Source organism: Kribbella deserti, from assembly GCF_042434725.1.
In the GTDB taxonomy this organism is placed as follows: domain Bacteria; phylum Actinomycetota; class Actinomycetes; order Propionibacteriales; family Kribbellaceae; genus Kribbella; species Kribbella deserti.
On the sequence record NZ_JBHLTC010000040.1, the window covers coordinates 333,188 to 380,030 of the forward strand.

The 46,843-nt window shown below is 68.6% G+C and carries 37 protein-coding genes and 1 pseudogene (1 of these 38 only partly in view); 18 read left to right on the forward strand and 20 right to left on the reverse strand.

Going from position 1 to position 46,843, the window contains the following annotated elements; translation table 11 throughout:
• On the reverse strand, window positions 1–1,849 hold the 5' portion of the coding sequence (locus ACFFGN_RS32865; protein WP_380056012.1) for a hypothetical protein. 521 nt of this gene lie to the left of the window's left edge; 1,849 of the gene's 2,370 nt are visible here — the first part of the coding sequence; its start codon is at window positions 1,847–1,849; the stop codon falls past the left edge of the window.
• A 101-nt stretch (window positions 1,850–1,950) separates the two neighbouring features.
• Here ACFFGN_RS32865 and ACFFGN_RS32870 point away from each other — a divergent pair, with 101 nt between their 5' ends.
• Window positions 1,951–2,835, forward strand: coding sequence for a Gfo/Idh/MocA family protein (locus ACFFGN_RS32870; RefSeq protein WP_380056015.1), 885 nt, complete (start codon window positions 1,951–1,953; stop codon window positions 2,833–2,835).
• 31 nt (window positions 2,836–2,866) lie between these two features.
• Here the strand turns inward: ACFFGN_RS32870 and ACFFGN_RS32875 are convergent, their stop codons facing one another.
• The gene (locus tag ACFFGN_RS32875) at window positions 2,867–5,131 is read right to left on the reverse strand and encodes an outer membrane protein assembly factor BamB family protein (RefSeq protein ID WP_380056017.1); all 2,265 of its coding nucleotides are present in this window, start codon (window positions 5,129–5,131) and stop codon (window positions 2,867–2,869) included.
• Window positions 5,132–5,290: 159 nt separating this feature from the next.
• Between ACFFGN_RS32875 and alr the strand changes: the two genes are divergently transcribed.
• The 5 genes from alr to ACFFGN_RS32900 are packed head-to-tail and all read left to right on the forward strand — an operon-like array spanning window position 5,291 to window position 10,715.
• Window positions 5,291–6,466 carry an alanine racemase gene (alr, locus tag ACFFGN_RS32880; protein WP_380056020.1) on the forward strand — a complete coding sequence of 392 codons (1,176 nt, stop codon included), beginning with the start codon at window positions 5,291–5,293 and terminating at the stop codon, window positions 6,464–6,466.
• Window positions 6,463–7,503 carry a D-alanine--D-alanine ligase family protein gene (locus ACFFGN_RS32885; protein ID WP_380056023.1) on the forward strand — a complete coding sequence of 347 codons (1,041 nt, stop codon included), beginning with the start codon at window positions 6,463–6,465 and terminating at the stop codon, window positions 7,501–7,503. The genes alr and ACFFGN_RS32885 overlap by 4 nt, the downstream gene beginning before the upstream one ends.
• On the forward strand, window positions 7,500–8,147 hold the full coding sequence (locus ACFFGN_RS32890; protein WP_380056026.1) for a M15 family metallopeptidase: 648 nt from the start codon (window positions 7,500–7,502) through the stop codon (window positions 8,145–8,147). The genes ACFFGN_RS32885 and ACFFGN_RS32890 overlap by 4 nt, the downstream gene beginning before the upstream one ends.
• A gap of 34 nt (window positions 8,148–8,181) precedes the next feature.
• The gene (locus ACFFGN_RS32895) at window positions 8,182–9,189 is read left to right on the forward strand and encodes a hypothetical protein (RefSeq protein WP_380056028.1); all 1,008 of its coding nucleotides are present in this window, start codon (window positions 8,182–8,184) and stop codon (window positions 9,187–9,189) included.
• Window positions 9,186–10,715 carry a hypothetical protein gene (locus ACFFGN_RS32900; protein ID WP_380056031.1) on the forward strand — a complete coding sequence of 510 codons (1,530 nt, stop codon included), beginning with the start codon at window positions 9,186–9,188 and terminating at the stop codon, window positions 10,713–10,715. Before ACFFGN_RS32895 ends, ACFFGN_RS32900 begins: the two co-directional genes overlap by 4 nt.
• 8 nt (window positions 10,716–10,723) lie before the next feature.
• Here the strand turns inward: ACFFGN_RS32900 and ACFFGN_RS32905 are convergent, their stop codons facing one another.
• On the reverse strand, window positions 10,724–11,047 hold the full coding sequence (locus ACFFGN_RS32905; protein WP_380056034.1) for an ArsR/SmtB family transcription factor: 324 nt from the start codon (window positions 11,045–11,047) through the stop codon (window positions 10,724–10,726).
• 85 nt (window positions 11,048–11,132) lie between these two features.
• Here ACFFGN_RS32905 and ACFFGN_RS32910 point away from each other — a divergent pair, with 85 nt between their 5' ends.
• Window positions 11,133–12,311 carry an MFS transporter gene (locus tag ACFFGN_RS32910; RefSeq protein WP_380056037.1) on the forward strand — a complete coding sequence of 393 codons (1,179 nt, stop codon included), beginning with the start codon at window positions 11,133–11,135 and terminating at the stop codon, window positions 12,309–12,311.
• Window positions 12,312–12,335: 24 nt separating this feature from the next.
• Here ACFFGN_RS32910 and ACFFGN_RS32915 read toward each other — a convergent pair whose 3' ends face one another.
• From ACFFGN_RS32915 to ACFFGN_RS32960, 10 genes are all read right to left on the reverse strand, one after another.
• Window positions 12,336–14,354, reverse strand: coding sequence for a HelD family protein (locus ACFFGN_RS32915; protein ID WP_380056040.1), 2,019 nt, complete (start codon window positions 14,352–14,354; stop codon window positions 12,336–12,338).
• 463 nt (window positions 14,355–14,817) lie between these two features.
• Entirely contained in the window at window positions 14,818–16,458 is a 1,641-nt protein-coding gene (locus tag ACFFGN_RS32920) for a DNA repair helicase XPB (RefSeq protein ID WP_380056043.1), read from the reverse strand.
• A gap of 213 nt (window positions 16,459–16,671) precedes the next feature.
• Window positions 16,672–18,951 (reverse strand): helicase-associated domain-containing protein, encoded by a 2,280-nt coding sequence (locus ACFFGN_RS32925; RefSeq protein WP_380056047.1) that lies wholly within the window; start codon window positions 18,949–18,951, stop codon window positions 16,672–16,674.
• A gap of 102 nt (window positions 18,952–19,053) precedes the next feature.
• Window positions 19,054–19,836: a GNAT family N-acetyltransferase gene (locus ACFFGN_RS32930; protein WP_380056050.1), complete on the reverse strand. Its 783-nt coding sequence runs from the start codon at window positions 19,834–19,836 to the stop codon at window positions 19,054–19,056.
• Window positions 19,837–19,931: 95 nt separating this feature from the next.
• Window positions 19,932–20,303 (reverse strand): DUF427 domain-containing protein, encoded by a 372-nt coding sequence (locus ACFFGN_RS32935; RefSeq protein ID WP_380056053.1) that lies wholly within the window; start codon window positions 20,301–20,303, stop codon window positions 19,932–19,934.
• 19 nt (window positions 20,304–20,322) lie between these two features.
• Window positions 20,323–21,534 (reverse strand): epoxide hydrolase family protein, encoded by a 1,212-nt coding sequence (locus ACFFGN_RS32940; protein WP_380056056.1) that lies wholly within the window; start codon window positions 21,532–21,534, stop codon window positions 20,323–20,325.
• A gap of 10 nt (window positions 21,535–21,544) precedes the next feature.
• Window positions 21,545–22,345, reverse strand: coding sequence for a metallophosphoesterase (locus tag ACFFGN_RS32945; RefSeq protein WP_380056058.1), 801 nt, complete (start codon window positions 22,343–22,345; stop codon window positions 21,545–21,547).
• A 7-nt stretch (window positions 22,346–22,352) separates the two neighbouring features.
• Window positions 22,353–23,588 carry an Nramp family divalent metal transporter gene (locus ACFFGN_RS32950; RefSeq protein ID WP_380056061.1) on the reverse strand — a complete coding sequence of 412 codons (1,236 nt, stop codon included), beginning with the start codon at window positions 23,586–23,588 and terminating at the stop codon, window positions 22,353–22,355.
• Between the two features lie 22 nt (window positions 23,589–23,610).
• Window positions 23,611–24,231, reverse strand: a complete 621-nt coding sequence (locus ACFFGN_RS32955) for an SIMPL domain-containing protein (RefSeq protein ID WP_380056063.1) — start codon at window positions 24,229–24,231, stop codon at window positions 23,611–23,613.
• Between the two features lie 128 nt (window positions 24,232–24,359).
• Window positions 24,360–26,387 (reverse strand): VWA domain-containing protein, encoded by a 2,028-nt coding sequence (locus tag ACFFGN_RS32960; RefSeq protein ID WP_380056066.1) that lies wholly within the window; start codon window positions 26,385–26,387, stop codon window positions 24,360–24,362.
• Window positions 26,388–26,573: 186 nt separating this feature from the next.
• Here ACFFGN_RS32960 and ACFFGN_RS32965 point away from each other — a divergent pair, with 186 nt between their 5' ends.
• Entirely contained in the window at window positions 26,574–28,211 is a 1,638-nt protein-coding gene (locus tag ACFFGN_RS32965; protein WP_380056069.1) for an AMP-binding protein, read from the forward strand.
• A 459-nt stretch (window positions 28,212–28,670) separates the two neighbouring features.
• Here ACFFGN_RS32965 and ACFFGN_RS32970 read toward each other — a convergent pair whose 3' ends face one another.
• Window positions 28,671–29,891 (reverse strand): MFS transporter, encoded by a 1,221-nt coding sequence (locus ACFFGN_RS32970; protein ID WP_380056072.1) that lies wholly within the window; start codon window positions 29,889–29,891, stop codon window positions 28,671–28,673.
• Between the two features lie 61 nt (window positions 29,892–29,952).
• Between ACFFGN_RS32970 and ACFFGN_RS32975 the strand changes: the two genes are divergently transcribed.
• Complete coding sequence (locus ACFFGN_RS32975; protein ID WP_380056075.1) at window positions 29,953–30,396, forward strand: winged helix-turn-helix transcriptional regulator; 444 nt, start codon at window positions 29,953–29,955, stop codon at window positions 30,394–30,396.
• Between the two features lie 14 nt (window positions 30,397–30,410).
• On the opposite strand, the gene ACFFGN_RS32980 is transcribed toward ACFFGN_RS32975, so the two are convergent.
• Both ACFFGN_RS32980 and ACFFGN_RS32985 read right to left on the reverse strand, forming a co-directional pair.
• A complete protein-coding gene (locus tag ACFFGN_RS32980; protein ID WP_380056078.1) occupies window positions 30,411–31,364 on the reverse strand; it encodes a R2-like ligand-binding oxidase in 954 nt (317 codons plus the stop codon).
• Between the two features lie 3 nt (window positions 31,365–31,367).
• Window positions 31,368–31,955 carry a TetR/AcrR family transcriptional regulator gene (locus tag ACFFGN_RS32985; protein ID WP_380056081.1) on the reverse strand — a complete coding sequence of 196 codons (588 nt, stop codon included), beginning with the start codon at window positions 31,953–31,955 and terminating at the stop codon, window positions 31,368–31,370.
• A 119-nt stretch (window positions 31,956–32,074) separates the two neighbouring features.
• Here ACFFGN_RS32985 and larE point away from each other — a divergent pair, with 119 nt between their 5' ends.
• Both larE and ACFFGN_RS32995 read left to right on the forward strand, forming a co-directional pair.
• On the forward strand, window positions 32,075–33,547 hold the full coding sequence (larE, locus tag ACFFGN_RS32990) for an ATP-dependent sacrificial sulfur transferase LarE (protein ID WP_380056084.1): 1,473 nt from the start codon (window positions 32,075–32,077) through the stop codon (window positions 33,545–33,547).
• A 152-nt stretch (window positions 33,548–33,699) separates the two neighbouring features.
• Window positions 33,700–34,083 (forward strand): cold-shock protein, encoded by a 384-nt coding sequence (locus ACFFGN_RS32995; protein WP_380056087.1) that lies wholly within the window; start codon window positions 33,700–33,702, stop codon window positions 34,081–34,083.
• 31 nt (window positions 34,084–34,114) lie between these two features.
• On the opposite strand, the gene ACFFGN_RS33000 is transcribed toward ACFFGN_RS32995, so the two are convergent.
• The gene (locus tag ACFFGN_RS33000; protein ID WP_380056090.1) at window positions 34,115–34,846 is read right to left on the reverse strand and encodes a TetR/AcrR family transcriptional regulator; all 732 of its coding nucleotides are present in this window, start codon (window positions 34,844–34,846) and stop codon (window positions 34,115–34,117) included.
• Window positions 34,847–34,955: 109 nt separating this feature from the next.
• On the opposite strand from ACFFGN_RS33000, the gene ACFFGN_RS33005 reads away from it, so the two are divergent.
• Complete coding sequence (locus tag ACFFGN_RS33005) at window positions 34,956–36,476, forward strand: MFS transporter (protein WP_380056093.1); 1,521 nt, start codon at window positions 34,956–34,958, stop codon at window positions 36,474–36,476.
• Here ACFFGN_RS33005 and ACFFGN_RS33010 read toward each other — a convergent pair.
• Window positions 36,473–38,338, reverse strand: a complete 1,866-nt coding sequence (locus tag ACFFGN_RS33010) for an MFS transporter (RefSeq protein ID WP_380056095.1) — start codon at window positions 38,336–38,338, stop codon at window positions 36,473–36,475. The genes ACFFGN_RS33005 and ACFFGN_RS33010 overlap by 4 nt on opposite strands.
• A 140-nt stretch (window positions 38,339–38,478) precedes the next feature.
• Between ACFFGN_RS33010 and ACFFGN_RS33015 the strand changes: the two genes are divergently transcribed.
• Window positions 38,479–39,393: a DUF3027 domain-containing protein gene (locus ACFFGN_RS33015; RefSeq protein WP_380056098.1), complete on the forward strand. Its 915-nt coding sequence runs from the start codon at window positions 38,479–38,481 to the stop codon at window positions 39,391–39,393.
• Between the two features lie 164 nt (window positions 39,394–39,557).
• Here ACFFGN_RS33015 and ACFFGN_RS33020 read toward each other — a convergent pair.
• Window positions 39,558–39,728, reverse strand: a pseudogene (locus tag ACFFGN_RS33020) (DUF2530 domain-containing protein); the annotation flags it as partial.
• A gap of 224 nt (window positions 39,729–39,952) precedes the next feature.
• Between ACFFGN_RS33020 and ACFFGN_RS33025 the strand changes: the two are divergent.
• Window positions 39,953–41,425, forward strand: a complete 1,473-nt coding sequence (locus tag ACFFGN_RS33025) for an NCS2 family permease (protein ID WP_380056100.1) — start codon at window positions 39,953–39,955, stop codon at window positions 41,423–41,425.
• On the opposite strand, the gene ACFFGN_RS33030 is transcribed toward ACFFGN_RS33025, so the two are convergent.
• Complete coding sequence (locus ACFFGN_RS33030) at window positions 41,386–42,492, reverse strand: hypothetical protein (RefSeq protein ID WP_380056103.1); 1,107 nt, start codon at window positions 42,490–42,492, stop codon at window positions 41,386–41,388. The genes ACFFGN_RS33025 and ACFFGN_RS33030 overlap by 40 nt on opposite strands.
• Window positions 42,493–42,564: 72 nt before the next feature.
• On the opposite strand from ACFFGN_RS33030, the gene ACFFGN_RS33035 reads away from it, so the two are divergent.
• From ACFFGN_RS33035 to ACFFGN_RS33050, 4 genes are all read left to right on the forward strand, one after another.
• Window positions 42,565–43,416, forward strand: coding sequence for a hypothetical protein (locus ACFFGN_RS33035; RefSeq protein ID WP_380056106.1), 852 nt, complete (start codon window positions 42,565–42,567; stop codon window positions 43,414–43,416).
• Between the two features lie 186 nt (window positions 43,417–43,602).
• The gene (locus ACFFGN_RS33040; protein WP_380056134.1) at window positions 43,603–44,508 is read left to right on the forward strand and encodes an aminoglycoside phosphotransferase family protein; all 906 of its coding nucleotides are present in this window, start codon (window positions 43,603–43,605) and stop codon (window positions 44,506–44,508) included.
• A gap of 61 nt (window positions 44,509–44,569) precedes the next feature.
• Complete coding sequence (locus ACFFGN_RS33045; protein ID WP_380056108.1) at window positions 44,570–45,019, forward strand: MarR family winged helix-turn-helix transcriptional regulator; 450 nt, start codon at window positions 44,570–44,572, stop codon at window positions 45,017–45,019.
• Complete coding sequence (locus ACFFGN_RS33050) at window positions 45,016–46,437, forward strand: MFS transporter (RefSeq protein ID WP_380056112.1); 1,422 nt, start codon at window positions 45,016–45,018, stop codon at window positions 46,435–46,437. The genes ACFFGN_RS33045 and ACFFGN_RS33050 overlap by 4 nt, the downstream gene beginning before the upstream one ends.
• Window positions 46,438–46,843: the final 406 nt, after the last annotated feature.

A 46,843-nucleotide genomic window follows, 5' to 3' on the forward strand; every position in this document is an offset into this window, starting at 1 on the left:
GCAAGCCGGAGACCAGGCGGGTGTCTGGGATGGCGATGATCTGGCCGACCCAGTTCTGCGGGTCCAGCTCGGCGCTCAGGTCGAACTGCCCGCCGAGGTCGACCTCCCACTTCGGTTCACCGCGGTCCAGGTTGATACCGCGCACGACGGCGCTGTTACCGGCGCAGGCGTCCACCACGACGGCTAGACCGGCTGTGAGCGTGCCCTGGGTCAGGACGCAGCTGGAGCGACTTCGCCAATGCGTAGGTGCGCTCACCCCGTGCGAGGCGAGGAAGTTCCCTTCGGCCACCAGAAGGCGGTCCGCGTCCACGGCGAGCGCCTTGCCGTCCGTATGGACGTCAGCCAGGACACGACCGCTGACCGCGTCCAGCACGGCGTACGTCGGGAGTTCGATGCCATTCCGGGCTCCGGGACCGCCGTACGGCAGGTAGGCCGCGAGAGTCTTCCCGTCGTTCGACACGATCAGACCCCGTGAACCGGTCTTGGCGGCTCCGTCGACGTCCGCCCGGGAGTAGCGCCAGCGAACCTCGCCAGTGGTCGCGTCCGCCATGACGACGCCGTCGGGCCGTAGCTCGGCGATTCCGCCCGCAGTGCCGGCGATCGTGCCGGTAGCTGGGACCTCCCGGTTCCAGGCCAGTTGGCCGTCGAGGGACACCGCCATCGTTCCAGGGGTGTCAGTGGCCGTCGTGCTGACTGTGTTGGCTTGTTCCAGCCGGGCCTGGACGAACGGCTTCCCGGCGGCCATAGCCACGAAACCAAGGACTAGCCCGCAGACGACGACAGTGGCCACACCAAACGCTCTACGAGGTTCGACCGCGTAGAGAGGCGTTGCCCGTAGCCGTCTGGCTAGAGCGAGTAGACCGCCCGCAAGCATGAAAGTGATCGACCCGAGCAGGAAATACGGCCAGCGCTCGCTCAAGGCGGCACCAAGCCGTGCCTCCGGCCAGGTCAGCAACGTGGCGGCCACACCGGCCGCACCACCTAGACCGAGCATTGCGGCAAGCGTGATGAGCAGACGATGACCCGGCCCGCGGCGGAACCAGGCGCAGGCGATTCCGGCTGCGAGCGCCGTACCGGCGATAGGCGCCCAGACCGGGTACGACGTGAGCTGGTCCGCCGGGACGGGCCAACGCGCTGCAGCGGCTAGGCCCCGGCCGATCAGGACCGACCCGGCCACGGTGGCTCCGAGCGTCGAGCCCAGGTACACCAGCGGGATGAGGCCTGCGGCAGGTCGAGCCGTTTGAGGTAGGAGAGCCGCTAGTTCCCGTTCCAGGTTGGCCCGGGCCGGTTCCTCCCACTGGGCGTGCGCCCGCTCCGTCGTGTAGAGAGGGTTGGCCGCGAGGCGTTCCAGTACGGCGGTCCGGCCGCGGGCGAAATCGCGGTCCGGGACGTGCGCGTATTCCTGGCGGACAGCCGCCGCGTACTCGTCGTACCGCTGCTGGTCTTGGCTGAGAATGCGCAGGTCTGCGTCACAGAGCACGGCTCCGTTGCGGTCGTCGGCGGCCACCTGGTGATCGGCGGTGAGCCGGATCAGCCGGCCGACCTCGGTGACCCGCTCGGGGGCCACGCCGTAGGCACCGAGTTCGAGCTCGGCCAGTTGCGCCGAGACCTCTTCGTTCTCACCGGGATCGGCCTGCGGATCGTAGATCGCGTCGTGGAACCAGCCGGCCAGCCGGACCGCGACCGGGTCATCGCTCAGATCGGCCAGTTCGTCGATGACGTCGAGGACTTCACACAGGTGGCGCTGATCGTGGTAGTGGCGGTGATCTTCGGCGTAGCGGGCGAGCAGATCCTCACCGAGCGGCTGGGCGTCCGGCAGCAGGCGATTCCACCGGTCACGCAGCTCCATGGCCGGAAGTCTCGCATCGCACAGTAGCCAGCAACGAGTGGATTTCGCTTCCGGTTAGGGTCGTGGCCAAAGCGATATCGGCTCGTCATAAGGAGGTCACCATGCGCTTCGGTCTGGTCGGAACCGGTCCTTGGGCCCGCGCGACCCATGGCCCGGGCCTGCAGGCCGCCGAGGGGGCCGAGCTGGTCGGGGTCTGGGGACGCGACGCCGGGAAGGCGAAGGCGCTGGGGGAGGAGCTCGGCGTACCGGGCTTCGACGACTATGCCGCGCTGCTGGAATCCGTCGACGCGCTGGCCTTCGCGGTGCCGCCGGCGGTGCAGGCGACGATGGCGATCGAGGCGGCCGCGGTCGGCAAGCACCTGCTGCTGGACAAGCCGGTGGCCGATACCGCCGAGGACGCGTTGGCGCTCGCGGACGAGGTCGCGAAGGAGGGCCTGGCCTCGGTGGTCTTCTTCACCGACCGGTTCAACCCCGAGGTTCGGGCGTGGTTCGCCGAGGCCGAGAAGACCGGTGGCTGGAAGGGCGGCTGGACCCGGATGCTGGCCTCGCTCGACGCCCCGGGCAATCCGTACTCGAACTCGCCCTGGCGACGCGAACAGCGCGGCGCGCTCTGGGATGTCGGGCCGCATGCGCTGTCCAACCTGACCGCGGTGCTCGGCCCGATCACGGGTCTGACCGCGGTCAGCGGCGAAGGCGATCTGGTCCACCTGGTGCTCAAGCACGACGGCGGAGCGACCAGTACAGCCAGCCTGTCGTTGTCGGCGCCGCCCGAGGGCAGCAACTTCGACACCGGGTTCTGGGGCGAGTCCGGCGTGATCTCACCGCCCGAGCGGGTGACCCCGGTCGTCGAGTGCTTCTCGCTGGCCGTCACCGAGCTGGTCGCGGCGGCGAAATCGGGTGACACCCACCCGACCGACGTGATCTTCGGCGCCCAGGTCGTCGCGCTGCTGGCCGGCGCCGAATCCCAGCTCGTCGCCGGCCGTTGAACCTTCGGTCTCGGCGACTGCACGCCAAGGTTCAGCGGAGGGCGACGATGGTGCCGTCGCGTTGGGCGGTGAAGACCTGGTTACCGAAGGCCCAGGCCTCGCGGCTGCAGGTGACGCCTTCCGGTAGCCGGGTCTGGCGGTAGCCGGCGCGGCTCACCACGCTGACCTGGCAGCCCTGGCCGGTGCGGGCCAGGGTGACGACGCGGCCGTCGGTGGTGACCGCCACCCGGCCGTGCGGATCGATCGGGGCTTCGTGCTGCCAGCTGGTCCGGCCGGTGCGGGAGTCGATCGCGGTGATGATCGCGGTGTCGTTGCGCCGGGTCTCGGGACCAGGGCAGTCGACCACGATGACCATTCGCCCGGCCGGCGTCAGCAAGGTTCGGCAGGCCCATCGCTGCGGGACCTTCCAGCGCCAGCGTTCGGCGCCACTGCGGGCGTCGATCCCTACCAGCGCGGTAGCAGGGTCGGAGTCGCCGCCGGGCTCTACCGCCGCGACTACCAGGTCACCGACAGCCATCGGCCGTCGATAGCGCTCGCTGGTCGAGCGTTGCCAGAGTTGCTTGCCGGTGTTCACGTCCAGTCCGGCAAGTTCGTCGCCGCTGCTGCCGCACTCGTGGCTCAGTAGCCCGACCACGACTCCGGCCGTGGCGGCCGCCTTGATCTCGGCGCATCGCTCGGGCTCGTACGTCCAGCGGATCCGCCCGTTCTCGTCCACGCCGCGCAGCTTGTCCGAGCCGCTGCTGAACGATTCGCCCGTGATCAGCGGATCGGCGTTCTGCACCTTCTGATCCCGGTCGTCGCGAGGCCAGGCCGCCGTACGACGTCCAGTGGCCGCGTCGAGTACAACCTTGCCGAAGCCCGGGAAGTCCGCCAGGACCAGCTCACCGCCTCGCAACGCGTACAGCTCGGGGGAGCGCGAATCGGTGTCGCTGCGGGTGTAGCGCCAGCGGATCTCACCCGTACTCGGATCTAGCATCTCGACCACGCCACTACGCCCGGCGAGGGCTATGCCGTGCTTGGTGGCGACGGCCTCCTCCAGCCAGCCGGTGGCTTCGTCGTTGGCCCAACTGACTTGCCCGTTCAGGACGGACTTTGGAGCGATACCTGCGGCTTGGGTGGCAGGACGGACCCACTCGTTCGTGTTCAGCAGGTAGGCCCTTGAGACGGGCTGAACCACTGAAAGCAGGACTAGTGCGATGACGACCGCCACGGCGAACCAGGAGAGTTGCTGACCGTGGTTCCGGGGTGGGAGGTATCTGGTGGTTCTGGCCCGCAGGAGCGATCCGGCGATCGCCGCGGCACTTGCGACCGCTACGAGGATCAACGCCGTGATCAGCAGCGGTACGCGCAGGCCGACTCCGTTAACCGGGTTCGCGACGGGTATACGGGTCCGAGCAACTAGAAGCGCCGTGACGGACAAGGCCAGGACTGTCCCGGCTATGAGGCCTGCACGCTGCCGTCCGTTCTGTGCGCACTTGAACAGGACACCAGCCGCCGCAATCGACAGCAGCGCCACCGCGACCGGGAAGACCATCGAGTCGGGCTCATCCACCGGCACCTGCCAGGGAGCACCCGAAGCCGCCGCGGCGACCGCGGCAGCCGCAATCGACCCGAACGTGGCAGTGGCGGTCAACGCCGCGCTGGACCAGCCACGCCACGGCGCGGGGATTTCGCTGTCCACGGAGTCCAGCTCGGCGCGCAGGTTCTCCCGCGCTGCCGGGCCCATCCGCTCCTCGGCGTACGGCGTCCGGAAGAGTGGCTCGGTGAGCATGCGCTGCACCTCGGCGTACCGCTGGTGCAGGTAGTTGTCGCGGTTGTCGCTGGCCCGCCGCAACTCGGCCGCGTGCTCGGCGTACCAAGCGGGATCGGCGGCCAGATGGGCGTTCACCGCGTCGAGCAGTACGTCGCCGTTGGCGTCGGGCCGGTCGGGCAAGGCCGCCGGATCGCCCGTACGGCGAATCAGCCGGGCCACTTCCACCGTACGGGTCGGGTCGATGCCGTGGGCGGGCAGGCGCCGTTCGGCCAGTCGGGCCGAGGCCTCCGCGTCTTCGGCCGGACTGCCGCCCGGGAGATGTTCCGCCCGGTGGAACCACGCGGCCAGCCGGACGGCGGTTGGATCGGTACTGAGCTGCACCAGCGAGTCGAGCGCCGACAGCACGATCTCGAGGTAGTCCTCGCCGTAGGCGCGGCGGGTCCGGGCCGAGTAGAGCGCGATCAGCTCCTCGGCGAGTCGATCGGGATCGCTGACGCCTGCCGGCTGCGGCCGCAGCTCGTTCCACTTCTCGCGCAACGTCACGGCAGCAGTCTCCCAGGCACAGGGTGCGATGAAACAACTGCACCGGGTCGTCATCCCACGGGATGAGCGATCGTGCTACCGGGGTCTGACAACGCCCACGGGTAAGATAGGCCCCTGAAACGATGTAGTTGCTCGTTGCCGAGAACAACAATGGCGGATATGAACCTGGTCGAAGTGCTGCCTCAAGCCGGCTGCGATGGGCTGGCGGAGGCGGTGATCGACCTCGCGGCCATTCAGGCGAACGTGCACCGATTCCAGACGCTGCGCCCGGGCCTGCAGGTGATGGCGGTGGTGAAGGCCGACGGCTTCGGCCACGGCATGGTTCCCGTCGCGCGAGCGTGCTTGGCCGCCGGTGCCACCTGGTTGGGCGTCGCCCGCGCCGAGGAGGCGCTACAGCTTCGGGAGGCGGGGATCACCGCGCCGGTCCTGGTCTGGCTCTACGGCCCGGACGATCTGGAGTTGCTCGAAGACGTCGACGTCAGTATCGCCGGCCTGGCCGAACTCGAACGGGCTGCCGCCGCGCCGAACGTGCAGAACGTGCAGCTCAAACTCGACACCGGCTTACACCGTGGCGGCAGCTCTTCCGGCCAGTGGATCGAGCTGACGGAGCAGGCCGCCCGGCTGGAGGCGGAAGGCCGGTTTCACGTGCGCGGGTTGTGGTCGCACCTGTCCCACGGCGACGAGCCGAGCGGCGTGCACAACCGGCGGCAGCTGGAGATGTTCCGCGCCGGCGTGGTGCTCGCGCGTCGCGCCGGGCTGGACCCGGAGCACCTGCACCTGACCAACTCGGCCGGCACGGTCGCGCTCGACGCCCCCGAACTCACCCTGGCCCGGATCGGCGCCGGCCTGTTCGGTATCGACGAGCTCGGCGTGGGACTGCAGCCGGCCATGCGGCTGACCACCCGGTTGCACCAGACCCGCCGGATCCGCGCCGGCGAAGGCGTTTCGTACGGTCATGACTTCGTCGCCGAGCGGGACACCACGGTCGGGCTGGTGCCCCTCGGTTACGCCGACGGCATTCCTCGCGGCGTGCACGCGACCGTGCTGATCGGAGGTGTCCGGGTGCCGATCGCCGGGCGGATCGCGATGGACCAGTTCGTGGTCGATCTCGGGGATGCGACCGCCGCGCCCGGGGACGAGGTGGTGGTCTTCGGCGACGGTTCGCAGGGGGAGCCGACCGGGGCCGACTGGGCCCGCTGGGCTGGCACGATCCCCCACGAGATCTACTGTGGCATTGGGGCCCGCGTGCCCCGGCGCTACCTCGACCCGGCCGGCTCCGGGTCGTCCGGCCCGGTCGCTCCTGGCCGGATCTCCCCGACAGAGAGGCAGAAATGACCACCAGCTCCGTGACGGCGGCCGCCCAGCAGCGCACGCCGCGGATGACCGTGGCCGTGATCATGGGAGGCGTCAGCTCCGAGCACGACGTGTCCCTCGCCAGCGGCGGCGGTATCGCCGAGGCCGCCGAGAGCCTGGGCCATCAGGTGATCCGCCTGGTGATCGGGCGCGACGGTAGCTGGACCACCAACGGCACACCCGGCCTCGACGCCGCGCTGGCCGCGTTGCGCGCCTGCGACGTGGCCGTGCCCGCGATGCACGGCGAAGGTGGTGAGGACGGCACCATCCAGGGCTTCCTCGAACTGCTCGGCGTGAATTACGTCGGCAGTGGTGTCGCGGCGAGCGCGATCAGCCTGGACAAGCACGCCACCAAGGCGGTGCTGGCGACACACGGTATTCCGGTCGCGCCGGGTATCACGCTGCGTGGCGAGGCCCTGGTCAACGCCGGAACGGACCCGGACCTGGCCGGCGTACAGCTCAAGGAGGCCGGGATTCCGTACCCGGTGTTCGTGAAGCCCGCGTCGGGCGGTTCCAGCTTCGGCGTCACCCGCGTCACCGAGACGGCCGGCCTGGCCCCCGCGATCGCGCTGGCGGCGGAGCTGGACGAGCAGGTGCTGATCGAGCAGGAGATGATCGGCCGGGAGATCGACCTGTCCGTGATCGAGCTGCCGGACGGCTCCATCGAGGTCGGACCCGCGCTGGAGATCCACAGCGACCCGAGCCAGCCGTTCTTCAACGCCGAAGCGAAGTACGGCAGCGCCGCCACCGAGTTCGTCGTACCGGCGCCGGTTGATCCGGAGCTGGCCGAGCGGTTGCGTTCGACGGCGGTCAACGTGTTCAAGTCGCTCGGCTGCAAGGGCCTGGCCCGGGTGGACTTCTTCGTGCCGGCCGACGGCGAGCCGGTCGTGAACGAGCTCAACACGTTCCCCGGTTTCACCCCCGCCTCGCAGTACCCGCGCATGTGGGCCGCGACCGGCCTGACCTACGCCGACGTGGTGAACGTGCTGCTCGCGACCGCGGTGGCGGAGCGCGCGTGACCACATCCCTGCCGGTATTGCTGAGTGACGAGCTGATCACCCGCATCCCGGTCGTCGAGAGCGGCGAGACACTGGTCGATCTGCGCGAGCGCGGTATCGCCTGTGCACGCACCGGTCCGACGCCGGGCTCGGCGCATCGCCGGGTCCGCGCGGGCCTGGCCGAGCGCCTGGTCATCGCAGACGGCTTCTTGCCGGCAGGGACGCGGTTGTTCGTTGCGGAGGGCCTGCGCCCGTCGCGGGTCCAGCAGGAGATCTACGACGGGTATCGCGCCGAGCTGGAGCGCCTGCACCCGGGCATCGAGCCGGCCGAGGCGCATGTGCTGGCCAGCCGGTTCGTCTCGCCGATCGAGGTCGCGCCGCATGTCGCCGGTGGCGCGGTGGACCTGACGCTGATGGACGCCGAGGGCAAACCGCTCGACCTCGGTACCGAGATCGACGCGACGCCTGAGCACAGCGATGGCGCCTGCTACTTCGCCGCGACGAACATCTCCGCCGAGGCCAGACGGAACCGGGCCCTGCTCGCCGACGTACTGACGGCCGCCGGGCTGGTGAACTACCCGACCGAGTGGTGGCACTGGTCGTACGGCGATCGCTACTGGGCCTATTCCACGCATCACCCGCACGCGTTGTACGGACCGGCCTGACGCTGCTGCCCTGCGCATCGGGCATGCTGCGGGGATGCGCTTGCTCCTCAGCCTGCTGTTCCTGTTCTCGCCGGTAGCACCTACGTCGACGGTCGAAGAGGTGGCGTCGGGGTGGCAGGTCAGCCCGGTGTACGTTCACCCGTCCCAGCAGGCGTTGGTTCCGGCCGCTGAGGCCGAGCGGTTGGCCTTGCGGGTCCAGTCGCACGAACCGGCCGTGCACATCGCGGTAGTGCCTGCGGCGGCTCTGAACGAGGCGACCGGGTCTAGCCGGGAGCAGAAGGCCCGGGCCTTTGTGGACGCGCTGGTCGACGCGTGGCAGAAGGACGGCGTGTACATCGTCGTGTTCGGTGGAGCGATCGTCTGGAGTAGTGCCGTCGGGGTCGACGTACAGATCGGTGAGGTGCTTACGGATGAGCTGGGCAACTATTCCCGGTCCGACCCGGTTGGCCTGCTCGACGCGGTTCTAACGCGTATAGGCGTTGCAGAATCTTCTAGTGGGAACGGCTGGCTTTGGGGTCTTCTGATCGCCTTGGTCGTTCTAGTGGCGTTAGGCCTGGGGTTGTGGCGTTGGAAAGCTCGGACGAAGACGGAACCGCCGCCGCTCTACAAGCCGTCGTACCAGGTGCTGCCGGATGAGGCGGACACGTTGGAAGAGCGGCGACGACTCGCTCGTGAGGACGTCACCCGGTTCGGAGAGGAGTTGGACGCGGCAGATCTGCCCGTGGATCGCGAACTGGTCGCGGGCCACGTACAGGCGGCAATGGACGCTTACGCCGACGCAGGCCGTCAGGCCGACAGTGAGCTGGACGACGAAGGCCTGCGGGGTTTGCGGGCCACCGTTGAGTACGGGCGCTGGCGGTTGGCCAGCGCGCGAGCGGTACTGGCGGACCAGCCGGTGCCGCCAAGGCGCGCGGGCTGCTTCTTCGACCCGGCCCACGGCATGTCCGTGACCGACTGGATGTACACGCCACCGGGCGGTAAGGCCCGGGAAGTCCCGGTATGCGCTGCCTGCCGGGACCGGCTCTCGGGAGGAGCTCGATGAAGGTCTTACTGGTACTGGCGGCTCTGCTGCTCTGGACGCCCAGTGTCGCCGCAGCCTCGCACATCACGCCTACTCCCACGCCCAGCGCCTCGCTGGACAAGCCGGGCCGGTCGCCGGGTAAGTCGTCGCCGAGCACCACCCGGCCGCGATTCACCTACTCGCCGCCGAACACACGGGCCGAGCGCGCGGCCCGGAAAGCCAAGATCGAGAAGTACATGGACGACGTCGCGCTCAAGCTGGCCGACCCCGGCGTATGGATGGATCCCGGTGTCGACGAACTCACCGAGACCCAGCTGGCCAAGCTCAGCACCGCGGTCAGGAACGCACCCGTGCCGATGCGTATCGCGATCATTCCGGCCGCGAACCTCAGCACCAGCTCCGGCTTCAGTAGGACCGCCACGCTGGCTTGGGAAGGTGAAGAGATTCCCGACCAGCTGTACGACCGGGTCGGTGTCGAGGGTATCTACGTGGTTCTGGTCGACGCCTCGTCCCAGCGCGGCGGACGCGGGCTGCACGCCGTCCAGCGCGCCGACAAGGGGCCGACGTACCACGTGGAGTCGGCTGTGGATCAGGCCGTCGACTGCTGCGCGCCGAACTACAACAAGATGCTGACCAGGTTCATCGAACGGGCTCGGGTGGTGAACAAGCCGTTCTACGTGGACGCCGCGCCGTACGCCGGGGGAGCCGCCGGGCTGGGCGCACTGTGGTGGGGCGGTACGGCGTTCGCCGCGGGCCGCCGACGCCGCCGCGAGCAGAAGGAACACCTTGAGATCGTCCGGCCAGTACTGACCGAGGAGATCATTGAATTCTCCAAGCAGGTCTCAACCCTCCCCGCGACGCTGGACCCGCAGCAGACCAAGCTGATCCGCGATGTGCTCGACACGATCGAGAAGGCCCGGCAGCGGCTGGACAAGGCCAAGGGCGACAGCGATGTCGAGGCCGTCACCACCCTGCTCGGGTCCGCCCGGTACGCCCTGGTCTGCCTGGACGCCATGCGCAGCGGAAGGCCTATCCCCGAGCCGACGCCGCCTTGCTTCTTTGACCCGCGGCACGGACCTAGTACAGGCAAGGTCGCGTGGGCCCCGGAGAACGGCGTCGAGCGAACGGTAGACCGTTGCGACGACTGCGCCCGGCAGTTGGCGGCAAACGAACAACCGGCCGTCCGAACGGTCACCCTGCGCGGAACCGCCCGGCCGTACTGGACGCTGGGCGAGGAACTCGCGTCGTACATCGACGGCTACTGGACGAACGGCGAGGACCGGTGGACGTTCCCCGACCCTGACGCGCGAAGGGCCGCCGCGGCCATGCGATCCCGCTGGGCGAGCGACCGGCCGTCGGCCCGGTTGAGCCGCTGGAGCGACGATGTCGGCACTTCGATGAGCAACTGGGGTTCGAGCTCGTCCTCCTGGTCCGACGACGACGATGACTCGTCCAGCGGCAGCAGCCGTCGCCGCTCGTACTCTTCCCGCACCCGCTCCAGCGGCGGCGGTTCCTCCCGCCGCTCCGGCGGCAGCCGCGGCTTCTGAGCTGAGGCTCAGTCCGGGGGGAGGGCGGTTAGGACGCCGTTGAGGAGGCCGGGGAAGAGGGCGTCGAGGTCTTCGCGGCGGAGGTTGATCATGCGGCGGGTGCCGACGATGCGCGAGGTGATGACGCCTGCCTCGCGCAGGATGCGCAGGTGGTGGGTGCGGGTCGACTTGCCGACCGGCAGCGGGAACTCACCGCACGCGATGCCTTCGGGCGGAGCCGTCGCGACCGCACGCAGGATCTCCAGCCGGACGGGATCGCCCAGGGCCTGCAGGACCTGGTCCACCTTGATCTCGGCTCGGTCCGGATGCGGCAGGACCTCGGGCTCGCTCATGCAGCCATAGTACGACGATTGTCGAAGTTCGATGAATGTCGTAGTACGATCATCATCGAACTTATTTCCGTCGAGGGGTGAGCTGATGTCCGCACGCATCTACCTACTGGCCGCCGGGGCGTTTGCCGTCGGCACCAGCGCGTACGTCGTCTCCGGGGTTCTGCCGGCCGTCAGTTCGGAGCTCGACGTTTCGCTGACGGCGGCGGGTCAGCTGGCGACGGCCTTCGCGCTCTCGTACGCGATCGGCGCGCCGCTGCTCGCCACCCTCACCGGCCGATGGGAACGGCGCACGCTGCTTCTGGCCGCCCTGCTGCTCGCGGCCCTCGGCAACGTCATCGCGGCCATCGCGACGAATTACCCAGTGCTGATCGTCGGCCGGGTTGTTGCCGCGCTTGGCGCCGCGGCGTACACCCCGGCGGCCACGCTCTTCGCGACCGGGTTGATGCCGCCAGAAGGCAGGGGCCGCGCGGTGGCCGTGGTGTTCGGCGGATTGACCTTTGCGCTCGTGCTGGGCGTACCGGCCGGCAGCCTGCTGGGGGAGAGCCTTGGTTATCGCGGGGTGTTCGCGTTGATCGCCGGGGCGACGGTACTGGTCGCGATCGCGATCGGAACGCTGTTGCCGCGGGTGGATGCGCCGCCGGTGGTCGGTTTGCGCGAGCGCTTCGCGGCAGCGGCGGATCGGCGGGTGCAGACCGTGCTCGCGATGACGGTGCTGTCGGTGCTGGCCGCGATGAGCGTCTTCACGTACGTCGTACCGCTGCTGGCTGAGACCGCCGAGCTGACCGGATCCGTTGTGGGCGTGCTGTTGCTCGTGTACGGCTTGGGCGCGGTCGTCGGGAATGTGATCGGCGGCCGGACCACGGATCGCTTCGGCAGCTTCCCGACCTTGCTGGTCACGATGATCGTGTTCGCCGCGCTGACGGCGGCACTGCCGTTGACCGCCACCTCGGTGATCGGCGCGGGTGTCTCGCTGTTCACGTTGAGCCTGTTCACGTGGGCGTTCAACCCGCCGATCCAGAACCTGCTGCTCGAGCTGTCACCCAGCGGCGGGCTACTGCTCTCGCTGAACGCCTCGGCGATCTATTTCGGCGCTGGTCTGTCCGCCGTGGTCGGTGGCGTCGTCATCCAGCTGGCCGGCATCCGCCTGCTGCCGGAAGTTGCTGCCGTTCTGGCCCTCGCCTCCCTCGGCCTCCTGCTCACCCTTCGGCGTCCGGTTCGTACACCTGCTGAGGAATTGGAGCCGGCGTACGCGTCCCAGCCGTAGCGTTCATTCGTCGCAGAACAAGGGCTAGCGGAGGACCTCGGGGAGGGGAGAGGTGTGCACGATGGCCAGTGAGGTGACGGCTCGGGTGAGGCAGACGTAGAGGCGGCGCAGGCCGGTTCGTTCGTCGGCCTCGGCGGCGACGATGGCGGCCGGTTCGAGCAGGACCACGTGGTCGAACTCGAGGCCCTTCGCCAGACTCGCCGGAACGATGTCGAGATGCGCCTCCGCGTCGTCCTCGTCACCCAGCACCGAGTGGTTCAGACCCTTGGCGGACAAGGCGTTCTGGGCTGCCGGAACCAGGGCGTCCGGCAGGATCAGACCGATCGAGCCGGGCCGCTCGGTCAGCACCGAGACCGCGGAGACCGCGGCGATGAGGCTGTCCGGCGTTTCGGTGATCTCCAGCTCGCCGCGGGCTCGTCGTACGGCGGTGGGCGGTGCGAGGTGTGGCGCGATCAACGGCAGCAGCCGGGCGGCGTACTCGATGACCTGACCGGGTACGCGGAATCCGGCTGTCAGCTCTTCGGTGTGTGCGCCGGGCTTGCCGAGATGGCCGAGCGCCTCTTCCCACGAAGGCGTGGCCCAGGGCGTCGTACCTTGGGCGATATCGCCGAGCACGGTCATCGAACCGGTCGAGCATCGCCGCCCGACGGCCCGCAGTTGCATGGCCGAGAGGTCCTGCGCCTCGTCGAGAACCACGTGGCCCAGGCTCGGCGTGCGTTCGATCAGGTCGGCGGCCTCGTCGATCAGGGTCGCGTCCGCGATGGACCACTTGGCCGAACCGGCCGTGCGAGGCGCCTTTTCCCAGCGCAGCAAGGCCTGTTCGTCTTCGGTGAGCAGGCCTTCCGCGTGTTCGGCGAGGAAATCCGCGTCGGTGAATAGCCGGAACACCAGTTTGGCCGGATCGATCGCGGGCCACAACGCGTCGGCGTACACCTTGACCGGGCGGCTCCTCGCCACGGAATCCTGCACCCGGTCGTCCGGGGAATCCCCGCCTGCCTCCATCCGCGTCAGGACGGCATGTGCCAGGCGTTGCGGCAACATGGCCCGCCCCGCGCCGTACCGGATGCCTCGACCGCGTAGTTCGGTGACAAGTTCCTCAGCCACGTACGCCGGGACACGCCACCTGTGCGAGCCTCTCGGCACTACCAGCGGCTCCGTCGGGATCTGCACGTGTGACCAGACCGCACGACGTAGTACCTCGGCTAGCCGCGCATCGCCCTTTAGTACGTCGACCGGGGCCGGACCGGGCCCGGCGATACGTACGCGCGCCACCATTTCTTCGACGGTCGTCTGCTTGGCCTCGATCTCTCCCAGCGCGGGAAGAACGTCACCGATGTACCGGAGGAAGCTGGCGTTTGGACCGACTACAAGTACTCCGGCCCGGCTGAGCTGGTCCCGGTAGGCATAGAGCAGGTACGCCGCGCGGTGCAGGCCTACGGCGGTCTTACCCGTTCCAGGTGCTCCCTGGACGCAGATGGTGTCTCCGACGCCTGCACGAACGATTACGTCCTGCTCGGGCTGGATCGTTGCCACGATGTCGCGCATAGGCCCGGAGCGCGGACGCTCGATTTCGGCGTCGAGGATGTCGCTGTGCTCGTCGACGGCCGCCGCGGCGGTCAGGTCCTCGTCCTCGAAGGCGGTCATTTCGCCGTGCGTGAAGCCGAACCTCCGCCGGATGCCTACACCCATCGGCTCGGTCTTGCTGGCCCGGTAGAACGGGACGGAGATGTCGGCCCTCCAGTCCACTACGAGCGGTTCACCGGCCTCGTCGTTCACATGGCGGCGGCCGATGTGGAAGGTCTCCTGGGTGGGTTCGCGATAGTCGAGCCGGCCGAAGAACAGCGGAACGTCGGGATCGTCCTCAAGCTCCTTCATCCGCCGCCAGATCGCCGCCTTCAGGAACTCGGTGTTGATCCGGTCGGCGCTGGCGATCTCCAGCGACCCGGTCTTGGCCCGCATAGCAGCCAGGGCCTGCCGTGAGGCGGCAAGATGCGCCCGCTCGGCAAGTAGCGTCGAATCGGATATCGGAACCTGGTCGGACATGCAAAGACCTCCGCATCGCGGCTGAACATCAGGGAGCCCTCAACGAGCCCACCCACGCTACCCGCCCAACCACCCCACCTCCACCGATTAAACCCACGCGCCGGTACGGCGAGCTGCTGCCGCCGCGCCCGAGCGTCCCGCCACCGCGTGGGGGTGGTTGATGGCGACCGGTGATCGGGAGGGTCGGCTGCCGACTTTTGGCGCGGCTACCTGGTTGGAACCGGGTAGTGGTCAAACAACTCGGCAGCGGCGGCGCCACAACCGGGTAGCCGCGCAGAGGCGGGGTACGTCCGTCCGGCAGACCGACCTTTGGCTGTGCGGGTCCGGCCGTGGCGGCCGAGGGCGGTGGCGCCCGCCTGCGTTGCTTGGTAGGCGACCCGCCGCGGTTAGGGGCGAGCGAATACAGACGAATCGACGCAGCGTTGGAGACGTCCCGCCGCGGCGTGGGGAGCATCCCGGGAAGTTAGGCGAAGAGGTTTTCGGAGTCGATGATGGTGTAGGCGTAGCCTTGTTCGGCCAGGAAGCGCTGGCGGTGGGCGGCGAATTCGGCGTCCACGGTGTCGCGGGCGACGATGGAGTAGAAGCGGGCGGTTCGGCCGTCGCCCTTGGGGCGGAGCACCCGGCCGAGGCGCTGGGCCTCTTCCTGGCGGGAGCCGAACGTTCCACTCACCTGGACCGCGACCGAGGCCTCGGGTAGGTCGATGGAGAAGTTCGCCACCTTGCTCACCACCAGCCGGTTGATCTCACCGGTGCGGAACGCCTCGAACAACCGCTGCCGCTCCTTCACGGTCGTCTCGCCCTTGATGACGGGACAGCCGAGCCGTTCGCCTAGTTCGTCGAGCTGATCGATGTACTGCCCGATGACCAGCATGGGTTCGCCATCGTGGTGCTCGGCGATCCGCTTCACCAGCCGGGACTTCGCCGGGGTCGAGGCGGCCAGCCGGTACCGGTCCTCCGGCTCGGCCGTCGCGTAGACGAACCGCTCGGTCTGTTCGAGATCCACCCGGACCTCGATGCAGTCGGCGGGCGCGATCCACCCCTGCGCCTCGATGTCCTTCCAGGGCGCGTCGTACCGCTTGGGGCCGATCAGCGAGAACACGTCGCCTTCGCGGCCGTCCTCGCGGACCAGGGTGGCGGTCAGCCCGATGCGCCGGCGCGTCTGCAGGTCGGCCGTCATCCGGAAGATCGGCGCGGGCAGCAGGTGCACCTCGTCGTACACGATCAGGCCCCAGTCGCGGGCGTCGAACACCTCCAGGTGGGTGTAGACGCCCTTACGGCGGGTGGTCATCACCTGGTACGTCGCGATGGTGACGGGCCGGATCTCCTTGCGGGCGCCGGAGTACTCGCCGATCTCGTCCTCGGTCAGCGTGGTTCGCTTGAGCAGCTCTTCCTTCCACTGCCGGGCCGAAACCGTGTTGGTGACCAGGATCAGCGTGGTCGCGGACGCGCGGGCCATCGAGGCGGCGCCGACGATGGTCTTCCCGGCGCCACACGGCAGTACGACGACCCCGGAGCCACCGTGCCAGAAGGCGTCGGTGGCCTGCTCCTGGTACGGGCGAAGCTCCCAGCCGTCGGTGACCAGCTCGATCTTGTGCGCCTCGCCGTCGACGTAACCGGCCAGGTCCTCCGCGGGCCAGCCGAGCTTCAGCAGGGTCTGCTTGAGGTGGCCGCGCTCGGACGGATGCACCAGCACGGTGTCGGAGTCGATGCGCTCACCGAGCAAGGGCTTGACCTTCGCGCTGCGCAGCACCTCTTCGAGCACGGGCCGGTCGGTGCTGATCAGGATCAGGCCGTGGTCGGGGTGCTTCTCCAGTCGCAGGCGGCCGTACCGGTCGAGGGTTTCGGCGATGTCGACCAGCAGCGAGTGCGGTACCGGGTACCGGCTGAAGCGCAGCAGTACGTCGATGACCTGCTCGGCGTCATGCCCGGCGGCGCGCGCGTTCCACAGGCCGAGCGGGGTCAGCCGGTAGGTGTGCACGTGCTCCGGCGCACGCTCCAGCTCCGCGAACGGCGCGATGGCCTTGCGGCAGTCGGTCGCCTCGGGATGGGCGGTCTCCAGTAGCAGTGTCTTGTCGGACTGGACGATCAACGGTCCGTCGGTCACTGCGAATCTCCTGTCGAACGACATCAACGGCAAACTCAAGGGGGAAGTGAAAAGGGCGTGGTGCCCGACCTACCAGTCTGCCTGATGGGTCAAAACGGCCTTGGGTTCCCTGCTTGGTCACGAGTGATCGCGTCTGACCGCCGCTCCGTCGCTTGCCGGGTGGCCGCCGGCGGTCCGGCGTTCAGACGAGACCACTCGTGACCAAGCAGAGGCCTAGTTCTCGACCAGGCGGGCGGCGGCGATTCGGTGCAGGGCGTAGGTACGGGGCTGGTCGGCGTCGACGTCGTAGGCGGTGAGCCAGCCGTCGGCCACCCGGACCGGTTCGACGATGCGCTCGGAGGCCTCGCCGTTGTGATCGACATACGAGATCCAGGTCCGGGCCCCGGCCTCGGCGGCGTTGCCGAGTACGCCGATGGTCTCCGCCGGGGCCGCGAGTACGTCGCCCGCGCCGCCTTCGGGCCGATCGGCCGCGAGCCGGTCGCCGGACCGGACGTTCTCCAGCACGGCCTTGACCTGGTCCTCGGTCAGCTCGATCGTGCTGTCGGCGAAGTCCCGGTTGGTCCGGCGGCGGGGTGGCCGACCGCGCTTCGGTGCCGGCGCGGTCACGTGCACCACCCCGTCGAAGCTCTCGGCCAACGGGGTGAACCCGGCGTCGCGCAACCGGGTCAGCACCTGGTCGGGTGAGGCCGGTGAGACCAGCACGGTCGGCGCCAGCCGGCGGAACCGCACGCCCGGCATCGTCGTACCGAGCAGGCGGGTGATGACGTCCTCGTCGTCACAGCGCAGGTACGTCGAGGCGGCTCCGATCCGCAGTACGCCGTGGCGCCGGGCGATGTCGTCGATCAGGTAGCTGAGCGGTTGCGGTACCGGCGTGCGGGAGTGTTCCGCCAGCCACTCGTGCAGCTGGGCGCTGGTCCGGCCGAGGTCGAACGCGCGCCGCACGGAACTCTCGCTGAACCGGAACACGCCACCGCCGCCATGGGACTCCGCGTCGGCCATCGTGGCGAGTTCTTCCTGCACCGAGCGGACCAGCGGTCCGGGCGCGACGGCGGTGAGGTCGGCCTGCAGCAGTACGTGATCGACCGGTTCGGGCACCATCGGCTGGATCGCCGCGGCCAGATCGCCGTCCTCGTCCAGCAGGGGCCGGGCGTAGTCGGCCAGCGCACCAAGACCGGTCACACCGAGCAGAGCCGCCTCGGCGATCGTCCAGCGGACCAGGTCGTCGCGGAACGGGCCGCCGCGGCGCGGGCGATGCCACGCGACCCAGGTGACCAGCGCGTCCTCGCTGACCGCGGTACCCGGCTCCGCCAGGGCCAGGCCGCGCAGGGTGAGCAGGCGGATCTCCGGCGCGAGCAGGCGTTCGAGATCAGGCGCGAGCGCGTTGACCAGGCGTTCCCGCGCGGCGGCGGTCGCGCCACCGGTATCGCGGCGGCCGACCAAGCCGATCGCGCGCTGGCCGGTGAACCAGGCGTTCACCACAATCGCCCAGCGGTGCGCGGTATCCAGCTCGAGCCACTCGTCGTACGTTGCCGTGGGCAACCAGAGTTCGGTGTTGCCGACCTCGGCCCGAGCCAGCAGATCGGCGGCGTAGGCGATTTCGAGCACCAGCGCGACGGTCTGCTCGTCCAGGCCGAGGCGTCCGCCCAGCGCGCGGGTCTCCCGCACGCCGAGACCGCCGGTCCGCAGTACGGACGGGGGATCGGTGCCGATCTGCTCCAGCGCCTGATCGACCTGCCGGACCAGGTCCAGCGCGGCCCCCGCGGCGGCCCGTCCGGCGATGGCGGCCGAGACCGTACGCCCGGCGAGCGGCGGGGGCACCGGCCGGGTGGAGGCCAGTACGCGACCACCGCGCAGGTGCAGCCCGATCTGGCGGGGCAGTACGACGGTGTTGGCGTCGCGCGGAACCACCAGGCCCCGGGCCAGCAGGCGCTCGACCGGGGTCTTGGCGGAGGCGATCGTGACCGGCCGGTCGGCCTTCTCGACCGAACCGGTCGGCGGACCCCAAGTCAGTTTGGCCAGCACTTCGCGGGCCTCCGGACCGGCGTCCTCGATCAGCTGGTCCAGATCGCCGAAGTGCCGGGCGGTGACCGGCCCCAGGCCGGCCGGGGTGGGCCCGAGTAGTTCGTGCACGGCGCGGATCGGGCGCAGGTCGTCGTCCGGCCCCCAGACCAGGGCAAGCCGGCGCAGTTCGGTGAGACGCGGCTCAACCACCTCCGGCGCCTGGTCGACACCGGCACTCAGGCTGGCCAGATCGACCGGTTCGGGTAGAGCCGACAATGCCTCCAGCAGGTCGACGCTGAACTCGTCCAGCCGGTTGATCGCTCGTGCCGCTGAGGCGTTCGTGGTGACACGGGCAGCGAGCTGACCGGTATCCGAGGGCATGGGGGAGGCGAGGTCGGGCCGGTGCCGAAGCAGGTAGCCGAGTTCGTCATCGCCCCAGCCGCGTAAGGCCTCGGCAAGGGTGCGTGGGCGGGACCGCTCGGTATTGCTCATCCCTGCCACGATACGGCCCCGCACCGACACCGCTTACCGATCACTCGATCCCGGCCCGGGACCGCGGCTTGATCTCTGTCCGCGAGTGGTCGGGTGGGGAACTTATTCCGCCGCGCCCGCGTGGCCGATTCGGTGGAAGCCGAGGCGTTCGTAGACGGCGGCGACCGCGTCGTTGTGGGCGGACAGCAGGACCGTCTCGACGCCGTTGTCGTACGCGTCGCGGACCAGCCCGCTGGTGACCGCGGCCGCGAGGCCCTGGCGGCGCATGGCCGGCAAGGTGGCGACCCCGACGATCTCGCTGGTTCGCCGTACGGGCTGGTGGGCGCCACTCGCGACCACGCCGTCGGGCCCGAACGCCGCCATCGAGACGGTGACGCCGGCCTTGGCCCGCGACAGCAGGGTCTCCGCGACCTCGGGGTTTCCGTCGCGAACCTGGGCGTCCCGCTCGGCGGCACCCTCCGGGCCGATCGCGGTACTGGGATTGGCGAAGGCCAGTTCCGCGACCGCCCGGGCCTGGGCGAACTCGGCCTCCTCGAAGGCCAGCGTGCGAACGGTGATGCCTGCGGGCGGATCCACCGGCTTGAAGTCGGCCTTGTCCAGCACCAGCAACGGGTGCTCGACCACGGTCAGACCCGCGGCGCGTGCGGCCGGTCCGAGCGACGGACAGACCTCAACGACCCACTCGATGGCCAGCGGTACGTCGTACTTGGTGCATTCGGCTCGCAGGGCCTCGACGTCGGCCGGGGTGACTTCCTGCCCGGCGCGAGGCCGCGCGTAGTACGGCCAGGACACGGTCGAGCGGAACAGCGTGAACGGACCGATCTCGATCTCGGTCGATCCGGACAGCGGTGCGGCGTGCAGGTATTCGTCGACGTGCTCGAGCATTCGCCGCCCAGCCTTTCCTCGATCGGGCTTCCGACGGCGAAGCGAACCAGACCGGCCCCGGCGTACGCAACGGGTTATCCGCCAGGGCCGCCGGGTCAGTCCTCGATCAGTTCCACCCGGTCCGGGTAGAACGCCAGGTGGTCCTTGATGTCGGCCACGGCGTCGTACGGCGTCTCGTAGGTCCAGACCGCGTTCTCACCGGCGTCGTTCAGGGCGGGAATGCTGTAGTACGACGCGTCACCCTTGAACGGGCAGTACGTCGAGTGCTCGGTCCGCTCCAGCTGGCCGAGATCGACGTCCTGGCGCGGGATGTACCGCACGGCGGGATAGGTCGACTCCTGCAGCGTCAGCGCCTCGGTCGTCTCGGCCAGCACCTTGCCGTCCACCAAGACCTTGATCCGGCCGGCGTACGGCGTGACCGTGATCGGGTGATTCGGTCCGGGCCGCAACTTGGGCTTGTGCGCCATCCGTCCTCCAGTGCTCGGGTTAGTCCTCAGAGTCCAAGGCGACCCGGCCCGCCCGCATTCCCGGGAGGCGGAAGAACGTGCGGATATCGGCGATGAGCAGGTCCGGTTGTTCCATTGCGGCGAAGTGGCCGCCACGGTCGTACTCGGTCCACTGGACGATGTTGTTGGTCCGGTCCGCGATGTGCCGCAGTGGAATGAAGTTGTCCCGCGGGAAGACCGCCAGCGCGGTCGGAGTGATCGACGGTGCCGGCGGATTTCCCCAGTACGGCGCGTGGGCCCGCTCGTAGTAGATGCGCGCGGACGAACCGGCCGTTCCAGTCAGCCAGTAGAGCATGACGTTGGTGAGCAGGTGGTCCCGGCCGATCGCGTCCTCCGGCCGGTCGCGAGAGTCGGTCCACTCCTTGAACTTCTCGATGATCCAAGCGAGTTGGCCGACAGGGGAGTCCGTTAGCGCGTAGGCCAGCGTCTGCGGCCGGGTCGACTGCAAATCGGCATACCCCTGCTTCTCCTTGAGCCACGCCTGCTGCCGTTGCCACGAGGCCAACGTGCGCTCGCGCTCGGCTGGTTCGAGGGCGGCCAGCTCGTCCGGAGTAGGTTCCGCCGTCGCGGAGGAGGCCGGGAGCAGGTTGAGATGTACGCCGACGACATTGTCCGGGTGGATCCGCCCGAGCTCGCGGGAGATCGCCGCACCCCAGTCACCACCCTGCACGCCGTACCGCTCGTAGCCCAGCCGCGCCATCAACTCGGCGAAGGCGGCAGCCACACGATGGTATTCCCAGCCGGTCTCGCGAGTCGGCCCGGACAAGGTGAAACCGGGAATGCTCGGCAAGACCAGGTGGAACGCGTCCGCCGGGTCACCGCCGTGCGCCCGTGGATCAGTGAGCCGCGCCGCGACCCGGGTGAACTCGGCGAACGAACCAGGCCAGCCGTGCGTCATCAGCAGCGGAATCGCGTCCGGCTCGGGCGAACGCAGGTGCGCGAAGTGCACGGTGGCGCCGTCGATCGTGGTGGTGAACTGCGGCCACTGGTTCAGTTCCGCCTCGGCGGCTCGCCAGTCGTACTCGTGCCGCCAGTACGCCACCAGCTCGCGCAGATAGCCCAGCGGGACGCCGTACGCCCAGCCGACATCGGGCAGTTCGTCCGGCCACCGGGTCCGATCCAGCCGTGCGTGCAGGTCGTTCAAATCAGCCTGCGGAAAATCGATCCGGTACGGCCTCAACTCGTCGCCCACGCGGGAGGCCTTAGAGCGGGGGGAGGCGGACCACCAGGCAGGGGCCGCCGTCGAAGGTGCCGCCGTCGATGGCGAGGGCGCGGCCGTCGGCGTACAGCAGGGGACCGGTGAGCTCGGCCGGTTCGATGCCGAGCTGGTCCGCGACGATGCTGTGGCCGTGAACCAGCCGCTTACCGCCGAGGCGGCGCATCAGGTCATCGGCGACCTCTGCGCCATCGGAACCGCGGAAAGCGTAGCGGGCGGTCATCCGCCGCCACATCTCCCACCAAGCCACCAGGTCGTCACCGGCCAGATCCGCCCGGGCGGTCGCGTTGATCTCCTCGACCGAGTCGCCCCAGTCGAGGTACTCGTCGTTGTCCGAGTGCATCAGCAGGTAGTCGCCGTCGAGCGCCAGCAGCGGCAGGTTGCACAACCACGCCGCGTGGTCGTCGGTGAGCAGCTGCTGGTCCCGGTCCTGGCCGCCGTTGAGGGTCCAGCTGACCTCGAAGCTGCGGCGGCGGATCCCGTCGTGCGGGACCTCCGCACTGCCGAAGCGCTTCATGCCGAGCGCGAGGATCTCGTGGTTGCCGAGCAGCGCGCGGACCTCGCCCGCGGTCGCTTCGGCCTGCACCTGCAGCCGGCGGACCAGTTCCAGTACGCCGATACCGTCCGGGCCCCGGTCGAAGAAGTCGCCGAGGAACCACAGCCGGGCGTCGCGGCCGAGCCAGTTGGCGGCCGCGTCGGTCAGGCCGGCCTGGAACAGCGCGGCGGCCAGCTTCTCCGGATGGCCGTGCACGTCGCTGACCACGAAGACGGCGGAAACGGGTCTCACCGGGCGCTCATCCCCGCAGCGTGAGCACGATCAGAACGACGTTGAGCACCGAGACGGCGGTCGCGACCAGGCATGCCGCGAGGGTAGTCGGCCACCGGTTGGTGAGGTCGCCCATGACACGCCTGTCCGCGGTCAGCCGAACCAGCGGCCACAGCGCGCACGGGATACCGAACGACAGCACCACCTGCGACACCACCAGAGCCCGGCTCGGGTCGATGCCCAGTGCAAGAATCAGCAGAGCCGGCAGCAGCGTGATCAACCGGCGGGCCCACAACGGAACATGCCGTCGCCAGAATCCCTCCAGAATCACCGATCCGGCGTACGTACCGACTGACGAAGAGGCGAAACCCGAGGCGAGCAGGGCCAGCGCGAACAGCAGTGCCGCCGTACCACCGAGGCGATCGCCCATCGCCGTGTGCGCGGCGTCGAGGGAATCCGCGCCAGTTCCGGTAAGAGCCGCCGCGGCGACCACCACCATGGCCAGGTTGACCGCGCCGGCGAGGGCCATCGCGATCGCGACGTCGAGCCGGGTGGCCTTCAGTACGCGGGCCCGGCCGGCCGCGGAGCGCAAGGCCTTGCCGTGCCGATCGGTGACGAGCGCGCCGTGCAGCCAGATCGCGTGCGGCATCACGGTGGCGCCGAGCATGCCGGCGGCGAGCACCAGCGACTCCACCCCGTCCAGCCGGGGCACCAGGCCGTTGACCAGGCCGGACGGCGACGGGTCGGACTGGATCGTGGACACCACGAACCCGACCAGTACCACCGCGAGCAGGCCCACGATCATCGCCTCGAACGGGCGCTGCCCGCGCTTGGACTGATACACCAGCAGCGCGAACGAGATGGCCCCGGTGATCGCGCCACCCAGCAGCAGCGGAATCCCGAACAGCAGGTTCAGTGCGATCGCGCCACCGACCACCTCGGCCAGGTCGGTCGCGATGGCGACCAGCTCGGCCTGGGCCCACAGCCCGAGCGACGTCCCGCGGCGGAAGTGCTCGCGGCACAGCTGAGGCAGGCTGCGGCCCGTCGCGATACTGGCCTTGGCGGCCAGGTACTGCACCAGCACCGCCATCAGGTTGGCCCCGACGACCACCCAGCAGAGCAGATAGCCGTACGTCGCGCCGGCCGCGATGTTCGTCGCGAAGTTGCCGGGATCGACGTACGCCACGGCGGCGACAAAGGCCGGGCCGAGCAGGAACAGGCCCGAGCGGCTGAGGCTTCGCCGCAGTGGCGCCGGTGCATACATGGGCGGAAGTCTCCCCTATGACCTAGGCCCAGGACCACCTGACTGTGACGGAAGACTCGATGGTCTGCTGGCCCGGAGCCACGGCCAGACTTGGGGCGCCCGCGGCCATGTCCTTCGCGGCGAACATCATCGGCTCGAAACCCCCGGAATGCCGGGTTTCCTGCACCGACTCGATGCCGCCGAGCTGCCGGTCGGCCAGTTCGGCGAGGTGCCGGGCCCGCTCGCGCGCGTCCGCGAAGGCCTCGTGCCGGGCCTGTTCGATCAGGGCGGTCTTGTCGGCGATATCGAAGTGGAGCTGCTCAAGGCTCAGGTCATTACCAATCGCGGCGACCACGGCCTTCAGCAGGCGGCCGAACCCGGTCAGATCGGCGGTCGAGACGACCAGTGAGTGCGAGGCCCGGTACCGCGACACCTGCATGCCGTCGCCGTACTCGGGGAAAACGTTGACCGAGCTGGTCCGGATGTCGGCGGTGGCGACACCTTGCGCGGTGAGCGCGGCGGTCGCCGCGTCGGTCTGAGCCGCGACGGCATCCACGGCGTCGGACACGTCCGCGGCGCTGTGCCCGACGCTCAGGTGCAGGCGGAGGAGATCGGCGGGCGCCTGAGCCTGGCCGGTCCCGGTGACAGTGATCCCAGAATCCATCGCCCCAGTCTGTCAGGTACCGCCGACACACGTGATGTCTCGAGTACGGCGAGCCACCGGCCGCGCGTTGGTCATCCCGGCGGTGGCCCGGCCGACGCGTGGATCGCGCCGGCCGGGCCCAGTACCGATCAGCCCTTGTGGATGACGATCTGGCCACCCGAGAGGGCGGTGACCGGGTCGGTGCCGTCAGCGGCGCCGAGCTGGTTGTCGTAGACGATGGCGCCGCCCACGGTCTCCCAGATCTTGATCCGGAACTTGTCCGGGCTGCCGTCGGTGGCGGTCAGCATGAAGCTGTAGCCGTCGTTGCCGTTGACGGAGCCGGTGCCCTTGTAGATGGCCTTCTGCCCGGCGACCACGAGCCACTGGTAGTCGTTCGAGTGGAAGTTCAGGTTGCCGGCCTTGAACTGGAACTCGGTGCTACCGGTCGGCACCGAGGCGCCGTTCTTGTACTTCGAGACGAAGCCGAAGTTGGCCCGTCCGGTCGCCGTCGGGTCGGCCGGGTAGGCGCCCGCCGGGGACTGGATCCAGCCGCCACCGGTGACGAATCCACCGTTCGGGTCGTACACCACCACGAAGCCGCAGTTCTTGGTGTCGGAACCACCGTCGTCATCGGTGACCGTGACGGAGATGTCGTAGATACCCGCGGCCGTGTACTGATGGGTGGCCCCGACCGGCGAGCTGACGGCCGGCACCGGGGTCGTCGTACCGTCGCCCCAGTTGACCGACATCGAGTGGGTGTCGAGCGTGCCCGGGTCGGTGAACGTGCCGGCGAACGACACGTCGGTGTTGACCGCGTTCGGCGCGATCGGGCAGGACGTCAGCGTCAGGGTCGGCGCCACGTTCTGGACGGTGACGGTGGTGCTGTCGTCGTCGGTGAGCCCGTTGTCGTCCGTCACGGTCAGCGTGACCGCGTCGGCGCCGTCGTCCAGGCCGTTGTAGGTGGCGATGGCGTTACCGGCGTTCGTGAGGGTTCCGACGCCGGCGTCGGCGCCGCTCCACGCGTACGAGGTGATGACGCCGTCAGGGTCGTTGCTACCGGAACCGTCGAGCAGTACCGAGGAGCCCTCCGCGACGTTCTTGTCCGCCCCTGCGTCGGCCACCGGCGGCAGGCAGTTGACCGTCACGACGACCGGCGGGAAGTTCACTACCGCGTTCTCGTCGTCGTTGTAGACCACCGAGGAGTTGACCGGCAGCGGGCCGCAGGGCGCGCCTTCGTGCTTGATCTGGTAGGTGATGACCAGGTTCTCGTCGGCCAGGTTGGCGCGCGACCAGGTGAAGCCGTTCGCGCTCACGCCGCCGATCGAACCGCCGGCCAGGTTGGACGCGACCGAACCGGGCACCAGGTCCCAGCCTGCCGCGAGTGTGACCGCGACCGACGGGTTTGTTGCCCCGGGCACGGATACCGCCGCGACCAGGGTCTCCAGCAGGGCGGCCAGATCGGCGAAACTGCCCGCGCTGAAGGTGTTGCTGTTGCCCGGGCCGCTGGCGATGGTCTCCAGCGTGGCCTGGCTGACGCCGTCACCAACGCCGACCGCGAACACGGTCGCCTTGCCCTGCAGGGCGGTCGCGGCCGCGGCGGTCGGATCGCCGCCGTTCGCGTTGCCGTCCGTGATCACGATGACGACCTGATTGCGGGCCGGGTCGTCGGCGCCGAGCACGGTGTTGGCCTGGTTCAGTCCGCAGGAGATGCAGGTGGTGCCACCTGCCTGCGGGTTGCCGGTGATGGCGTTGCGGACCGTCGCCTCGTTGTTGTTCAGGCCGATCACGGTGTGCGCGCCGGTGGAGAAGCCCACCACGGCCGCGCGCCCGCCGTTGGTGAACAGGCCATCGTCAGCGACGGCTTCCACCACGTCGTCGGCGAAGGCCTTCAACTGATTGAACTCACCGCCGTCGATGCTGCCGGACTCGTCCAGCACCAGGACCAGGTCCGTCGGCGTGGACTGCGTACTGCTCTCGCCATCCAGGGTGAGCGTCACGGTCGAGACGCCGTACCGGTTGACGGAGGTCGGGCTCGCCGACGCGCCGGGCACGGGTGCCGCTGAGGCGGTCGGCGCCATCACCACGGAGCCCGCCAAAGCGAGCGCGAACGTGCTGACGGCAACTAGTAGCCGGTTTCTGCGGGCAGGCTTACGCCCATGCAGGTTGACTGCATGCATTGTGATTCCCCCTCGGAATCCCCCCACGGGATCAGCGCCCTCCGCGCGATCTCCGCGTCTTTCCCCGCTTCGGATGATGGCGTGCCGATCCGGGCCTCGTCAATGACTCAGCGTGATCCTTTGACTCGCCACGCGGAAACTCCGCGACAACTGGTGGACCGGCGGCCGGGTTGGCAGCATGGCGGCATGAGCCTGCCGTCGTACGCCTCCGGAACGTCCGCGGTCCCGCTTCTGGGCGAGACGATCGGCGCCAACCTGGAACGAACCGTCGCGTCGTACGGCGACCGCGAAGCCCTCGTCGAGCTCGCCACCGGCCGGCGGTGGACGTACACGGAATTCAACGCCGACGTGGACCGGTTCGCCCGGGGGCTGCTTGCCCGCGGCATCAACAAGGGCGATCGGGTCGGTATCTGGGCGCCGAACTGCGCCGAGTGGACCATCACCCAATACGCGACCGCCAAACTCGGCGCGATCCTGGTCAACATCAACCCGGCCTACCGCACGCACGAGCTCGCCTACGCGCTGAACCAGTCCGGCGTGAAGTTGCTCGTTTCCGCGACGGCCTTCAAAACCAGCGACTACCGGGCGATGGTGGACGACGTACGGGCCGACTGCCCGGCGCTGACCGACGTGGTCTACCTCGGGACGGCCGACTGGGATTCCGTGGTCGAGGCCGCCGCCGGGGTGAGCGCGGAGCAGCTCGCGGAACGGATGGCGGGGCTGAGTTTCGACGACCCGATCAACATCCAGTACACCTCGGGCACCACCGGTTTTCCCAAGGGTGCAACGCTTTCGCACCACAACATCCTCAACAACGGCTACTTCGTCACCGAGACCATCGGCTTCGGCCCGGCCGACCGCCTCTGCATCCCGGTGCCGTTCTACCACTGCTTCGGCATGGTGATGGGCAACCTCGGTTGTACGACGCACGGCGCCTGCATGGTGATTCCCGGTCCGGCCTTCGAACCGGCCGCCACGCTGACGGCCGTGCAGGACGAGCGATGCACCGGCTTGTACGGCGTACCCACGATGTTCATCGCGGAACTGGACCTGCCGGACTTCGCGTCGTACGACCTGTCCTCGTTGCGGACCGGGATCATGGCGGGATCGCCGTGCCCGATCGAGGTGATGAAGCGGTGCGTGGCCGAGATGCACATGGCCGAGGTGGCGATCTGTTACGGCATGACCGAAACCTCGCCGGTGTCGACGCAGACCCGTCGCGACGACGACCTCGACCGCCGTACGTCGACCGTCGGGCAGGTGTTGCCGCACGTCGAGGTGAAGCTGGTCGATCCGGCCACCGGGCTGGTGGTGCCGCGTGGCGAGACCGGTGAGCTCTGCACCCGCGGGTACTCGGTGATGCTCGGCTACTGGGACGATCCCGAGAAGACGGCCGAGGCGATCGATCAGGCCCGGTGGATGCACACCGGTGACCTCGCGGTGATGCGCGACGACGGCTACGTGAACATCGTCGGCCGGATCAAGGACATGGTCATTCGCGGCGGCGAAAACGTGTACCCACGGGAGATCGAGGAATTCCTCTACACCCATCCCGACATCGCCGACGTCCAGGCCATCGGCGTACCCGACAAGAAGTACGGCGAGGAACTGTGCGCGTGGATCCGCCTTCACGACGGCGCGACGCCTTTGGACGCTGAGGCGGTTCGTGAGTTCTGCAAGGGCCGGCTCGCGCACTACAAGATCCCGCGGTACGTCCTGCTCGTGGACGAGTTCCCGATGACTGTGACGGGCAAGATCCGCAAGGTCGAGATGCGCGAGAAGTCCCTCGCCCTACTCGGTATCGACGGCCCAGAACACCGGTGACGAATGAACGCGGCAGGTCATCGGACGGCCGCGCGATGAGTCTTGCGGCCCAGTACACCAGGTCGAACATCGTCTCGCCGACAACGATGACGGCCTCACTGCCGCCGTACTTGAACTGAAGCTAGACGTTGATCTGACCTGCGCGCCCGATCTTGGCTGCGGCACGGGACGGCACTTGGCAGCGCTTCGCGCGAACTTCGGCTGCGAGACGCTCGGAGTCGACCTGTAGCCGGGGCTTATCGAACACGGCCAAGCAACGTATCCGGGGCTGGAACTTGGGACGCCGAAAGCCGGATTGTGACGACTAAACGGACCTGGCGTCATCGCGGCGGCAGCATGGACGAGGACGTCATGCGGCGCCGGGTAACCCGATCGAGGAGCTGAGTAGCCGCCTGGCAGCAGGATTCGCTGATGCGGCGCTCGTGGGGGCGGCAGCATCGTTGCTGTGAGGTGACGGCCCTAACGCGCGTGGCCATTGGCCTGCAGTGTTGAGCGGCTTCCACTCCGTGGTTGGCGTCTACTGCGCTTGGCAGGCGGATTGGCATCGAAGGCCCAGACCAGTAGGGCCAAGAGACTGAAGGTCAAACCGAGTAGACAGACTGCTAGCCAGCCGGCGATGTCGTAGATGGCGGTGGAACCTGCGGCGCCTAGAGCGCTTCCAGCCGAGTAGAACACCATGTAGCCGCCGATCAACCTACTACCGGCGTCGGGGCGTAGTTCATAGATGAGGCTCTGGTTCGTCACGTGCACGGCTTGAACCGCCAAGTCGAGTAGAACCGCGCCAATCACCAACGCCCACAGGGATTTTGTCGTATAGGCCAGAGGCACCCACGAGATTGCCAGCAGTCCGAGTGCGGCACCCGTGGTCCCTCGGGAGAAGCCGCGGTCGTTGAGACGGCCTGCTGGTCCGGCCGCTAGCGCGCCTGCTACGCCTGCGAGGCCGAAGGCGCCTACTGCCGTGTGAGACAGGTGATCCAGCGGGAGCGCTAGGGAACTCCAGAGAGTGCTGAAGGCCGCGAAGATCAGCAAGGCCAGTACGGCGCGTACGCGGAACGCGCGCTCTTCCCGGAACAACGTGAGCGTTGAACGCACTAGAGCGCCGTATCCCAGCGTGAGTTCGCGCCGGTCACGTGTAGGAAGTGCCAGGTGTAGCGCGAGGGCCAGGACGAGGCTAAGACCTGCGGACGCGAGGTAGACCGTGCGCCAGCCGGCGAGGTCTGCCAGGGCGCCAGCCGCGGTACGCGCCAGGAGGATGCCGATGACCACTCCACTCGTCACGGCGCCGATCGCCCGGCCGCGTTGGGCTTGGCCCGCTAGTGATGCGGCAAGCGCCACGAGGGATTGCGTGACTACTGCGAGCAGACCGGTGGCGGCGAGACCGACCAGCAGGAGTGAGGCCGTTTGCGCCGTTCCGATGACCAGAAGGGCTGTGGCCAGTAAGACGAACTGGAAGACGATCAGCCGTCGCCTGTCGACTAGATCGCCCAGTGGAACTAGGAGGAACAGGCCGACGCCGTACCCGATCTGGGTGGCTGTGACGAACAGCCCGACCTTCGACGGGCTGATGCCGAAGGACTCGCCCATTGCGACCAGTAGAGGCTGGGCGAAGTAGACGGTCGACACGGCTACTCCGGCAGCTACCGCCAACAATGCGGTCGCCCGCCTGAGATCTGGTTGCATGTTGCTACCGTAAGAGTCGGTGGTAGCATTTTGCAACCAGATCAGCGAGGAGGCTGCGGCGATGGTGAAGCGGACGCGGTTCGATGAGACGGCCTGCCCGGTCGCGCGTTCGGTTGACGCCGTGGGGGACTGGTGGTCGTTGCTGATCGTGCGGGACGCCTTCGACGGCAGCCGCCGGTTCGGGGAGTTCCAGCGGGGGCTTGGTGTCGCGAAGAACATCCTCACCACGCGGCTGCGGTCTCTGGTCGAGAACGGAATTCTCGAAGTGACGCCCGCCTCCGACGGCAGCGCCTACAGCGAATACGTGCTGACCGCCAAGGGGGAGGCGTTGTTCCCGGTCATCGTGGCGCTTCGCCAGTGGGGTGAGGCCTTCGCCTTCGCTCCCGGCGAGGCCCACTCCGAACTACTCGACCGCCGCGACGAACAACCCCTCGCCCCTGTGCGGATCACGGCCATCGATGGCCGCCCGATCACCCCGGCCGACACCTTCGTCCGCAAGGCCTGACCGCGCCCAAGGGATTAACGGACGGCGGCGAGGGCGGCTTGGTCTTCGGTGCCGAAGTCGTCTTCGAGGCGTTCGGGGGAGTAGTCGAGATCGATACCGGCCACGTCGGCGCCGATGGCGGACTCGATCGCGCCGAGGCGGCGGGTGGCCCGGTCACCGGCGTACGTCATCAGCGCGGTCGGGTTGATCTCGGGCGGTAGCTCGGGACTGTGCTCCATCGCCCACTGGATCTGGGTCAGCGCGTGCGGTAGCAACTCCTCCATCGTGTCCGTGACGACCTTCCAGTTGGACTCGTCGGCAGCGACATGGCGGCGGCAGGTGAACGTGCCCCAGGCCATGTGGCGGCGCTCGTCATCACCGATTCGGCGGATCAGCTCCTGCATACCCGGCAGAACCCCTCGCGCCGTACACAACAGGTTCCAGGCGTGGTAGCCGGTCAGGGCGAGAGTGCCTTCTACTACGTGGTTGTACGTGACCGAGGCGCGGACCTGGTTCGCCGGCGACGGGTCGTCGCTCAATGACTTCAGGGCCACCGGGAGGGCTTCGTAGAAGATGGCGCGATAGCCCGGGTTGTCCTCGACGAAGTGGTGCAGGTCCTCCTTGACGCCGACCGCGTCGAGCCAGAGCCGGAAGACCTGGGTGTGCTTCGCCTCTTCGAAACAGAACTGCGTCAGGTACATCTCGTCGCCGAAACGGCCTTCCGCGGCCATCGCCTGCATGAACGGTTGCAGGTCCTCGGTCACGGCTTCCTCGCCCGCGATGAACTGCGCGCAGAGCATCAAGGCGTTGTACCGCTCGTTATCGGTGAAGGCCTGCCAGTCCAGCGCGTCCTGGCTGAAGTCGATGTCGGCCGGATTCCAGAACTTCTGATTGCCCTTGCCGAAAAGGCGAAGTGGTAGCGACTCCCAGTTCAGTCCGCCCGCTCGCAATGACGAAAAACCCGTGCGGTGCAGCGTGTTCGTGGTCATGGATCACCTCTCGGAAGCCGCGGTCAGGAAAGGGCCGAGCACCCGGGCGACCTCGTCGGCGACCGTCGCCGGGGCGCCCGCGGGATTGAGGATGTGGCTGAGCACGATGCGCAGCGCGATATCGACCGCGAGCCGAACGTCGTCGGCGGGCACGGCCGGCCAGGAGGTACGAACGTGCGCGTCGAGTCGTTGATGGCACAGGGCGAGGATCTGCTCGCCGCGAGTGGTGAGCAGCTGGCTGGCCTGATCCGAACCGGGCGCGGTCAGCGCGGCCTTGATCAGCGGATTGTCCGCGGCCAGTGTGAGCGCCCGATCCACCGCGGCGCGCAGCCCGGCGATGGCGTCGTCGTGCTCGGCGATGGCGGCGTTGACCAGGACCAGGAACCGCTCGGTCTCGCGGGCGGCGACCGCCTGCAGGACGTCCCACTTGTCGCCGAGTTCGTTGTAGACGGTCTGCCGGGACACCCCGGTACGCCGGGCGATGTCGGCCATCCGCAGGCCTTCGTAACCGCCCGCCACCAGCGCGTCGTACGCGGCGTCGAGCAGTTCGTCGCGCAGCCGGCGCCTGGTCCGCTCGGTGAAGGAGGCCATGCGGATCAGATTTGACACTTTTGCCATAAATGTCAAGAGTCCAGACAGTTGGGCAATCCATGTCAAGGGTTCTACCCGCCTGGGGAGGGGGGCCGGCGGCTCCACGTAGGGTTGAGGACGTGTCAGCAGCAGAGATCCACCCCGCCGCAGTGCAGTCGACCCTCGTACCGGAACTCGTGGTCGGGTTCGACCTGGACATGACACTGATCGACTCCCGGCCGGGCATCAAGGCCGTCTGGGACCTGCTGGCCGCCGAGACCGGGGTAGCGATCGACACCGAACTGGTGGTCTCGCGCCTCGGCCCGCCGCTCGTCTGGGAGATGGCGAACTGGTTCCCGCTGGAGCAGGTCGACGCGATGGTGGCCCGCTACCGCGAGCTCTACCCGACGTATGCGATCACTGGCGCCGACCCGCTGCCGGGAGTGGCTGAGACGCTCGCGGCCGTACGGCGCTTGCATGGCCGGACCGTAGTCGTCTCGGCGAAGTACACGCCGAGCGTGAAGCTGCACCTCGACCACCTCGGTCTGGACGTCGATGAGCCGGTAGGAGACCTCCACGGTGCTGAGAAGGGCATAGCCCTCCGAGAGCACAGTGCGGGCATTTACGTCGGTGACCACGTGGCTGACATTGACGGCGCTCGGGCGGCTGGTGCCGTCGCAGTGAGCGTTGCGACCGGCCCGTTCACCGCAGACGAGTTGAAGGCCTACGGCGCCGATGTGGTGCTTAACGACCTCACGGAGTTCCCGGCCTGGCTAGAGGACTACGTGCTGGAACAGCGCCTCGACGCGCTCATGACCTCTCTTACGGAGCACCGGAAGCTACTAGTCGCATTCAGTGGTGGAGCCGACTCTGCCTTCCTGCTGGCGGCCGCGGCTCGTGCGATCGGCCCGGCCAACGTAGTCGCCGCCACAGCCGTCAGCCCGAGTCTTCCGCTTGCAGAGCTCGAACCGGCCGCGGCCTTCGCGGACAGCCTCGGGGTTCGTCACGTCACCCCGCCGACGCACGAGATGGAGCGGGAGGGATACCAGGCCAACGCCGGTGACCGCTGCTATTTCTGCAAGGCGGAGTTGGTTGAGACTTTGCAGCCCATCGCCGACGACTTCGGCATCGAGGCCATCGCCACCGGTACGAACGCCGATGACGCGGTCGCCGGCTTCCGTCCGGGTATTCGCGCCGCCCACGAGCGTGGCGCGATCACTCCGTTGCGGGACGCCCGGTTGACCAAGGCCGAGATCCGGGAGGCCTCGCGGCGCTGGGGGCTCGTCACGTTCGACAAGCCCGCGGCGGCCTGCTTGTCGAGCCGGATCGCCTATGGCATCCGGATCACCCCGCGGCTGCTGGCCCGGGTGGATCGGGCCGAACAGGTCGTACGCGACCACCTCACGTCGTACGGCGTGCAGAACGTTCGAGTGCGGGATCTCGGTGACAAGGCGAGTATCGAGATCGACGCGGGCCTACTGGCCACGGTCGACGCGGCGACCTTGGAGGAACTGGTCCGGGCCGAAGGCTTCGAGGCCGCCGCCGTGGATCCGCGGGGTTTCCGGTCCGGCGCCATGAACGAGCGGCTTGCCAACCCGGAGCGCTACCGCTAAACCTAGGCTCGCCTCGGCTACTTCGAGGCTTGTTAGCGGTAGCAGGATTCGTATCCCAGAGGCGCGGGGACCATGGTTCCCGTACGCTAAGTAGCCGGCGCCAGCCGGAGTAACCGTCCCCTGTTCCGACGAAGACATCGAAGAGGTTCCCCGTGCCCGTAGGCAAGGTCAAGTGGTATGACGCCGGCAAGGGATTCGGCTTCCTCAGCAAGGAAGAAGGCGGCGACGTCTACGTCCGTGCCGAGGCTTTGCCGGCCGGTGTGACGAGCCTCAAGCCGGGTCAGAAGGTCGAGTTCGGCGTCGTCGAGGGACGCAAGGGCGAACAGGCTCTGCAGGTCCGGCTGATCGATCCGCCGCCGTCGGTGGCGAAGGCGATGCGGGCCAAGCCGGACGACATGGTCACGGTGGTCGAGGACCTGATCAAGCTGCTCGACAGCATCGGTGAGAACTACCGTCGCGGGCGCCACCCCGACAACAAGACCGCGCACAGTGTCGCGACCGTACTGCGCGGCGTCGCGGACAAACTCGACGTCTAGTCATTCGCTGCAGCCGGCCGGCCCGCAAGGGTCAGCCGGCTTGGAGCTTGGCTTCGATACCGGCGATGACGGTGTCGAGGCCGGCCGTGAACTCGTCCTCGTCGCCGTCCAGCGCCCCTGATTCGAGGGCCGCGGTCAGGCTGGGGAATCGCTTCGGATCGGCCAGCGCCGCCAGCCGTCGCGCGTACAGCCGATCCGCCTGCTGGCGATCCCGCTCGTCCGCGGCGGCCGCCGGCTCAGCCGGAGCGCCGAAGTTCGGCGTGAGCACGATCGCGCCCCGGACGTAGATGTCGATCAGCAGCACCGAGGACAACCGCTGCCCGGGCGACAGGCTGGTCCCGTCGAACGCGTTCAGCCCTTGCTCCATCCAGACCAGTTGCTGCGGTGCCAGCGGCGGTTCGTCGACCGGTACCTGCAGGATCCACGGATGTTCCTGCAGCCGGGCCCGGAACGCGTGCGCCCAGGCGCGGATCCGGCCCTGCCAGTCGTCGGCGGGTTCCAGCTCGGGCAAACCGAAGGCCCGGTCCAGCATGACGGCGTACAAGTCCTGCTTGGCGTCGACGTACCGGTAGAGCGACATCGTGGTGCGGCCGAGCTCGGCCGCCACCTTGCTCATCGAGACGGCCGCCAGTCCGTCGGCGTCGGCGATCCGCACGGCCGCGTCGCCGATCTCGTTGATGCTCAGCCCGGGTTTCGGGCCGGGCCGATTCGGGTCGTGCACACCCCACAGCAGCTGCAGCACCCGCGGAATCTCGTCGCTCACGGCATCCTCTCGTCCAACTGTTTACATCATAGACAGATATCGGCCGGCGCTGTTACGGTCTGCGTGCAATGTACACAGTGTACGACGCACGCAGATTGGAAGAGGTGTCATGACGACTCAGGAGGAGCTCGCCACCGGGCCGCGAGCCGGGCGCAAGGAGTGGATCGCGCTCGCTGTGCTGGCGCTGCCGTTGTTGCTGGTCTCGATGGACGTGTCGGTGCTCTACTTCGCGGTGCCGTTCATCAGCCAGGATCTCGGCGCGACCGCCACCGAGCAGCTGTGGATCTTCGACATCTACGGCTTTGTGCTGGCCGGTCTGCTGATCACGATGGGCTCACTCGGTGATCGAATCGGGCGGCGCCGGCTGCTGATCATCGGTGCGGTGGCCTTCGGCGCGGCCTCGTTCGCCGCGGCCTACGCGCAGACGCCCGAGCAGTTGATCGCGGCCCGCGCGCTGCTCGGCATCGGCGGCGCGACGCTGATGCCGTCGACGCTCGCGCTGATCCGCAACATGTTCCACGACCAGGCCCAACGCCAGCAGGCCATCGCGGTCTGGAGCGCGGTGCTGCTCAGCGGTGTCTCGCTCGGACCGGTTTTCAGCGGCCTGCTGCTGGAGCACTTCTGGTGGGGTTCGGTGTTCCTGATCAACATCCCGGCGATGGTGCTGTTGCTGGTGGTCGCGCCGATCCTGTTGCCCGAGTTCAAGTCGGCCGTGGCCGGGCGGTTCGACCTGCTCGGCTCCGTGCTGTCGCTGGCGTCCGTGCTGCCGGTGATCTACGGCATCAAGGAGATCGCGGCCGACGGTCTGAGCTTGGCGGCGGCCGGTTCGATCCTGCTGGGCCTGCTCATCGGGGCTGCCTTCATCCGCCGGCAGCAGACTGCGGCCGATCCGATGGTCGAGCTGGCCATGTTCCGGAGCCGGGTCTTCAGTGGGGCCTTGGCCGCGAACACGGTCGCGATGGTGGCGATGGTCGGCAACGCGGTGTTCCTGACGCAGTACCTGCAGCTGGTTCTCGGCATGAGCCCGTTCCGCGCCGCCATGTGGTCTCTGCTGCCATCCGTCGCGGTTGGTGCCGCCGCACCCCTTGGTACGGCGCTCGCCCAGCGCCTCGACCGCGCGCTGGTGATGGGGCTCGGGTTCTTCGTTGGCGCGAGCGGGTTCGCCGTGATCAGCCAGGTGGGGTCGGACTCGCGCCTAGCGGTCGTCCTCGTCGGTGCGGGCCTGCTCAGCGGAGGCCTCGTCATGGTGATGACCCTGGTCACGGAGGCCGTCGTCGGCTCGGTGAACCCAGAACGCGCGGGATCCGCCTCGGCCCTGATGGAGACCACTAGCGAGTTCGGTGGCGCCCTGGGCATCGCCGTACTCGGGAGCATCGGAACCGCCAGCTACCGGTCGGACCTCGCCACTATCCTTCCGAGCGGCCTACCGGTGGATGCGGGTCGTGAAGGTCTACCAGCCGCCTTGACCGCCGCCGCGTCGCTCCCGCCAGAACTGGCGGCTGCACTCGCCACAGCCGCTCGGGCGTCGTTCACCCACAGCATGAACGTTGTAGCACTGGTAGGCGCCGTGCTGCTGGCAATCACCGCACTAGCCGTCAGCCTCGGCCTCAGATCAAAAACGCGGGGTTAACGCGGCGGGCGGCCGCCGGGGGAGCGGCGGCGGAAGAGCGTCGTACGGGGCTGGTTCTCGACGGTCGGGTCCTTTGCCCAGTCCGGGTCTTCCTCGTCCTTGGGCGGTGGTTCGTCGTCCCGCCACCAGTGATCGCCGGTACGGCGTTCGGTGGGTCGGGCGTCGGTACTGAGGATCGTGGTCGCGTCGCCGCGCCGCCCGTTTCCACGCGGGTCCACCGGCGGCTGCGGCCGTACCACGGTCGTATCATCCTCCGGCCGTCCCGGAGGCTCTGGCCGCTCCGGGCGCGCACCCGGCCGCGGACCGCCCGCGGGACCTCGACGCGGCGGTGGAGTCTGGGCCGGCGGGAGCACGGCAGGGCGGAAGCGGACGACCAGGATCACCACACAGACCAATACGGCCGCGAGGAACCCGAAGCCGAGACGCGGGATCAACGGCAGCACGATTCCGCAGCCGCCACCGATCACCCAGGACAACTGCAGAACCGTCTCGGACCTAGCGAACACCGAGGTCCGAACCGTCTCCGGCACATCCCGCTGGATCAACGCGTCCAGCGACAGCTTGCCGAGCGAACTGCACAGGCCCGCGATCAGTCCGAGCGTGATCAGCATCGGCAGGCCGTAGAAGATCGCGACCAATACGGCGACCGTCGCGTCGGCCAGCAGTACGACCAGGACGACAGCTTCCGGTTTACGGGCCTTGAGCAACGATCCGAGCAGCGTGCCGAGGCTGTTGCCGATACCCGCGGCGGCGATCACCGCACCCGCGAGCACAGCGCCGTCGATGCCGCTGATCGGCTTGTCCCGCAATAAAAACGCCAGGTACATGGTGAGAAACCCGGACACGAACCGCAGGCCCAGGTTGCACCGGATCGCCCGCGCCACCGCGGCGGTGATGGCCCGTCGCCGTGCGGCCTTGCCCTCGGCGCCGGTCATCTCCTCCTCTTGAGGGGAATCGACCCGCGAGGGCAATCGGATGGCCAGGATCAGGCCGACCGTGTAGACCAGCGCTGCCCAGCGCAGCGACCAAGCCGGGCCGATCTGGGCGAGTGCGCCCGCGATTCCGGCCGAGACCGTCGCGCCGGCCACACTCGCCAGGGAGATCCGCGAGTTCGCCGTGACCAGGGTGATGCTTTGCGGCAGCAACCTCGGTACGGCGGAGGCCCGGGTCACGCCGTACGCCTTGGAGGCGACGAGACAACCCAGCGCTGCCGGGTAGAGCCACGGCGAGACACTCCCGGTCATCGAGGCGGCCAGGCTCCAGACGAGGAATCCGCGCAGGCCGAGGGTGGCGCCGATCGCCCAGCGCCGTCCGTGCCGGAAGCGGTCCAGGATCGGCCCGATCAGCGGTGCCATCAACGCGAACGGCGCCATCGTGAGCAACAGGAACAACGCGACCCGGTCCCGGGCCTGCTCACTCGGTACGGCGAAGAAGACCGTGCCCGCGAGCGAAACCGCCATCGCGGTATCACCGGCGGCGTTCACCGCGCCGAGCTCGATCAGCCGCGACAGGCCGGATTCGCTCGCGCCCTGGGCACCGGTCAACCCGCGGATCCGGCGCCCGGTCGCCCGGCCCGCCCGGCCGGTGAAGCCCGCGGTGGCGCGTCCGGCCCGGCCGGTGAAACCGGCGGTCGTTCGCGAGGCAGACGCGACTCCGGCCGCGCCCGTTTTGGAGGCCTGGGCCAGCTTGCGTTTGGCCTCGGCCAACTGCTCGCGGCGTCGTTCCCGCGCCAGCCGCCTGGCCTCAGCCTGCCGGGCGGCCTCAGCCGGATCGAGGTTCTCCTTCGGACCCTTGCGGCCTGGGCCCGTCCACCGTCCGGCTTTGGGCCGCGCACCGTCCGGCCTGTCGTCGCGGGGATCCATGGCACCATCCTGCCTGGTTACCGGTCAGGTGGCAGCCGTTACACCCGGCTTTCCGGGCCCGGCGGCGGGCCGAATCGGCCTCGGACCGATCGGCCCCGGCGATTCGAAGCCGGGCCTCGGGCGTGCGAGAATAACCGATTGTGACTCCCGTCAAAGCTCCGGACCAGGTTCGCGCCAAAGCCGACGCCATTTGTGTGGCCGCGGTCGATGCGGCGCGGGAGGCCGCTGTCGAGGAGGCGGGTGCCGCCCAGGTCGGCGAGCACCTGTCGTACCGGGTCGAGGGCGAGCGGCTGCTCACGCACTACTTCGCGTCCACCCACCCCGGTTACGTCGGCTGGTGCTGGGCCGTCACGATCACCCGGGCCTCCCGGGCGAAGACGGTCACCGTCAACGAGGTCGTGATGCTGCCCGGCGACGAGGCGATCGTCGCGCCCGAGTGGGTGCCGTGGTCGGACCGGGTGCAGCCCGGCGACCTGCGGCCCGGTGATCTCTACCCGACGCCCGCCGACGATCCGCGGCTGATGCCCGGATTCGCCGACACCGGTGCGCCCGACGAGGTGCTGCAGGTGGTGGAGGAGCTCGGCCTCGGCCGCGCCCGCGTGCTCAGCCCGATCGGCCGCGACGACGCCGCCGAGCGGTGGTACGGCGGAGAGCTCGGGCCGGAGTCACCGATCGCCCAGGCCGCGCCGTACAAGTGTGTGTCGTGTGGTTACTGGATCCGCCTGGCCGACAGCCTGGGCCGGGTCTTCGGTGCCTGTTCGAACGAGATGGCTCCCGGTGAGGGACGCGTGGTGGCGGCCGACTACGGCTGTGGCGCGCACTCCGATGTGGTTGTCGACTCGGTGGACAACCCGTCGACCGAGCACGCCTTCGACACCACCGGCTACGACGACCTGGACCCGGTGTCCGAGTCGGCCGTTGAGCTCCTGGCGGGATCGGCATCCGCCGAGGACGTCGAGGAAGGCGCCGAAGTCGTCGGGGAAGCCGCTGAGCCGGAGTCCGGGTCGGTGGAGCTGGCGGCGGCCGAGGCCGGCGTGGAGTCCGTCAAGGCCTGAGGCCCCGCTGGGTCCGTGCTGGTGGTCTGAGGCCACGCCTGGTCCGTGGTGTCCGTAGCCGCAGGCTGGTCCGTGGTGTTCGTGGTAGTGGCGGGCGTGCGGCTCTGCTGTGCGTGCTCGGCCTCGATCGCGGCCCAGCGGTGCCGGGTGTAGAGCAGCCCGATCACACCCAGGCCGGTGCCGGCCACCGCGACCCAGATCCACCACTCGGCGTTCCGCGCCTCGAGCTCGGAGCGGAACACCAGCAGCACGATCAGCGCGATCAGCCACGCGCCGATGCCGACGGCAACGGTCGGCACCCCGCTCAGGTCCAGCGGCTTGACCTCGGCGTGCATCAGTTCGCCGCGGGCCAGCTGGCTGGTCGGATCGGTCCGCTTCGGGCCGCTCTTCTCCGGCGCCGCATCCTTCGCGGTGCCGCCCACGCCATCCCCCACGCTGTTATCTGCCACGCTTCCACACTAATGCCCCGCCCGGACAGTTTCCGGGCAGGAGGTCTACTTCGGCCATGAACTCCGGGGATTCGCTCGCGACTGTCGCAGCGACCTGGAAGTATTCCGCCATGAGCTCGTCCCCGACCACGACGGCCCGCTCCAGCAGCGGCCCCCTCGACTCCTTCTTCAAGATCAGTCAGCGCGGGTCCACGCTGGGGCGTGAGATCCGCGGTGGACTGGTCACGTTCTTCACGATGGCCTACATCGTCGTGCTGAACCCGCTGATCATCGGCACCGTCAAGGACGGCTCCGGCCAGTTCGTCGGCGGTGGCACCGATCCGGCCGCCTCGATCGCCAAGATCGCCGTCGCCACCGCATTGGCCGCGGGCGTGCTCACCATCTTGATGGGCCTGGTGGCGAACTTCCCGCTCGCGCTGGCCACCGGCCTCGGGCTGAACGCGTTCGTCGCGTTCTCGATCGCCACCAAGATGACCTGGGCCGACGCGATGGGCCTGGTCGTGCTGGAGGGCCTGATCATCCTGATCCTGGTGCTGACCGGCTTCCGCCGCGCGGTGTTCGAGGCGGTGCCACGTCAGCTCAAGGTCGCGATCAGCGTGGGTATCGGTCTGTTCATCGCGTTCATCGGTGTGGTCGACGCCGGCTTCGTCCGGCGCCCGGCCTCCCCGACGGCGCCGCCGGTCGAGCTCGGCATCGGCGGCAACCTGCGGGGCTGGCCGGTGCTGATCTTCGTGATCGGCCTGGCCCTGGTGGTCGCGCTGCACGCACTGAAGGTCAAGGGCGCGATCCTGATCGGCATCCTGTCCGCCACCGTGCTCGCCGTCATCGTCGAGGCGGTCGCCAAGATCGGCCCGCGCAGCGATACCAACCTGGGCGGCTGGGGCCTGAGCGTGCCGGAGCTGCCGGACAAGATCTTCACCGCACCGAACTTCGACACCATCGGCGAGTTCAACCTGTTCGGCTCGTTCAGTCAGGTCGGCGTGATCTCGGCCCTGCTGCTGATCTTCACGCTGATGCTGGCCGACTTCTTCGACACCATGGGCACGATGACGGCCATCGGCGCCGAGGCCGGCCTGCTCGACTCCGACGGCAACCCGCCGAACGCGCAGCGCATCCTGATCGTGGACAGCATCGCGGCCGCGGGTGGTGGCGCCGCCTCGGTATCGAGCAACACGTCGTACATCGAGTCCGCCTCCGGTGTGGGCGAGGGCGCCCGGACCGGCCTGGCCAGCGTCATCACCGGTATCTGCTTCCTGATCTCGATGGTGTTCGCGCCCCTGGTGACGCTCGTGCCCTACGAGGCCGCCACTCCGGCGCTGATCCTGGTCGGCTTCCTGATGATGACCCAGGTGAAGGGCATCGACTTCGATGATCTGGAGATCGGCATTCCGGCCTTCCTGACCATCATCCTGATGCCGTTCACGTACTCGATCACCGCGGGGATCGGCGCGGGCTTCGTCGCGTTCGTGCTGCTCAAGGTGATTCGCGGCAAGGCCCGCGCGGTGCATCCGCTGATGTGGGTGGTGTCCGGGCTGTTCGTGATCTACTTCGCGATCGGACCACTCGGCGACTGGCTGACCTGAGCCCGTAGCGCCAGGTAGTCGGCGCGTACGGCGAACACGTCGCGCAACTCGTCGGTCATCGTGTCGAGGAATTCGGCGCGATAAGTCGCGTCGGTCATCAGTGAGATCGAGTAGTAGAGCCCGGTGAAGGTGGCGATACCCGTCGCCACCTTCACCAGGGCCTCGCTGAGTACCAGGGGATACCCGAGCAGCGTGAGGTCGATCCGCCAGGCTCCGGGCTCGACGCCCCACGATTCGTAGATCTGCTCGCTGATCGCCAGCGTGCCGAACGAGACGAAGAAGGCGCCCACGCCAACGCTCACCACGAGCACCTGGAGCCACTGCCGTATCACCAGGCTGACGCTGAGGTTGACCCGCTGCAACGCGCGCAGCGGTGGGCTGTCCGGCGCGACCTCGTGCACGATCTGGTTGAGTTCGCCCGGTAGGCGAAAGACCAGGAAGGCATCGCCGAGCAGGGTGAAAAGCACCACCGCGAAGATGATGAACGCCGTCGGCATACCGGCGAAGACCTGCCACATCTCGGTGTTCACGAACAGCACCAGCGAGAAGACGAGCAGTAGCGGCAGCGCCCGGACCAGGCTGGCCACGGAACTACCGAGTTCGGCCACGACCCGGCGCATACCCCAGATCGTCGTACCGATCAGGCCGTAGCCGACCACGGCGTACACCAGGCCGATCAGGAACAGGTTGCTCGCGGCAACAGCGAAGAACTGCTGCACCTGGCGTTCCGTCACCAGCGGCAGCAGCGCGGGCAGCAGCACGAAGACCGTCAGCTCCGGGATGCCGAAGCGCGTCGGGAACGACCAGAACCGCCGTCCGCGCAATCCGTTCAGGACGCCGAAGCCACAGATCAGCACGGCGAGCGCACCCGTGACCGCCAGCAGGTTCTGCCACCAGCTCCACTGCAGCGAGGTGGCGCCGAGCATCTCCGCGAGAAAGACCAGCAGGAGCAGGGGAGTGGCCCGGGCGAAGATGTCCTGTGTCGGCGAAAAGTCCTCGATGAACAGTGGCAAACCCGCTCGCCGGAATCGTTGCTCATACCTGTCCAGCTGTTCGCGGTGCTCCATGTCAGCGAACCCTAATGGCGCGGTGTCCGATTTGTTCAAGACGTTGGTACGGCGAACGGGTCATGCTGGCACATGACTTATTTCGAAACCGGCCGGGACTTCATCCGCCGGGAGGGCCGGCTGCTCGAACAGCGGTTGTTCGCGACCATCTTCGAGCAGGCGGACCCGACCGGTGTGGTCGATGCCCTGCGCGGATACCAGAACCCGGATGGCGGCTTCGGGCACGGATTGGAGCCGGACAAGCGCTGCCCGGACAGCCTCGCGCTGGACGTCGAGGTGGCCCTGCAGAACCTCGCCGCGGCCGGAATGGTCGACGTGCCGATGGTGAGCCGCGCGGCCGACTGGCTCCAGGCGACCGCGAGTTCCGACGGCGCCGTCGCTTTGGCCAGCTCGGCGATCGAGGCATACCCGCGCGCCGAGCATTGGAGCGACTGGGCCTACGCGCCCGGGCTCAACCCGACCGCCGGCATCGCGGGCCTGCTGCACCAGCTCGGCATCGAACACCCCTGGCTCGATCGGGCCACCGAGTGGTGCTGGTCCTCGCTTGAGGCGGGTCTGCCCGAGGACGGGCACGCCTTGCTCGAGGTGACCGTCTTCCTGGAGCACGTGCCGGATCGCGAACGCGCCGAGTCGTACGTCGAGCCAATCCGCGAGTGGTTGCCGAAGGTGTCGCTCTACCGCGCGGACGCGGACGACCCGTCGTACGGCGTGACGCCGCTCTGGTTCGCTCCGACGCCTTCCAGCCTTTGGCGGCGGCTCTTCACCGATGAGCAGATCCAGGGCCACCTCGACCGGCTCGAGCGGGACCAGCAGCCGGACGGCGGTTGGGCGCTCACGTGGCAACCGCCGGGCCAGGCCGCCACTCTCGAGTACCGCGGCGTGATGACGCTCAAGGCCCTGGAAGTCCTGCGGGCGTACAGCTAGTGTCCTGAGTCGGAAGTTCGTGCTTCAGCTCCGGTGTCCAGGTGCGTGCATCGCAAGGCGGAGAAGCGGTCGCGATGCTCTAGCATCGTGGCCGCTTCTCCAACGCCGCGAGGTGCGTGCCTGGGCGCCGGAGATGTGCACGAACTTCCGACTCAGGACACTAGTGCCGTAGGCCTAGATAATTCGATTGTGCCCTCTATCGACGTTCCCGACGCGCTAGCCGCGTCACACCGCGACGAGGCCGGTCGGGCCTGGCTTGCCGCGCTACCCGGTCGTGCCGCCGCCTTGATCGACCGCTGGTCCTTGCGACCGGATGGGCCGGCCGCGCACGGTATGGCGGGCCTCGTCCTGCCGGTACGGCGTGCCGACGGGACGAGCGCCGTACTCAAGCTGCAACCGCCGAGCGAGGACAACGCGGGCGTGCCTCTTGGCCTGCGTACCTGGAACGGCGCCGGCATCTCGCGCCTACTCGACCACGACCCGGCCAGCGGAGGTCTGTTGCTGGAACGGCTGGATGGCACCCGGCCGTTGTCGTCGCTGTCGGATGACGACGAGGCGATGCAGATCCTCGCGGGCATTCTGGCGCGCCTGGTCGCGGTCGAGGCGCCGGACGGGCTTCGGCGATTGGGCGATATCGCGGCCGACATGCTGGACCAGGTCCCGGCGGCTCTGCCCGCGCTGGTCGATCCGGCCGATCGCGAGCTGGTTCGGACCTGCGCGGCCGCGGTGACCGAACTGCTCGACGAGCCGGGAGACCGCCTGCTGCACTGGGACCTGCACTACGGGAACGTGCTCGCGGGGGAACGCGAACCGTGGCTCGCGATCGATCCCGAGCCGCTCGCCGGTGATCCCGGTTTCGACCTCTGGCCGGCGCTGGACTCCAACTGGGAGGTCGTCGCGGCGGGTGATGTACGCCGTACCGTGCTGCGGCGCTTCGACCGGTTGACCGAGGCGCTTGGCCTGGATCGCGAGCGGGCCGTCGGCTGGACGCTCGGCCGGATCCTGCAGAACGCCCTGTGGGACATCGAGGACGGCGAGGCCGCGCTGGCCCCGGCCCAGGCCATCCAGGCCCGCACCCTGCTCACACGCTGACCCCGGGCGGCCCGGCTGTCAACTGCTTTAATTAGCAAAGCTAATGAGTTAAGCTAACGATATGCCCAGTGATGTCGCCCAGCAGGTGAAGAGTGACGTCGGCCTGGCCAGCGCGTTGCGATCGTCGATCATGCGGCTTTCGCGGCAGATCCGCTGGCAGCGAGTCGACGACGCCGAGCTGACGGCGAATCAGCTGAGCGTGCTCGGCGCACTGGCCAAGCACGACGCGATGACGCTGGGTGAGCTCGCGGCGCACGAGAAGGTGAAGCCGCCGTCGATGACGCGCATCGTGTCGAACATGGAGGCCGCCGGCCTGCTGGTCCGCCGCCCGCATGAGACCGACAAGCGCCTCGTGCTGGTGGAGCTGACCGAGGCGGCCCGCGCGCTGATCCTGGCGAATCGCCGCCGCCGCGACGAGTGGCTCAAGACCAAACTGAAGACCCTTACCCCTGAGGAGCGCGAAATCCTGCGCAAAGCAGCACCTGTGCTCGAAAAACTGGCGGCTCTATGAGTCCGACCTTCCGTGCATTCAAGGTCCGGAACTTCCGGCTCTACGCCGCTGGCGCGATCGTGTCGAACGTCGGTACCTGGATGCAGCGGGTGGCCCAGGACTGGCTGGTCCTCGAACTGACCCACTCCGGTACGGCGCTTGGCATCGTGACCGGCCTGCAGTTCCTGCCCGCCCTGCTGGTCTCGCCGTATGCCGGCCTGATCGCCGACCGCTTCCCCAAGCGCAAGGTGCTCACGCTGACTCAGATCGCGATGGGCTCCGTCGCGCTGCTGCTCGGCACCTTGGCCGTCACCGGCCTGATCGAGGTGTGGCACGTCTACCTGCTGGCCCTGCTGTTCGGTATCGGCACGGCCTTCGACGCCCCGACCCGGCAGGCCTTCGTGGTCGAGATGGTCGGCAAGGACGAACTGTCCAACGCCGTCGGGCTGAACTCGGCCTCGTTCAACGCGGCCCGGCTGATCGGCCCCGGCCTGGCCGGTCTGCTGATCGCCTGGATCGGTACCGGCCCGGTGATCATCATCAACGGCCTCAGCTACGCGGCGGTGATCGTCTCGCTGCACCTGATGCGAACCAGCGAACTGCAGACCCCGACGCCGGCCGCGCGGGACAAGGGCATGATCCGCGACGGCATGCGCTACCTGTGGCGACGGCCCGAGCTGATGATGATCCTCACCGCGGTGTTCTTCGCCGGCACCTTCGGACTGAACTTCCAGATGACCTCGGCGCTGATGGCCACCGACGCCTTCCAGAAGGGCGCGGGGGAGTACGGCATTCTCGGCTCGATCCTCGCGATCGGCTCGCTCACCGGCGCCTTGCTGGCCGCCCGCCGGGTCCGGACCAGGCAGCGACTGGTGATCGGATCCGCGCTGGCCTTCGGTGTGATGGTGGTGATCAGCGGCCTGATGCCGTCGTACCTGACCTTTGCGCTGGTCCTGCCGATCGTCGGCTTCACCGCGCTGACGCTGCTCACCGCCGCCAACGCGACCATGCAGCTCGGCATCGATCCGACCATGCGCGGCCGGGTGATGGCGCTCTACATGACCGTCCTGATGGGCGGTACGCCGCTGGGCTCGCCGTTCATCGGCTGGGTCGGCCAGACCTTCGGCGCCAGGTGGTCCCTGATCGTCGGTGGTTCGCTGACCGTGCTCGGCACGCTTGGTTCGGTGCTGTACTTCTCCCGGCGTCGAGGTCTCTCGATCCGACCGAGGTTGCTGCCGCGTCCGCACCTGGATGTGCTGCCACAGTCCGATCTGGTCGGCACCAAGCGCGCCGCGCTGGAACCGGCCGCTCCGGTGGTCGACGGTCGGGCGTCGGATTCCCCGAAGCCGGAGCTGCCCGGGTTGCCCGGGCGAAGTGCGCGGCTTGGGAGGTCCGAGCGGTTTGGGCGTCAGCGGCCGAGGGCGCCGCGGGTGGCTTAGGTCGGTTCATCGGAGCTGGGTGGATATCGGTTGGCGCCCGTCCCCCTGAGTTCTTCCGAATTGTCAGGTTGGTTCGGGCCGCGTCAAGGGTTTGGGAATCACCTGCGGTGACGCTGCGCGCCCTTAACCCGGCCCGAACCAACCAAGGGCGGCGGGCTATCAGGGGGACGGGTGAGGTCTGGCCGGCTTCGGAGTGTTCCGCACGCGCCGCGCCGGGAGTCGGCACACTCCGCGCCGGGAGTCGGCACGCTCCGCCTCGACCAAGGGACTGACGGCCCAACCGGCGGTCCCGATGGTCCGGCGGGCGGGCGGGTGGTCCGGCCGAGCCGACTGCCGACTTTTTGTACGACTACCTGGCTGCAGAGCCTGTTGCGTTTTGGGTGTGGCGCGGGTTGCTGGGTGGGTT

Bases quoted from the DNA above. Each gene is read 5' to 3' on its own strand.
- ACFFGN_RS32870 (WP_380056015.1), top strand. From the start codon at position 1,951: ATGCGCTTCGGTCTGGTCGGAACCGGTCCTTGGGCCCGCGCGACCCAT.
- alr (WP_380056020.1), top strand. From the start codon at position 5,291: ATGAACCTGGTCGAAGTGCTGCCTCAAGCCGGCTGCGATGGGCTGGCG.
- ACFFGN_RS32885 (WP_380056023.1), top strand. From the start codon at position 6,463: ATGACCACCAGCTCCGTGACGGCGGCCGCCCAGCAGCGCACGCCGCGG.
- ACFFGN_RS32895 (WP_380056028.1), top strand. From the start codon at position 8,182: ATGCGCTTGCTCCTCAGCCTGCTGTTCCTGTTCTCGCCGGTAGCACCT.
- ACFFGN_RS32900 (WP_380056031.1), top strand. From the start codon at position 9,186: ATGAAGGTCTTACTGGTACTGGCGGCTCTGCTGCTCTGGACGCCCAGT.
- ACFFGN_RS32905 (WP_380056034.1), bottom strand. From the start codon at position 11,047: ATGAGCGAGCCCGAGGTCCTGCCGCATCCGGACCGAGCCGAGATCAAG.
- ACFFGN_RS32910 (WP_380056037.1), top strand. From the start codon at position 11,133: ATGTCCGCACGCATCTACCTACTGGCCGCCGGGGCGTTTGCCGTCGGC.
- ACFFGN_RS32915 (WP_380056040.1), bottom strand. From the start codon at position 14,354: ATGTCCGACCAGGTTCCGATATCCGATTCGACGCTACTTGCCGAGCGG.
- ACFFGN_RS32925 (WP_380056047.1), bottom strand. From the start codon at position 18,951: ATGAGCAATACCGAGCGGTCCCGCCCACGCACCCTTGCCGAGGCCTTA.
- ACFFGN_RS32930 (WP_380056050.1), bottom strand. From the start codon at position 19,836: ATGCTCGAGCACGTCGACGAATACCTGCACGCCGCACCGCTGTCCGGA.
- ACFFGN_RS32935 (WP_380056053.1), bottom strand. From the start codon at position 20,303: ATGGCGCACAAGCCCAAGTTGCGGCCCGGACCGAATCACCCGATCACG.
- ACFFGN_RS32950 (WP_380056061.1), bottom strand. From the start codon at position 23,588: ATGTATGCACCGGCGCCACTGCGGCGAAGCCTCAGCCGCTCGGGCCTG.
- ACFFGN_RS32955 (WP_380056063.1), bottom strand. From the start codon at position 24,231: ATGGATTCTGGGATCACTGTCACCGGGACCGGCCAGGCTCAGGCGCCC.
- ACFFGN_RS32960 (WP_380056066.1), bottom strand. From the start codon at position 26,387: ATGCATGCAGTCAACCTGCATGGGCGTAAGCCTGCCCGCAGAAACCGG.
- ACFFGN_RS32965 (WP_380056069.1), top strand. From the start codon at position 26,574: ATGAGCCTGCCGTCGTACGCCTCCGGAACGTCCGCGGTCCCGCTTCTG.
- ACFFGN_RS32970 (WP_380056072.1), bottom strand. From the start codon at position 29,891: ATGCAACCAGATCTCAGGCGGGCGACCGCATTGTTGGCGGTAGCTGCC.
- ACFFGN_RS32975 (WP_380056075.1), top strand. From the start codon at position 29,953: ATGGTGAAGCGGACGCGGTTCGATGAGACGGCCTGCCCGGTCGCGCGT.
- ACFFGN_RS32980 (WP_380056078.1), bottom strand. From the start codon at position 31,364: ATGACCACGAACACGCTGCACCGCACGGGTTTTTCGTCATTGCGAGCG.
- ACFFGN_RS32985 (WP_380056081.1), bottom strand. From the start codon at position 31,955: ATGGCCTCCTTCACCGAGCGGACCAGGCGCCGGCTGCGCGACGAACTG.
- ACFFGN_RS33005 (WP_380056093.1), top strand. From the start codon at position 34,956: ATGACGACTCAGGAGGAGCTCGCCACCGGGCCGCGAGCCGGGCGCAAG.
- ACFFGN_RS33010 (WP_380056095.1), bottom strand. From the start codon at position 38,338: ATGGATCCCCGCGACGACAGGCCGGACGGTGCGCGGCCCAAAGCCGGA.
- ACFFGN_RS33025 (WP_380056100.1), top strand. From the start codon at position 39,953: ATGAGCTCGTCCCCGACCACGACGGCCCGCTCCAGCAGCGGCCCCCTC.
- ACFFGN_RS33030 (WP_380056103.1), bottom strand. From the start codon at position 42,492: ATGGAGCACCGCGAACAGCTGGACAGGTATGAGCAACGATTCCGGCGA.
- ACFFGN_RS33035 (WP_380056106.1), top strand. From the start codon at position 42,565: ATGACTTATTTCGAAACCGGCCGGGACTTCATCCGCCGGGAGGGCCGG.
- ACFFGN_RS33045 (WP_380056108.1), top strand. From the start codon at position 44,570: ATGCCCAGTGATGTCGCCCAGCAGGTGAAGAGTGACGTCGGCCTGGCC.
- ACFFGN_RS33050 (WP_380056112.1), top strand. From the start codon at position 45,016: ATGAGTCCGACCTTCCGTGCATTCAAGGTCCGGAACTTCCGGCTCTAC.